Genomic DNA, 48,971 nt, shown 5'->3' with positions numbered 1-48,971 from the left:
GCAGTTTGATTTCATTTGGCGTTTATTGCGATGTGTTTGTTCACGACTATCATCGTCAGACCTCATTATCGCAGTAATCCTGATGGTAATTTCAATAATAATTGGTCGAAGAAAGGTAATAGAAATCCTTATACTGGAGAATGGGGAATGAAAGCGAAAAGAGAAGGCAATAATCAACAGCTTGAGCTTGCAGGCTCACTCAACTCCAAAACTACTCAGCCGTGGTGAGTGGTGGATAGAAGAGATATCAAGCTCACTGATTGAATAGCCGATGATTCGTTTGATTTTTCTGGCGAATAAGCCTTCTTCAAGGCTACACCGGCCACCGGCTTTTGAAAATATCAATCTTCTAAACTAAGTAAATCTTGGTCTGATAAGGAACCCGACAAATCAGGTATATAAGTGATAAAGGCGGCGAGATTATCTGATCTTAACCAAGGCACACCGCTTATTGTGTGCAGTGCACAGTTGAGTCAATCAGATTTTGAGTCCGATCTCGGTGCTGATGCGGTGTTGATAAAGCCTCATTCATCGGACATAAATAACCTGATAAATAAAAATTAATTCAATAATTTCATCTATCAGGTTGCCTAAAACTTAGGGCTGATAATGCGTTCGACCTTTCTAAAAAGGTAACCTTGCGGGCTTTTTAGATTGATAGCTCAATTATAGCTTCTAACGATAGCGTTTACAGGTACTTTATCTAGATTTTTTCTTAATTTTAATAAAAGTACCTTCTTTAATTTCTCCTATGCGTAAATGCACCTCACTATGCCATTCCAGTGCCAACACCTAGATCGAGTGGGCGGAAGATTTTGAGTAACAATTTTAGGGTTATGAAACTTAAATTTTAATTTGTCTGCTAAGTTATTTAAGGGCGTGTTGGTAATTTGAAAAAAGAAACAAACTTCTAAAATTGTCAATGCCCCCTCGACTATAAAAAAATATTATCAATAATATAAGAAATATATATTAGATATTTTCTTATTAATTTTTTATAATGATAAGCAATCCACAACAATTCTAATAAATAGGTAAGTAAATATGACTAGCAAGGTACTAAAATACAAAAAAAAAATAATGCTGGACGATTTGGGTTACAAAATTGATACAGCAAAAACCTGAATTAATACTAACCAATCATCCTGAAGAGGTAAGCAGTATTTTAAAGGTATTAAACGGATTGTTGGGAGCCTTCGACGAAGCTAGGAAGGAATCGCATTGGACCTCTTCTGTTTGTGTAGTGGATGAACATGATAGACCATACGAAGAAGAAAATGTCAAAAAAGCAATAAACGTGATTTTATCTTTTATAGATTATAAAAATAATAAATGCGATCCTAGCCTTGATAATAACGAGTTAGAAAATAAAATAAATTCGCTTAAAGAGTGCTTGAAAAAGATCTTGAATGATAAGAAAATAGTGCTTATAATTATTGTTCTTCAATCCACGTTTGGACCTTAAAAAGAGAGCGACTATTGATAACTATTTAATGCAGTTAGATAGCACTTCTACGCTTTTTAATTTGCAGGTGCTTACCAAAAGCATGTTGCGCGATAAAGATTTAACGGCTCATCGAAGTATTATCGAGGTAGGACGAAGTGATACGCATCAAAAATTGCAAAATTTTTATGACGCTAATTTCTTAGCTTCAAATAATCCGAACGACAAGATGCGGATGTTGGCTGCACGAAATGTAGAACCAAGTGCACCAGAAATGGAAGAAGACAGCGCTCATCTCCGATCATTTAAACTGTGCTAATGTACTAACCCAATTTGTTAACCTCGTTAGTTACTTCGTTGACGAGGTTAACATAACGTTTTCTATTTTTCTCAGTCAGATTTTTGTGATATTCGTCTGAGATTTTAGCTAAGGCTTCTTTAGCATCTTCCGGGTCAGAAAAACGACCCCGTTGGTTGCTAAGTCCAGGAACTTGCGTATTGAGTGTTTGATCGCGGTGTTTTAAGGCTTCTGAAATAGCGTTTTCGTCTCCGATAAGGGTATTTAAAATCGTCGTCTGTAACGCTGAGGGATAGGTTTTTGTGACATAGTCTTTGATGATATTTAACTTATCACCGAGAATCTTTTTTCTTTCTTCGATCTGGCTTTGATACTATTGCTGCTGTTCTGACATGGCAGATAGAGTCTTATTAAATTGCTCTTGGTTCAAGCCGGCTGTTTTGGCTATGTTTTGTAGTCCTTGAATCTCTTGCTCTGGTAATGAAAGTGATTTCGGCAAGCTATAACTCTTGGGTGCTTCAAAGCTTTTTAGTTTTTCCTGTAAGGCTTTATTCTCATTAAATACCGTCGAGGTGTTTTTATACGCCTTTTCTAATTCTTCTACAGACTTATATTTTGCCGGCATAGAGTTTAGGTTCTGCTTTAGTCGATTCATTAGATTCTAAAATAGTAACATCTACTTCTTGCCCATCCTGTTTATTTTTGGTTTCTATCATAGTTCAAGTACCTCACTAAAAATTATCTTTCAAGGCATGGCAAACTTGATAGATATTTTCTTGAATCATCCGCCACACGGAGCGACGACCATCTTGCCAAGCAAAAGCAGCACCAGTAAAAGCGCGTGCATGTTCCATACAACTATCCGTTATCATATCGTTTAAATAAGCTTTACTTTTTGGTTCTAGTTCAAAGAGTAGATAAGTATCGTATAAGAACTTATCAATAATTTTATCTTTTAATAATTGATTCAATTTTTCTAACATTACATTTGCACCTTTGAAGGGGAAGGAATGGCAATTGGACTAGCACTGGTTGACGGTGACGATAATTGCGGCGTTGGCATTTGACTTTGCTGTATTTGTGCCATTTTTTTAATAAAAATAGCTAATTCTTCTTTAGATTTAAAAAGTTTGGAGGATAAACTTAACTTATTTACTAAAAATGGAACAACTTCTTCTTTGGTAGCTGCAAGCACTGAACCTTCGCCCCAATACTGCTGAAATATTTGCGCTGCTGTCGTAAAAGGACTTAAATCATCTTGTTTTTGTAGATCGTAGAGCGGACTTTGAAAGTCAAAGCGGAATAAATGGGTATTGATATGCGGAATAGAGCGATCTTGCGTTAACAATCTTCTTTTGGCTAAGATTTTGGCACTGATGGTGAAGACTTGTTTCGGTAATTCGTTTATGAGTCTCGAAATGTCGGTGTCATTGGTGCAATGTAAGGGTCGTCCTCCATTACAGAGGAGATCAGTATGGGAAGAAAAAAAATGCCAGGACTCGTTAAACTCGGGAACATCTGGCACATTAACAAAAAAGTCAACGGCCGTCGCATTTCAGAAAGCACTGGCGCAAGCTCGCTCGAAGAAGCTGAACGTTATTTAGTTCATCGACTTGAGCAGATTCGGCAAGCTAGCGTTTATGGAGTCAGACCTAAGCGGACTTTTAGAGAAGCGGCTACTAAGTATTTAGAGGAAAAAGAAAAATCAAGTTTACACGTGGACGCTTACTATTTAAAAACTTTAGATAAATACATCGGCGATTTGGCTTTGGACTCAGTGCATATCGATAGCTTAAGACGATACATTAAAGAACGTAAATTAGCAGGACTTAAGAACCGAACAATTAATTTTCGGATTGCAAGTGGTAAGACATATTCTAAATCTCGCTGAACATGAATGGAAGGATGAGTATAATTTAAGTTGGTTACATAAAGCACCTAAAATTAAGTTGCTTCGTGAAACCGATAAAAGAGAACCTTATCCGCTTCAATTAGATGAACAAGCGAAATTATTAAGTGGAATTACCTTTGCACTTACGGCGCATGGCGTTATTCGCTGTTAATACAGGTTGTCGTGATCATGAAGTCTGTCACTTAAAATGGAGATGGGAGATAAAAATACCTGAAAGCTCTGTTTTATCATTCCCGCTGCCGAGGTTAAAAACCGTGAAAAACGCTTGGTTGTTTTAAGTAGACAGGCTTTATAGGTAATCTTATTTACGCTGCAAATAAAGTATGTGAAGTAGGGAAACACTTAAGAATACTCAGAAAAAATTCTCTCGAAGTCAGTCGCGCAAGAAAATTTAAAGGAAGGGGAAGCAAAGTTGCGCTTAGTATAAGTCTTTGATTTTAGTCTTATTTTTTGGTGGGCCGTGATGGATTCGAACCATCGACCAATAGATTAAAAGTCTACTGCTCTACCAACTGAGCTAACGGCCCAAAACAGAATGGCAGATTATAGGCAATTTACTAAGCGATAGCAAGCCCCATTTCTTTATTGTTACCTCTCTTTTATCGTTATTTATCTACACAACTGTTTCATCACACAAATCCACCTTATTCAAAAATAAGCCCCTATTCGTACTGATCCTTAAATAAACGCACCTCATCAATCTTCTTCCTACTTTTTCTACTCTCCTAGTAATGTCGCAACTCGTCTTAAGTCAAGATATCCTCTTTTTTATCTATTTCCCTGATTTTTACTTAAACGTTTATCTGATGGCTTAGATAACCATACCTAGTACCCTTTTTAGTCTCTTAGAAAGATTTTCAATGATAGCGAGTGTATTCTGATAAGGTTTTGAACACCCTGTAGCATGAAGAGATCATACATACTCAAATAACTTAATTAGAAAAGCTATAATTAACTCTTGATTTTTATAATAAAAAATTTAATAAACTTAAACATTACAGATATGCATTAATAAGAAAAATCACTTAATCTCTCTAATTAATATAAGTATAATAGAACTTATTGTTATATTTAAAAAATATAGCATATTAAATGGATAACACTTTAATAAGAAAAGAAAATAGTATAAACTTTTCTAATTTAAAACAATTTTATTTAATTATTTTTGAAAACAAATAGCTGTCATTTCTTTATCAGGAACTTTTTTATTGTATTCTTCTAAATAATTCGTAAAAAAAGAATTTATTCTTTGAAGTTTATTAGTCGAATTTAATCCTTCTTGCATTTTTTGATTAAATGCTTCTAAAACTTCTACTTTCAATTCGTTCCTTTCTGAGATTCTCTCTTGTTCTCGGTAAATTTCTTTCAGCGCATCTAAAATTTTTTTATTTTCTTCTGTTCTTTCTTGTAGAGATTGATAATTTTCTTGAAATTCAAGATTTTTTTCACTTGACAGCGATGAGTCACTAATTTGACTCATATTGGAGATATCTAAATATAAGTCCCTAAATTTATTAGTGTACTGTTCAAATAACTCAATCATTGTTTTATTTTGTTCCAATAAAAAAGAAAGCTTTTCGAAAAATATTTGTCCAAAATTCTCGGTATTATTATTCATAAATTTACTCATTCCCTGTTAAGAAAGCTACTTAAAAGATAACATTATTTTAAATAAGAAATATACTCATAATTCCCGTTGTATTTATTTAAAAAATAGATTTAAACTATCTTGATGTAACTTTATTTATCGCATTGATTATTATTACTTTAAACTTATCCTAATCCTATTATTTAAATTAAAAATAAAATTTTTTAAATAAAATCTACCATAGAAAGATCGCTAAAGATAACTATCCGCCCACCCCCTTAAAAATTTAACTACTGCTTAACAGAAAGGCGATAAAACGGCATAAAGTAAAATATGTCGTATTTATTACCTTCTTGTCCCTAAAAAAGTTTATAAACTCGGTATTATTGTGAAGTTAAAATACTATTTTATCGTAAATCTTGACGAGAGACTGACTGATTCTATTGGGCTTTGTAAAAAACTGAAATTTAAAGGTAGGTACGTACAGGAGAAAAAATGATAAACTTTAAACAGCATTATCCTCTTTTTAGCATATTATGGCACAAATAATCCCGATACCACTTTTTGATTCACTTGAATTTACAAACCTCAATGAAACGAGAGCGCATACTATAAACCTGCCTTTTGCTGAAGCGGATTATCGCCAAGCACTTTATTTTTTATATAGTTACCGTGGTAGTTTAGCAACTTTTAATGCTTATCGTCGCGAAATAGAGCGCCTTCTGCAATGGAGCTGGTTTATAGAAAAAAAATCGATCAAAGAAATTTGTCGCCAAGATTTTGAGTCTTTTATTAGTTTTTGCCAAAAACCACTTGAACGCTGGATTGGAATCAAACATACCACGCGTTTCATTGAAAAAGCAGGAGAACGGAAACCCAATCCAGATTGGCGTCCCTTTGTAGCAACTGTTTCTAAGGTGGCGAGTCGTCAAGGGCTGGCACCTGAAATAAAAGAATATGCTTTATCGCAAAAAGCATTACAAGCTATTTTTGCTATTTGTGGTAGTTTTTACAATTATTTAATTCAAGAAAATTACATAGGTTTCAACCCTGTTGCACAAATCCGGCAAAAAAATAAATTTCTACGCAAAAAAAATACTAAAGGTATCGTACGCCGTTTAAGTGAATTACAGTGGGCCTATGTAATTGAGGTCGTAGAAAAAATGGCCCATCAAGCTCCTGAACTTCATGAGCGCAGCTTATTTGTGGTGAAAGCGCTTTACGGAATGTATCTTCGTATTTCCGAACTGGCTTCCTCAGCACGTTGGCAACCACAAATGGGTCATTTTCAAAAAGATATGGATGGTAATTGGTGGTTTATGACCGTTGGAAAAGGGAATAAAGAACGCATGATTAGTGTCAGCGATGCCATGCTGGATGCTCTAAGACGTTATCGGCAAAGCTTGGGATTACCCCCTTTACCTACCCGAGGAGAAACCACGCCCTTAATCTGTAAAACAAAAGGTCGTGGGCCCATTCAAAGTACACGCCAAATTCGCAGTATCGTACAAGCTTGTTTTGACAGCGCCTTTGAAAAGATGGTAGCGGACGGCTTAAAAGAAGATGCGCTCGAATTACGAACCGCAACCGTGCATTGGCTACGTCATACAGGTATTTCGGAAGATGTAAAATATCGGCCACGGGAACACGTCCGAGACGATGCCGGACATAGCTCTAGTGCGGTCACTGACAAATACATTGATATTGAAATGCGCGCGCGCCATGCTTCAGCTAAAAAGAAAAAGTTAAATCCTTTAGGATAACTTACTTGAGTGGGTCAACCTCGAGAGATATTACCTGCTCGTATTCAACAAACTGATTGCTCTGTAGTCATCCTATCCTTTTTGTAAGGATAACTACTCTTTTAAGCATCCGCCGATCACAGAAGAAGATAACCAATTTTGTGGAATTAAAAATCGCTGGGTAAGCTCTGCTTCACGCGAACCCGGTTCTGGTTGCCAGTCGTAAAGCCAAGTAACCTGAGGAGGCATCGAAGTTAAAATCGATTCAACACGCCCACCGCTTTGTAGTCCAAATAAGGTACCTCGATCATAAATTAAGTTGAATTCAACGTAACGGCCTCGTCGATAACACTGAAAATGACGCTCCTTCGAACCATAAGGCATATGCTTACGTTGCTGAATAATCGGTAAATAAGCCTTTAAAAAATGGTTGCCTAAACTTTGAATAAAGCAAAAGCAGGTATCAAAATCCCAGTGATTGAGATCATCAAAAAAAAGCCCCCCAATCCCACGCGCTTCTTGACGATGTTTCAAATAAAAATATTCGTCACAATTTCGCTTATATTCATCATACACATCCGCCCCAAAAGGATCACATGCTTGCTTAGCTACTTGATGCCAGTGTTGGCAATCTTCTGTAAAAGCATAATAAGGGGTTAAATCAAAACCACCTCCAAACCACCATTGTGGCGATTGAAGATTCGCGTTTTTACTACCAAGATGTATAAAACGTAAATTAAAATGTACGGTAGGCACATACGGATTCAATGGATGAATAATCAGTGAAACACCCATGGCTTCAAAAGGCTGCTCTGCGATCTGTGGATTTCGTTGCGTAGCGCTGGGTGGTAACTGTGCTCCGTGAATATGAGAAAAATTCCCACGCTTATTTGTCTATCACGTTGAGGCAAAAGATCCTCTCGGCAATGAGCGCTTTAAGCTTATGGAACATAAGCTTTACTACTATATTATGCTGCCTGCAGCACTGGCGACTCTCTTTTTTGGCATGCTTTTACTCCATGCTGGTCGCTACTCCTACTGGCACGCCAACTGGATGCACGCAAAATTGATTTTAGTGGGCCTACTGTTAGGCTTTCACCATGTTTGTGGTAAGTGGTTAAAAGCTTTCAAAGAAGGTCGAAATACGCACTCTGCGTTTTTTTACCGTTGTTGGAATGAATTTCCTACAATTATCTTAATCGGAACGGTTTTACTGGTAGAACTTCGCCCTTTTTAGCTGTGCTTTCTCGATGAAAAAGGAACAGGTCATTCTCACTTCATAAAAAGAATGACCTAAATTTAGCAAAGAGGCTAATTGATTTCTATCATTTCAAAATCTTCCTTCATTGCACCACACTCTGGACAACGCCAGGTTAAAGGAACGTCTTCCCAGCGCGTACCCGGAAGAATACCGTCTTCAGGCCAACCGTGTTCTTCTTCATAGATATACCCACACTGTAAACACATATATCTTCTGAATACCTTGGTTTCTTCTAACATTTTTTACCTACTTCACTCGTGTTATTTCAGAAAACAATCGCTATTGTCTTAAGTTGCCTGACTATAATAAAATTATTTTGATTTGGCAAAGCTTTTTCCTAGTTTTTTTATTATATCTTAGTCGTTAGATTCTGGAGCGGTGAAAAATAACACTGTTCTTCTCTGAGCACACAAGCGTTAGATCACTTACACCTCCTAATCCTTGTTTGAATAAACAACGGTTACTTTCCTTTCGGCATCAATGTGCATAACGCTTCTCCTAACTGATTCTGAAAGATGTCTGAGTTGGCTGCTTTCCCAAAAAAAGAAGCATTAGCCGCCGCCAGCGACTTATTTCGCAGGAGCAAGATAGGCTCACTTGAATCAAGTATTATCGCCATATTATTCTCTAAGCGGTCTTCCTCCTCGCTACTCGCCTCGGTTATGTCATCTGTTATACAACGACAACTTTCTGTTACCGCAATCGTTGTCAGGTAAGCCATGATTTTTATCAAAGGAACCCACAGTGCTTGAATAAATAGTTGATTAAATTGATCAGAATAACCCGGCCAAAACCGTGGATTTTCTGCACGCTCCCATAGATTTGAACAGCCATATTCAAATTCAGTCAGTAACATAAAAAAGAGACCCACAATAAAATTTTTTAGCTTAGGACTTACTTTTTTCTCGAGAAAATTAGCAAAGTTTACTTCAAATAATGTATAAAATAAAAAAATAGGCCACTGAAAATCAGACCACAAACTTAATCCAATTAAACTCAGGCGTGGTGAAAGCTTCAATATCGAACAAACCGCCGTAGACAAGCGACTTTCATCGACCATACCTTCAAAAACACCCTGTAAAAGAGGCAAAGTAAACAAGTAGTTAAATTGTTTGCTATAAAGCAAATAATCGAATGCCGGCATCATCGAAACAACGCCTAAATAACGGTCACTCAATGGCGCCGACGAATGTTTAAATCTCTGACCAGATAAAGGTTCGACAAGACTTAGATTAGTTTTATTTAACGTCATTTCCTGAGACGAACGTTTAAATCTCTGAGCAGATAAAGGTTCGACAAGACTTAAATTAGTTTTATTTAACGTCATTTCCTGAAAGGAAGGATACTTCAATGTACAAAATTTATGAGTCCAATCATTAAATATTTTTTATTTTAATTTCAGTCAGCTCTTCTTGCTCAGGCAGGGTTAAAGTACATTGCTTAAGATAGGACTGTAAATGTGGCGTCATCACAGCACATTTCAAGTCATATAAATGAGGAGGATAAGCCGCAGCAAAACATGTGGCCACCAAATTATCAATATGGGTTTGATTCGCTTGCAATAATACAACGGGTTTACCTATAAAAATAGAATATTTTATTTCATATTTTGGTAGATTATATCCGGGTAAACTTTCTATTTTCAGTATATTTTTAGTATGTGTACAATCATCTTTAACCGTAATGTTCAAATGAAACGTCCCAACTTGATTAATCACCCCGCTCAATATACAGGCTTGAGTAAGATTAAATACCGAGAAAGGGGGAACAAACGATTCTAAATAGCAATATAGTGGGCTATTATTCAAACTGACTAATTTTAAAAGATCGATTAAATCTTCTTGCCAAAAAATACCCGCTGTAATCGAAAATGTAACCGTTTTTTGTGAAAGAATTGGGTAAGTAAAATTCTCAGCCTGCACAAAAGTTTGAATTAAGCTTACTAACTGTTGCTCCTGTTCGAGGGGACGATACATTCCTCCAATAAAATGAAAATAAGGTAAGTAAATTCGGCGCTTGATTAACGTATCCGGTGCAATACCATAAACGGTGTACGCTAACGCTAATAAATCTTGATACGTTAAGAGGTGAGCATGTCCCTGATACTCATTAAGTAATGCGAAGTAAGTATCCTGATCAGTTTCCGAAAAACCATATTCAGTGAGAATTTCTTGAATTCGTGTCTCATTAAAAATAATAAAAGGTTTTAATATATTCCCATGATATTGATAAAGAGAAAACATGGAAATTGGGGTAAAAGGAATAATATAAGAGTAATCCTCTACTTTTCGCTGTGCGGTACGCAGCAAATCTGCTTTTACACAATTCATGTTGGTACGATCATATTTTTTTTTGATACACTCCTGCTCGAGCGCAGCCAATGCGTCTTGTGTCAAATTATAACTCAGAATACCTTGGGTATGCTCTGGGTTATATTGGATTAAATCGATGATACCTAAAATATGGCCTAATTCATGCACTAAAACACCAATCCCTAACTTTTGGTAAGATGGATTTGCGAGATTACAGCCCAAGGAAGCAAAGCTCGATATTGAAGTGACTGTTTCATTAGAAAATGAACTTAAATACCTAAAATAACTATTAAGGGGAATAACTGCCGCATATCCCAATTTTTTATCCGCCAAATTCTCGATTTTATCGAACATAATCTGATTTAAAAGCTTCTCTTTCAAAGCCATTTCATTTACTGGACAGTTGCGGATAATGGTCACGTTGATTTCTTTTTGCTGTCGATAAACAAAATGAACTAACCCAAACGAATTAAACTGCTCAACAGCGGTTTGAATTCGTTCAAGATAGTCCGTTTCATTACGGATATCGTCTTCATAATCATAGGCTAACGTTAATATTTTTCTAGGTTGGCTATAAAATAAAGGTAAATTTCTTTTTTTAGGAAAGAAAAAGCGTTTTGCTCGTATTTTTTTTCGGGGGTGTCGGTGTCGCATAAAAACTCCTTTTTTGACGATCCATCTCAGCAAGCACTAAACAAGAATAAAACAAAGTAAAGACTCCTTTTAACTCGATTTTCTTCTCTTTAACTGCCAGGGTATCTTAACATATTATTTTCAATAAAAATAATTATTTATTCAAAATAAATAATAAGAATATATGATATAAAAAGAGAAAAGAATATAGATTTTTTCTATATAAAAATCTATGAAAAAAAATCTATTAATTTTTTTAATAATCTATTTATCAAACAGCGCATCAATAAACTCTTGCGCGCAAAAAACATGTAAATCGTCGATTTGTTCGCCCACTCCAATAAAACGAATCGGCAAACCTAATTGTTTTGCTATGGAAAACACAATGCCTCCTTTCGCAGAACCATCCAATTTCGTTAAAGCTAAGCCGGTTAATTGAATCGATTGATGAAAAAATTGTGCCTGTGCTAAAGAATTTTGACCGATACTCGCATCTAACACTAATAATGTTTCATGTGGCGCAGCGGGGTCGAGTTTAGCCAACACCTTTTTCACCTTCGCGAGCTCTTGCATTAAATGCTCTTTAGTGTGTAGCCGCCCGGCCGTATCCGCAATCAAAATATCGATATTTCGTGCCTGGGCAGCTTGCAATGCATCATAAATCACTGAAGCACTGTCCGCGCCTTGATGTTGAGCAATTATGGGGACTTCATTGCGCTCTGCCCAAGCCGCAAGTTGTTCAGTTGCCGCTGCGCGAAACGTATCGCCGGCCGCCAATAACACTTGTTTACCTTGGCTTTTAAAGTAATGGGCGAGTTTACCAATCGTCGTCGTCTTCCCGACTCCAAATAACAAACGGCTTGTTGGACACCTCAATGCATAAAGGTTGTTCACAGGGTTTGAGTAAGGCCGTCAGCGCGTGCTCGAGTGCGGTCCAAACAGCTTGGCCATCGATGAGCTGTTGACGATGTAATTTCTGAGTTAACTCATTAATAATTTCTTCTGTGACGGTTAATCCTACATCAGCACTGAGTAATAAATTTTCAATTTCTTCCAGCAGGTCTTGATCAACCGTTTTTTTACCTAAAATTAGACTGGCTAACCCATCGACCAGTTGATGACGCGTTTTCTGTAAGCTATCTTTAAGACGTCGAAATAACGTTGGCTTACTGACCTCTGGGGTTTCGTCTGGTGTTTTTTTTCGTTTTAAAAATGTAAACATATCGTTCATTCACCCCTTTTGCGCGTACTATAGGACATTGTCTATTCAAGGTCATCTATTGTGATACAAATACCGATATGAAAAAAGGTCTGGTTCGAATTATTGGCGGGCAATGGCGGAGCCGAACGCTTTGTTTCCCTGCCATAGAAGGGTTGCGCCCTACCCCAAACCGAGTTCGGGAAATGTTATTTAACTGGCTCGATACGTTATCAGTAGGCCCAAGGCACCACTGTCTGGATTTATTTGCTGGCAGTGGTGCATTAGGCTTTGAAGCTTTATCACGCGGCGCCGCTTCAGTGACCTTTATCGAACAGTCCGTCATGCTCACTCGTTATTTACAAGCGCAAATTCAGCAGTTCTCCGCTCAAGAAAAAGCATGGGCGTATTGTGCTCGTTTTCCGAATCCAGCCACTTCATTATTGCGATCCCAAAAAGTCTGTTTTGATTTAGTTTTTTTAGACCCTCCCTTTGCCAAGCCTTTATTAGAGCCCGCCTTTGATTGGCTGATAGAAGGCCGTTTTTTAGCGAAACAAGCCCTCATTTACGCCGAAATGGCGGCACAAAAACCCACTCCGTGCTTACCCCACTCTTGGGAAATTTTACGTGAGAAAGTCACAGGGGATGTCCGATCGCAACTGATCAAAACTAATACTTGACTTGCCCACCCCTTCTTGTTTCAATGCGCCAAGGATATGATGAATTTTATCTCAATTAAGATAACATGAAAAAAACAATACTTGTGCTTGTTTTAGGTTCCTTGGCCGGTTGTGCAACCACTTCAGGTTCTCTCCCCAGCTCAGAAACTCCGCGAATTAATGCGCCATCTGATGATGCAAGCGTTTCTCTGGCTGAGGCTGCACGTTCAGTCAGCCAATCGCTCAATGAGCTCAAAGCCATTGAAAAAGCCTCGAACCCACCGCCTAAAGCACTTCCTTATCCAACTGCTGCGGGCCTTTTAGATAAAATTGTCGCTTCGGTTGATTGGTCAGGCCCGATAGAGCCACTTCTCAAACGAATTGCTAAACTCGCCGGCTACCGTTTAGTTATCATGGGTCGTACCCCTTCTATTCCGGTCCTGGTCACGATTTCTGCACAAAATACACCGCTGTCGGATATTGTCCGTAATATTGACTTACAATCTGGTCAACACGCAAATATTGCTGTCTACCCAGGTGTTCGTACGCTGGAATTACGTTATGCAAAAAACTAATTACAAAATACGCCATCTTATTTTTCTAACCCCGTTAATCTTCGGTTTAACAGGACAATACGAAACCGTGGGCAATTTAAATTCTCTGGATCAGCTGCAAAACTTACATGCAAAGCCTATCCCGGATTCAAAAAAGAAAAATATGTCCGAGATGCGCTCAGAAGCAATAAAAGATATTGCGATGAGTTTGGGCGCACAAGCCGGTTTAGCTTGGCGTTCAAAGGTAATTAATGCCACATTGGAAAAAAATACACGCTATTTAGATCAAATTTTTAATTTTAACTTGATGCTCCTCAATCATAATGTTGTCCCACCGGTTTTAGTGCAAGCCAATCGCTCGCTGAATTTAGCCGATTCACAAACCTTACGTGTGGATGACCGTTTTTATAAAATTATTTGCCAAGCACATTTCACTACGGTGCCTCCTGTATGGCAAAACTATCTCACTATGAGCTACCAAGCACCTGAAAAACCACTGCCCGCATTCTTACCGAAAACGGTTGAAGAAAGTGGAGTTTGGAAAAAATATGCTACCCTTGGCTGGCAAGAAGGTGTATCGCAAGCGAATGCTATTTTTTAACGAAAATTTATCGAGATTGAAACGCGATTATAATGGGATGGCCCTTTATCGAACTTTATTACTGAAAGGCATGGTCAGCCAACCTTTTGTTGCACATACAAACTTAGGTGTCACCGGCGATAGCTCTGATTTACATATTAATGATCAAATTTATCGCATTACGGCTTTACCTCAGTTACAACCGAATGCCAAAAAATGGCGACCCGTGGTGACCGATGATCGAAACCCACCTACTTCCTGATGAACCAACGCGCTTTACTCCGGATTGTCTTTCGAGACTGCTATTGCATTGTTTAAAACGGTCAGTCTCTGATATTACCTTACAAACCGGCGAGCCGGTTTTTGCAGAAGTTTACGGTCGACTCCTGCGTGTAACACGCCGTCGTTTATCGAACACGGAAATTTCTGAATTCTTAAACCTGGTTTATGGTCCCAATGGCAGTGCGCAAATCCTGAGTGGGGTCGATATTGATACGCACTATGAGTTTCGTCCGCAACGTCATGAACGCTATCGCTTTCGTGTCAATGCAACCGGCTGTTTAGTTGAAGGCCACGATGCCATTCAAATTACTTTTAGAACGATTCCAAGTACGCCTCCTCTATTAGCGGATTTAACTTTAGAACCTGAATTAAGGGATGCCTTAGCTCCCTCGCAAGGAATTGTCTATGTAACCGGTTCAACAGGCTCGGGTAAAAGTACCCTTCTGGCGGCGATTGTGCGTGATATCGCGGAAAAACAAGACAGTCATCGTAAAATTCTCACTTATGAAGCGCCGATTGAATTTGTCTATGACAGCATCGACAAACCGAGCGCTATTGTTAGTCAATCGGAAATTCCACGTCACTTACCCTCTTTTGCGGCCGGTGTAAGAAACGCTTTACGTCGTAAACCACGCCTCATTTTAGTTGGGGAGTCACGTGATGCCGAAACCATTAGTGCAACGATTGAAGCAGCGCTTACTGGGCATCCTGTCTATACCACCCTCCACAGTAATGGTGTCGCAGAAACCCTACGGCGCTTAGTCAATTCATTCCCCGCTGAAGAAGCACATAGTCGAGCGGTTGATATTATTGAAACGATACGTGTAGTCATCTGGCAACAACTCGTACCCACGCCAGACGGTAAGCGTATTGCGTTAAGAGAATTTTTAGTCTTTAATGAAACGCTGCGTGATCAACTCCTTCACTCCCCTTTAATGCACATCAATGCCACAACAAGACGTTTATTAAAAGAATACGGTCAACCGATGTCAGTGGATGCGCAACGTAAATTTGCAAACGAGAATATCAACGGTTGATGGCAATCGGTGAACGAGCGGATCTCGATGCCGGACTTTAACAAAACTTGGCTGCCGAGTGCCTCGCTGGATGTACTGCGTTGGCGCGCACACATGCTCCAAAAAATTCGTGCTTTTTTTGCTGAGCGCTCAGTTTTAGAAGTTGAAACACCTTTGCTTTCACACGCGAGCATTCCCGATCCAGCGCTACACAGTTTTAAAACTGACTACTTTGTTGATACAACTTATTCAAAAAGCAAAACATTTTATCTGCAAACTTCGCCTGAATTTGCGATGAAGCGTCTTTTAGCGGCCGGTAGCGGTTCAATTTATCAAATTAGCAAAGCATTTCGAAATGGGGGTGAAGCCGGACGTTATCATAATCCAGAGTTTACACTTTTAGAATGGTATCGAATTGATTTTACTCATCATGACTTAATGACTGAAGTGGATACATTGTTACAAATGCTGTTATCTTGTCGTGCCGGTGAACGTTTAACCTATCAACAAGTTTTTCAACGCTATTTAGAGATCGATCCGCATAAAGCAAGTATTGAAGTGCTCCAACAATGTGCGCAACATCACCAAATTGCCGCCGATTACTTACAAACGCTTGACCATGATGCGTGGCTTCAGTTATTAATGACGCATCTTATCGAGCCACAACTCCCGGATTATCCGGTATTTATCTATGACTTTCCTGCGTCCCAGGCTGCCTTAGCACGCATTCGCAATGATGAGATAGCGGTTGCCGAACGTTTTGAAGTCTATGTGAATGGCCTAGAATTAGCGAATGGATTTCATGAACTGAGCTCTGCAGAAGAACAACGCCAACGCTTTCTGATTAATCAAACACAACGCAAAACGTTAGGTTATGAAGCCATTCCTCTTGATGAACATTTACTCGCCGCTTTATCACAAGGCTTACCAAACTGTGCCGGGGTAGCGTTAGGCTTAGATCGGCTTCTGCTATTAATCTCGCAAACAAAAACGATTCAGGACGTTCTAGCGTTTCCCATCGAACGTGCTTAACTCTTTTATTTATTTAGATGGAAGTGTTCAGAAAGCATGGCGCTCGAAAACAGCTGTGCACCGGCTGCTTGCATTACCCTAATCGCTTTTTGCTCGGCATCCGGTGAAATACCTCGACAGCCCTCCACAATTAAATAGGTTTTAAATCCCAAAGCACAGGCATCCAATACCGTGTATTGTACACAATACTCTAAAGCCACACCCATCACATAAAGTTCCTGGATAGTGTATTGTTTTAAATAGTCGGCTAACGGCGTTTCTTTTTGACGTGCATTATCAAAAAATGCGCTGTAACTATCAATCGCCGGATCCGTGCCTTTATAAATAATTTTGTGAATTGTCTCGCCATTTAATTGCGAGACAAGTGCCGCACCGTTTGTATTTTGGACACAATGGATTGGCCATAAAACCTGCTCTCCGCCAAAACAAGCAATGCGCTCGCCGGGCTGTCGACCTGGATGATTCGCCGCAAAACTGATGTGATGAGGGGGATGCCAATCTTGCGTGGCGATGACTCTATCAAAAATAGATCTGTAATCGATTCGCCACACGAATCACCTCATCTCCTTCTGGAACAGGTAACGATCCATTTGGCATAAAATCATTTTGTAAATCAACGAGTAATAGCGCGGTTTTCATATTATGCAGCGAATCCAGAAAAAACCAGTTTATCAACAAATCTCCCGTAACAAAATATTTTAGAGGCTTCTTATTATCTAAAAAACTTTACATCATTCAAGCAAAGATACTCTTCATTCTTAACGACTAGGATTCATCTCTAAATTTTGAGATAAGCACTATCATTTTGTGCAGAAAACTGGCCGCTCCCCTCCTGAGAAGTTACCCCAAAAGAAAATAACGCATTTTTATTTCTGATTTTCCTATTTTTATTAGATATAAAATAATATTTAAAACAGTTAATAAGATAGGTTAAGAAAAATATTATTTTTGACCGCCTGTAAACATAAAGGAAATCGCTGAGAAGCAAGCATGTTTGTTTGTTTGTTTGTTTGTTTGAGCGGGATGATATTGAAAAAAATCTTGGCTTAATTGATCGACTTGCTTCTCAATAGAGTCATTACTGCCGACATCAAGTAAGGGAGAGTCAGTCGTTGTACTAAAATCAGCGGCTAATTTGCTGCTTTAGAAAAAAGTTGCTCGGCATAAAATAATGTATCCTTTTTTTCCAAAGAAACCGATCGTTGTATCCTCTGTCCGACATCGGGCTCGTCTAAAGCGTCATCACTTTGATCGAAGCTAGAATAGCTATCTTCTTGACTTTTTGTTGAGAAAATTGACTTAACAAACTCTTTTTTTCAGTAACTCTAAAATAAACCGTGGATCAGCTTGATCGGTCACACCTTGACGATCTAAGGCAAGCCATAATTCATATAACAATCCAGCTAAGTCTACTTCATTAAACCATCCATTCAATTCAAATTGAAAACCTAACGCAGCATAAGTGTGATCAATATTTTTTATAAAATTAACCAATAAGGGATAATCATACCAGTTATACATTCGCTTTCTGACTAAATCTGCAGGAATAAACTGTAAGTAGAAAAAAAGCCCCTCTTTCACAACTTTGAAATAAATTGTACCTGATTTAAATTACATTTTTTATACAGAATATTAATTAATAGACTATATTTTTTATCAATTCCTGACAAGAATTTTGCATTACTTAAACTATATTTACTTGATCAAACTTCGTTATACCAGCAGAATGAAATAGCTGGACTGTCAACCCATCTATTTTCACTCGTGTACAAGAAGATACTCATTAATCTTTTTCTTCCGGAAAAGGCTACCCAGTAAGTTTTTTTAAATTAGTATTAAAAAACTTTATTTTACTTAAATCAACGCCTTCTAAATTAGCATGAGAAAAATCTAATTTAATTTGTGTTTTTAAAATATCTTTAAAGTTAACAAATGCAAGATTTGCGTAAGAAAAATCAATTCTATTAAGAGAATCAACCGATTTAAACTGAGAAAACTCCTTATCAATCAAATTTCGTAATAAATGATGAGTAAGTGAATTCACCTCTTGAACAGCCAGCGGTGAAAGATCATAAATATAATGTTTAGGTATTTCTTTAATTCGAGTTTCGATATTTGCATAGAGAAAAGCATGCGCCAATATTCTTTTAACAAAATGTTCCGATAATTCTTCTATAATAAAAATGCCTGATTCCTTTGATAAGTTTTTTATTAAGTTTGCAAATACTTTAACATCATCATTATCTTTAATAATTTTTACACAGTGATCTTTTGTAATATAGGATTCAAATATAGGATTAGTAATAAATTTTCCTTTATTTATTAATTCAAAACATAAACTTTTTTTCTGATCTTAAACCCTCTATTTCAACCTGGCTCAATAAATCTAAAAAATTTATTCTTTTTAATTTCTTGTCATTGTCATCTTCAAATGACAGCCAAGAAACCATAATATTTTCTTTATAAGAATAAAAATTCTATTTCTTATCTGCTATTTTAATTACATGTAAATCCACCCAATACCTTAACCATTGATTTCTGGTTAGTCGGTCAATAATTGTGATTTTTAGATTGTTAGAGAATTTAAGAACAAAATTATCTTCTTTTAAATAAAAAATTTTATGCCAAGAAAACTGATCATCGAGCCCGAATAACTCTAATTTTTTTTGTACTAGATTTTGCTTTTCTAGGTAGGTTTTCTAACTATCTTTAATAATTTCTGCTATCTCACGATAATAAGTTTCACTCAGATAATCAAGAATTCCATTAATAGTGAATTTCTTTTTAAAATCTTGTAGATAAGTATGTTGTAAATCGAGTAAACGACTGCGTAAATTTTCGGCAATCACATCGGGTAAGACATTAACTGGAAAATTATTATCTTTAGCATAAAGTAGAAAAAAATTTCGCCCATGAATTTCATGAGAAAAATAGGTATATTAGCTAATTCACAAGCTATTTCTACATAAGTTTTAGGGGACCCAAAAGGCCGGCTAGTTGCAACATCACTTGCTAAATCGGTTGCATAGTTACGAATAAGATAATAAATATGCTGATTTGCTCTTTTCAATGATTTTAGCTTCTGATTTACATCTAAAATAAGTAAATAACAATTATCAATGCATTGTGCTAAACCATCACTAGCAAAAAATTCATTTATAATTTTAATACGCTGATTAAAATCAATACTATTATCGAATAATAATATTGAAATTTCTTCGAGAATTCGTTTGCCTTGTTCCTTATAAAATAAGGTAATGTGATTAGGCGTCGGATTTAAAAGACGATCAAAAAATTATTCAAGCATGGCTGCTGAACCCGTACCTTGCATTGAATAAAAGTTTTTTAATTTATTTTTAATGGTTTCAAGTTGAACTTGAATCAGTATATAGTTCGAATCATCTTTTAATTGTGATAAACGATTACTCGATTGCGTATAATATTTTACCTGGCCTCTAACCTGTTCATAAAGTGATTTATTAATTAATTCTGTAAGTTCTTGTTGATCTTTTCTTAATAAATCCTCGGGTTCTGGATTATTAAAAAAAGTAAAGAAACTTTGGGTAAAAGGCAAGTCGGGATTCATAGAGACAATCCTTTGCAAGAAATTTATTTTACAGACATTTTATCCATTTAAATATCTGATAGATAATCAGAACGATATTTATTTTCAAATACTAGTTTATTTGAAAAATTGATTACTATAAAGATGACTAAAATAAACTCTGCTAAAGAGACTCTTTTAATAGTCCTTTTTCTTTAAGAATAATTTTTAGTTTATGATGATACAGTTCTTCAACCAGCCCCCACAGGATAAAGATGAGGATTTAATAAACGCCGAATACTTTCATGAAAATGTTGTAAATGCTGATGTGTTTTTTTACGTGCTTCTTGCAAAGTAGGTCGCTTATAAATGAATTGACCTTTTTTAAAGATCGGTTGCATTAACTCTTGATAAGGTGTTCCCTTCGGGATAGGACAACGACGTGTTGGGTCAACAGGATCAATAATAATACATTCTTCCGGCACCCCCGTATTTTGATCATAAATCATATCCGCCATCGCAAACTGACAACTCTCATCTAAATAAAAACGTCGTGCAGCTAAAATACCGGGCGTCGATATCTTGAGTGTCTGTTCTGAAAGTTTTACCTTATATTGCCAATCGCCTTGCGCAGAACGCATCGCACTGAGTTTATAAACGCCATCTAAAGCCGGCTGCTCAAATGCTGTAATTAAATGTGTACCCACTCCCCAACTATCAATACTGGCTTTTTGCTCTTTTAAACTGGTAATCACTTGAGGAGTTAGATTATTACTCGCAATAATTTGTGCATCACAATAACCCGCTTCATCAAGCTGGCGTCGTGCCTGTTCACTTAAATAGGCAAGGTCTCCTGAATCTAAACGAACACCGGCTAAACGAAAGCCATTTTCCTTTAACTCATCGGCCACTTCAATCGCATGCTTGACACCTTGTCGTGTATTAAACGTATCGACTAAGAAAACGGTTTGATCCGGAAACGTCTTGGCATACTCACGAAACGCTTCTCGCTCTGAATCAAAACAAAGAATCCAACTGTGCGCTTGGGTACCACGAATTGTAATATTAAATAATTTACCTGCCAATACATTCGATGTCGCGCTACAACCACCGATATGTGCAGCACGACTTGCCATTAATGCACCATCAAAACCTTGAGCACGTCGTAAACCAAATTCAAGTACAGGCTCATTTTGCGTCGCTTGAACCACTCGTGCCGCATTGGTCGCAATCAGTGTCTGAAAATTAATAATATTGAGTAAAATACTTTCTAATAATTGGCATTGTAATAAAGGGCCTTGGATACGAACCAACGGTTCTTGAGGAAAAACCACCGATCCTTCTTCAATTGCGTGTAGATCACAAGAAAAGCGCAGCGTTCGTAAGTATTCAAGAAAAGCATCTGGAAATTGGCGATGACCTTGTGCCGTCTTCAGTTCAGCTAAATAACTCAAGTCTTCTTCTGTAAACTGGAAGTCAACTAGATAATCAATCAATGTCCCTAACCCAGCACAAATCGCATACAGTGATAAAATACCGCTTCACGTTCATGAATACCCGCTTTCCAGTAGCCATAAGCCATTGTCAGTTGGTAAAAATCAGTAAGTAAGCTTAAAGAAGTTCGATAGAGTTGACGGAGTGCGTTTGGCATAAAATTAGTTTCCCCAGCAAGGGCGGATATTATACCGCCCCTTGGGTAGAAAACTAGCCGCCCATTTGTTTTTCTCGAATTTCATCCAAGGTTTTACAATCTATGCAAAGTATTGCTGTCGGCCGTGCCTCGAGTCGGCGAATACCAATCTCCACGCCACACGAATTACAAAAACCATAGTGTCCTTCATCCAGTTGCTGTAAAGCACCTTCAATTTTTTTAATGAGTTTATGTTCACGATCCCGTGATGCATCGTCCGACCCATATCTTCTAATAACATCCGCTTTCTTTCGAGCAATAAGCGTCGAAAGTGCGCTTGTTGATTAGAACTCATATAGTCTTCCCCAGGGCGTTCCCTATAAGGCGCTATATTCAGATCGACAGCGGTATTGGCCGTGATCGAATCTTGTCTTTGCTCACTAAAAGGAGCTTTTTTTTCAGTCTGTTTTTTCGATTTTTTAAGTTCTGCCATGTTATTTTCTAGTGATGATTTTTGTTCTACTACAGGTAGCGCCTGGGAATCAGACTTCGTTTGCTTTCGTTTTTTTCGAGCGGTCTTTTGAATAACCTTCGCTGCAGTCACTGGCTTTGCGGCCACTTTTTTCAAAGTGCGTTTGGCTACGACTTTAGCTTGCGTGGGCTTCGACGTTTTTTGCGAGGCTTTGCGTTTACTAGGCTTTTTTTTACCGATGAAGGTTTTTTCACTTTGCGTCGCGTGACTCTTTTTTTACGAACACCTGTTCCTGTTGTCGCTTTCTTTTTACGCGTAGTTGTTCGTTTACGTTTTACCGCAGTGGTTTTACGTTTTTTAGCTGTGGTGGTTTTTCGTTTTCTTGTCGCAGCCACTTTTGTTTTACGCTTAGCAGTGGTTTTCTTTTTTGGGCCCGGTTTACGACCACGAGTTGATTTTGTACGCGTTGCTGTTGTCTTGCGTTTCACGGTTCTTGTCGTTTTTTTACGTGCAGCGGTAGACTTCTTAGCTACAGTACGTTTTTTACGTTTTACTGGCGTTTTTTTCGCTAACATAAAAAGCTCCTTTTGAGAATTTAAATTTGCCAATATTTGGCACACCCAAAAAAACCAAACACATCTATACCAAAAAACATTTGCCGTGGCAATCTATTCTCATTCTTTGGCAAGGGCGCGCTGGCTTTTTCTTGTTATTAGTGGTTTATAGATCATATTTTCAATTAATGCCATTTTCCGCTTGTCACACGTAAATGTCCGGCTAGATCGGCGTAAGATTGGATGGCCTGGTAACCATATTTTTTGAATAATTGGGTAACCATCGACGCTTGTTCAGACCCATGCTCTAAAAATAATTGGCCCGACTGCGGAAGATAAGCTCGAGCTTGCTGAATAATTTTTTCTAAATCCTCTAAACCATTTTTCCCTGCAATTAAAGCGGTTTTTGGTTCAAATGCCAAACTCAATTCAGAAGATAGATGTGGATCGCCCCACCCTAGATACGGTGGATTACTTACAATAACGTCAAAATATTCGTATGTACCGAACACCTGAAACCAATCGCCGTGACGCAGTTCAACATTCGATAGCCCATGTCGTTGCAAATTCTCGCTGGCCAATTGTAACGCCTCCACAGAGAAGTCGCTCGCTACAATTTTCCAGTTAGGGCGTTCGCTCGCCAATGCAAGTGCAATCGCACCTGATCCAGTTCCCAATTCAGCAAGTTTTATATTCTTTTGTGGCGGGCAATGTTTTAAAAGTAATTCGACTAATAATTCAGTTTCAGGACGTGGAATCAAGACGCGCTCATCCACCTTCAACGTCAGCGACCAAAACTCTTGTTCGCCCCGTAAATAGGCCATCGGTTCGCCATTTTTTCGACGTTTAACAATATCTTGAATCGATCGTTGTTGATCTGCAGAAAGGCATTGCGCTTCAGGTTGACTATACAATTGTGCGCGAGTTAAACCGAGCGCATCGGCAATCAATAGCTCAGCATCCAAATGAGGCGTCGTGCTGGTTGCCGTTAGCTCGACAATCGCCCAACGCCATAAGAAGTTTAACTGCATCGCGTACAATTCATCCCGCAACAATTAGTTGGGATCTTGCTTACGTCGTACATACGAAATAAAAAGCAAAATCAGTAACAACGGTAAAAAGATAGGCAATAAAATGGGGAACAGTACAGTCGCCGTAATCGCCCAAATCACCGCAATCGCGCCTAAAATCAACACCCCACCCCAAGTCAGGACAAAGAAAAGCAAGACACTTAAACAAAAAAAAGAAAATAAAAACCAATTAAAAGCCCCCAAAACCGTTAAACTAATTGCAACGGCTCCATTGAATAAGGCCGCCACAACGTGGCCACCTAAAATAAGTAAAAGTAGAATGATAAACGTATAAAAAACTTAAACAGTTCTTCATCCGGCTTAAGCTGAACAGGTAAAAATAATTTTAAACTCTGCTCACATTTCACCTTTTATTTTATTATTCTTAATTTGTAATAAGGCTCGCTTATTCACCCATTGCGGCTAGTTTATCGGCCTGATTTTCACGAATTAAGGCTTGAATCACAGGTTGTAAATTCCCTTCCATAATATCAGTAAGTTGATAAAGCGTCAGGTTAATACGATGATCTGTTAAACGACCTTGTGGAAAGTTATAGGTTCGTACTCGTTCTGAACGATCTCCGGTACCCACTAAGTTACGCCGTACTTGCGCTTCTTCTTGTTGTTGTTTCATTTGTTGCGCAGATAACAGCTTGGCTTGCAATAAAGACATCGCCCGGGCTCGATTTTTATGTTGAGAACGTTCATCTTGACATTCAACCACAAGCCCTGAAGGAATATGGGTAATTCGAATTGCCGAATCGGTTTTTTGAACGTGCTGACCACCCGCTCCGGAAGCGCGAAACGTATCAATTTTCAGTTCGCTAGGATTAATGTTCACTTCGTCTAATGCCTCTATCTCCGGAAGAATAGCAACCGTACAAGTTGAAGTATGAACACGCCCTTGTGCTTCGGTTTCAGGAACGCGTTGCACACGGTGCGCGCCAGATTCAAATTTTAATTGCGCATACACATCGGTACCACTGATCCGCGAGACGATTTCTTTATAACCACCTTGTTCGCTCGGATGGCTATTGAGAATCTCAATCTGCCAACCCTGTGTTTCGGCATATCGTGAGTACATCCGAAATAAATTACCTGCAAAAATCGCTGCCTCATCACCACCGGCTGCAGCACGAATTTCTAAGAAAATATTTCGCGAGTCATTGGGATCACGTGGAATAAGTAATTGTTCTAATTCTGCTTCAAGTTGACTCTGCTGCTGTTTTAAACAAATTATTTCTTCTTCCGCTAGTGCACGCATCTCGATATCGGCATCGTCTAGACACTGCCTTGCTTCATTTAATGCGGCGACATTCGCCTGATATCGCTGAAAAGATTGTACGATAGGCGCTAATTGAACATATTCTTTGGACAAATCGCGAAAACGATTTTGATCCTGAATGGTCTGAGAATCACCCAGCAACGCCGTTAATTCTTCATGGCGTTCAAGCAATACGGTTAATCGTTTTAATAAAGAGCTTTTCATAAGGGTCTTCTTTATACCGAAAGCGTGTTTATAAGTCGAGTCTTACTCTCTTTTTTTAAATCCGATCAAATCCGATTAAATTTAATCTTATAAATTAATCGACTATTCTCAAGAATAAGTAAACCACGATAGCGGGCGCTATGCGGCTTTATTTGATCACAGCAAAGAGAAAGATCGTATGAAAAAAGTACTTATTATCACTTCAGCGCTTTTTATGGCCTGGGTTGGCTTTATTTCTACAGGTTATGCCGCGTATTCTGGACAAAATCCCTGCGCATTTCAAGCTTGAGTGCTTAAGAAAGCAGGTTTTGTTTCCGATGCCTACTATGATGCGGCCTGCTTACGTCAAATATTAGCCAAAGTCCATATGGTTGAATCGATCTTAAGCCAAATAATAATACCGGCCATCCATAAAGCGACAGCTCTACACAATCTTGCTATTAAAAAAATCTACTTATCTGTTCCCTTACCACAGAGAATGGATCATAACGCAACGTCAAATCATTCGACTTTGCGTTTTATATTCTGTATTATCCGTCCGATAGGAAAGGACGCTGTTTGTTCATGTGTTTTACTGCAGGTCCACTATGTCAAAAGCTGACCCAACTGCTACGATTCGGGTAGGTGAACTCTCATCAACACCGTGTCTTGAATGCCAAGGCGCTTGGACCTTCACCCATCTTGTGCCGACGATTTTTATATCCCTTCCTAGATTTACCCATCAGACTTCTAAGAAACTATTAATTCATTTAGCGTCTATCACGGCGATGGATAGTTATGGCGCCTGGCAGCTTTATCGTTGGACTGAACAACTAACACAACAAGGGTTTCACATTGAACTACAAGGGTTCGATCAAAAATATCAACATTTATTTGAAGGCATTGCACACACCGCGCAACAGTTAAAACCTTTACCGATACGCCGTGTTTACACAGGTCTGGCCTTTATTGGAAAAAAAGCGCATACCCTCTGGCAAGAACTGTGTGCATTTTTAACATTTACCGGTCAAATTTTTAGTGAATCTTTACAATGGTTAATCCGCCCACACACGATTCGTGGTCAGGCTTTGGTGGGCGTTCTGGAAAACAGCGGTCTGCGTGCTTTAGGCATCATCGCTATTTTAGCCTTTATGATTGGTATTGTATTAACCTATCAAATGGGCTTACAACTTAAAAATTATGGCGCCAGTTTGTTTATTATTGATTTACTGGGACTGTCAATTTTACGTGAGTTCGCGCCGCTTATCACCGCGATTATGATTGCTGGACGAAGTGGTTCAGCGTTTACCGCACAGCTCGGCTTAATGAAAATTAAAGAGGAAATCGATGTACTCCAGACAATGGGTGTTCGACCGAATCAACTATTAATTTTACCACGCATCCTCGGTCTGATGATTGCTTTACCTTTGTTAACAATTTGGGCAGATATTTTTGGTATTCTAGGTGGGATGTTTATGACCCAAAATTTGTTACATATCGGTTTTGGCGATTTTTTACGTCGTTTTCCTCAGGTCGTTAATTTATCATCTTTATTAATTGGTTTAGGAAAAACCCCCATTTTTGCGTTAATTATTGCCAGTGTGGCCTGTTTTCAAGGACTACGTGTCCAAGGCAGTGCAGACAGTGTGGGTCAAAAAACAACCCGTAGCGTGGTCCAAGCAATTTTCTTTATTATCATTGCCGACGCGCTATTTTCTATCTTATTTAGCACAATTAATATCTAAATTAGCTATAATATTCTTATGAAGACTTATCACCCTATCATTGAATTAAACCAAGTAAAAACTTACTTAGGTGGCCAATGGTTGCACAAAGGCATTGATTTGGTCATTCAATCGGGTGAAATTGTCGCACTGGTTGGCGGAAGCGGTTCGGGTAAATCCACTTTGCTACGTGAAATCTTGTTGTTACAACCCTATGCGTCCGGGACCATCCGCGTTTTTGGCCAAGTGATTGCCACATTACCGCCAAAAGCATTGTTAGCCGTTAAACGACGTTGGGGCGTTTTATTTCAGCAATCCGCTTTATTCACTTCGTTGACGGTATTAGAAAATATTACTTTTCCTCTCCGGGAATACACCCGGCTCGATAAAAAAACACAGAATGAACTGGGTTTACTTAAATTATTAGCCGTCGGTTTACCAATAGAAGCGGCGATAAAATATCCTGCCGAACTCAGTGGTGGCATGCTCAAGCGAGCGGCCCTAGCCCGAGCACTGATTTTAGATCCAGAGTTATTGCTTTTGGATGAACCCACAGCGGGTTTAGATCCTCAAGGCGCAACTGGATTTGATCAATTATTGCTCGATTTACGTACTATTTTTGGCTTAACCATTTTACTTGTCACCCATGATGTCGATACATTATGGCAAATTACTGATAAAGTAGCTTTTTTGAGCGAAGGACGTGTACTCGAATGTTTGCCAATGCCGCAGTTAACACAATCTTCTGCGCCAGCCATTCGTCATTATTTCCAAGGACCCCGTGGACGTATTACACAAAACATTTATGGGAAATCCACACGTGGAAACTGAAGTTAATTATACCTTAGTCGGTACATTTGTTATCACTTTAATTGCTGCCATTGTGGTATTAATCACTTGGCTTTCTTGTGGATTTTCTACTCGTCATTATCATCTGTATTGGGTCATTATGAATGAGTCTGTGGCTGGAATTACGACCAATTCAACCGTCAAATATAATGGCGTGGAAGTAGGAAGTGTCTTAGCGATTTCACTTTCAAAAGAATATCCCGATCAAGTACGTCTTTTACTCAAAGTTGAAGAAAATACCCCCATTAATGCCGGAACCACCGCTACGTTAATGAGCCAAGGTTTAACCGGAATTGCGTATATTGCTTTACAGTACGATCCTAAAAATCAGGGGCCTTTAGTGAAACCACCAGGAGAATCATACCCAATTATTCACAGCAAACCTTCTTTATTAGCACGCTTAGACGGCACGTTACAAAATCTCACCACAGATATGAATCAAATTACGCAAAATATTCAAAATGTATTGGGGGGTGAAAATCCAAAACTATTTCACTCTATTCTCCGTAATTTAGATGGCACAACGCAACACTTAGCGGTGCAAAGTAAACAACTGGATCGTCTTTTATCACAGACACTGCAAGCGACACGTTTATTTCCTTCTTTAATGGAAACCCTTACTCTACAAACCTTACCCGCGAGTAATCAGTTGTTAACTAATTTAGGTACTCTGAGCAATCATTTACTTGAGTTTTCAGAGGAATTAACACGCAACCCAGCACTTTTGTTACGAGGCCAAACGGCGCTTCCACCTGGGCCAGGAGAAAAATAAATGATTGGTTTGCTGACTACTTTCAGAAAAACACGTTTTTATTTCAGCGTGATCGTTTGTACCCTGCTGCCTGCTTGCACTTTATTTAAACCGCTGCCTGTGAAACCAATTCATTATTACACGTTAGCAGCCAGTTCTGTTCCGGGTGCGCCGCTTAGCGCGCCACAAAAAAAGAGCATTTTGCTGATTACTGAACCCAGAACCAATGCCATTTATAACAATACGCATATGATTTATATTCCCGGACGTTATCAGCTTCAATTTTTTTCACAAAATCGCTGGGCCGATACCCCTGCTCATATGCTGCATCCATTATTGATTAAAGCCTTACAAAATACAGGGCGCTTTGAAGCGATTCTTAATACCGCCACAACGATGCGTTATGATTTTATTTTAAATACTCAACTTCTCAGTTTTCAGCAGGATTTTTTAAGTCATCCCAGCCAATTCAGAATTTTTTTACGCGCACAACTGATTAATGCAAAGACGCCTCGTATCTTAGCGACCCAGGATTTCACTGTCGTCACCTGGGCACCACAAGATAATCCACAAGGTGGTGCACAAGCGGCGAACTGTGCAACACGTATTTTACTTGAAAAAATAACGGCCTTTTGTTTGAACAATACAAACGTGCAGACGCGATGCAAGGCCTCTTCCGGTTAATCACTTTGAATTAACCGAAATGAGCGCATTGCTATTTCTTTCTGAATTTTTTTTCGTTCCATTACTGAAAGCCGTTTACTGAGTAACGGCATCCTTTTTCTTTTTACACGCTTTTTGATTATTTTGGTCATATATTGATATTCATAATTTTAAATTTTTATACTATAAAATTTCTGCGTAGCGTACCGAAAGAAAATTAACGAAATATTAATTTAATTCATTCAATGAAAATTTTATTTAAATATTTTTTGATTTTTATTGTAAATTTATCTTACTCTCTTGTTAATTTCAGAATAACTGAAATAAATATTTTCTGAAAAAAATTATCTTTTCTAGAAAATTTTGATCAATTTATACTATTTATATATCTAATATAAATATATTTATTCATTATTAATATAATGCACTTCCGATTAATAATAAAAATAAAAAAGGTACGCTCATGTTTTTAAACTAATTGCATAATTCTTCTACGCAACCCACCCAATATAATAATTGAGCAAATCAATTATAGAAAAATCAAAGTATATGAACAAACAAACCTAGATGATTAACATACTTCTAAAAATAATTAATAAAAGCTTAAATGATAAGAATTTAAATGATACTGATCTAAAAAACCTGGTTGCGATTTGGGTTAAAGAAGCTAAAAACAGCACTCCTAATCATGATATTGATTTTAAAAAGACCTGGCGCTTTTTTAGTTCAAACAATAAAATTTTTAACAAGGATTTTCTTGAGAGTATACAAAAGACAGCTGAATTGAGTGCAAACTTAAAGGAAGCTGATCATCCCTATGCTAAGAACCTATATCGGCTTATAAAAGAAGAAAATATTGACAACGGTGCTCGAGCCACGCTGATAAGAAGAGAACAGGATTCGCTTTAGTGAATCTCTCCTAATAAGGACGATTGGAAGTTATTCTGCTTTTCGTTGAATAACTTCCATCATTAATTCTTTTTACCAAACCAATCTTTTCAGATAGCGATTTCCGTCCTTCGCCGCGCATATCGTTTATTATTCATACCCCCTCAATTACAACTCTTTCAATTGAGAAAAGGTTACGGTGGGCCAACGTTCTTTAGTCAAATTCAAATTAATACGGCTTGGAGCAAGGTAAGTTAACTCGTTTTTATTATCGAGAGCAAGGTGAATAAATGCTTTTTGTTTAAATTCTTCCAGTGTCGTGGCTTCTGCACAATACACCCAACATGCAAGCGCCACATTAATCGACTCATACACACACTCAACTTTATATTCAAACTTCAATCGATACGCCACAACATCAAATTGCAAGGAACCAATTGCGCCTAAAATGAGGTCATTACTTGCTAAAGGACGAAACACTTGAATGGCCCCTTCTTCGGAAAGTTGCAATAATCCCTTTAATAACGCCTTAGATTTAAGTGGGTCTTTCAAACGCACGCGTTGAAATAACTCCGGAGAAAACGCAGGAATACCACTGAATTTGAGACACTCTCCTTCAGTAAACGTATCACCTATTTGAATGGTTCCATGATTATGTAAACCAATAATATCTCCTGGATACGCCTCTTCAGTATGACTGCGATCACCGGCCATAAACGTCAAAGCATGGCTAATCGCTAGTTCACGTCCGGTACGAACTTGGTAGAGCTTCATTCCCGGGGTGTATTTTCCTGAACAAATCCGTAAAAAAGCAACCCGATCCCGATGTGCAGGATCCATATTCGCCTGTATTTTAAAAACGAATCCACTTAAGGTTTTTTCTTCTGGTTGGACCCATCGTGTATCGGTTTCACGCGGCTGAGGATCCGGCGCAAATTGGACAAACGCCTCGAGAAGCGCTTGCACACCAAAATTGTTAATCGCTGAACCAAAAAAAACGGGTGTTTGTTCTCCTTGACGGTAACGCGTTTCTTCAAATTTTGGACAAGCTTGTTGGACTAATGTCAACTCTTCCTGGAATTCCTCCCAAAGCAAGCCCATTTGCGCGCGTACTTCAGGATGATCGAACCCTGTAAAAATACGTGCTTCTTTTTTACGTAAGTGACTCGATGGCACATAAAAACAAACCTGATTTTCAGTTAAATGGTAGGTTCCTTTAAACTGCTTACCCATCCCCATCGGCCAAGTCACTGGCGCACATTGAATCTCCAAATTGGATTCAATATCATCGAGTAATTCAATCGGTGAACGCGCTTCGCGATCCATTTTGTTAATAAACGTAATAATAGGAATCCGGCGTAAACGACAAATCTCAAGCAATTTCTTGGTACGCGGCTCAACCCCCTTAGCGGCATCAATCACCATCAATGCAGAATCCACCGCAGTCAACGTTCGGTACGTATCTTCTGAGAAATCAGCGTGGCCGGGCGTATCGAGTAAATTAAACAAACAATCTTGATAGGGAAATTGCATGACTGAAGTCGTCACTGAAATTCCGCGTTCTTTCTCCAAGGCCATCCAATCCGATGTCGCATGACGTGAGGCCTTACGTGCTTTAACGGTACCGGCCAGCTGAATAACACCGCCTAACAGCAATAATTTCTCAGTGAGCGTGGTTTTACCGGCATCCGGGTGAGAGATAATTGCAAACGTTCGCCGAGATTGTGGAAAATTGAGGTGCGCTGACATAGATTTAAGCCGGTCTTAACCGTTTTATAATAAAAAGTAGGGTGAATCCGGGTATTCTACACGACTGAGTCATTAAAGTTTAAATTTTTGTATTCAACACAACCGCGGCATACATCACCCTATCGATTCCCAAATCGATATTGCCAAATAAACGATTCTAGTTTAACCTGGCAGCCTCATATTTAGGAGAGGTGTCCGAGCGGCTTAAGGAGCACGCCTGGAAAGTGTGTGTAGGTTAACCCCTACCGCGGGTTCGAATCCCGCCCTCTCCGCCAGATTACGTCCATCCTTGACATCTCCATACGCGTTCTTTTCTGATGTAGTTTACAGGCTCACTGATTTATACAAAACAAGCCACTTGTTTCCCCTAAAATTAATATTTAAGCTATTTTAATCATTCATCACTTTTTCAAAAAAAACGGTACATCTTAGCAATAAGTCTATTTTTTCTAGAGATTAGGTTTGATGTGATTTACTATTCGGGGGGTAGCCATGTTTTTACATTATCTAGCGATTGGCTTGGGTGGCGCACTCGGTGCAATGACTCGTGTTGCACTCAGCAAATTATTGATCGACAACGCTTGGGGAGTTCCATTTCCTATCTTATTTATAAATATTTTAGGCTGTTTTCTCATGGGTCTGATTACCGCTATGATGGGATCTGTTTGGTCTGCCTCAGAACATGCCCGCTATTTTTGGATTTCTGGATTCCTCGGTGGGTTTACTACCTTTTCTGCTTTTGCTTTGGAAGTGGGTCTGCTCTTTGAAAAAAATCAATGGCTCTTAGCGATGACTTATATTTTTTTAAGTGTTGCTCTCAGTTTAATCTTCTTTTTTATTGGCTTAAAGTTTTTTCGGTTTCTGTTTTAGATAAAAACAGGATCATACTCAGTGGCTTGCATTACATTATGATGAAATAACAATTAATCAACATTAGCAAAAAAACAGTACTTATAAATGACCTTCATCCTAGCCACTGACTTTAGGATATTCCTCAACCACTGTTTGTTTAAGCTATGGTGAAAATCGGATCTATATGGTGGACTAAGATGAATAGCAATTCTTTCTTTAAGATTTCTTAGCTTAAATATAGTTAAGAAAAGAACACTAAAACTTTTTATTTAAAATAAAAATAATTTTTATTCATTTATTATAAATCATTATTTATATCATAAGAAAATTAGAATTAACCGTTATTTTAATTTTTCCTCACTATTGATTGAAATTCAGCTTGCTTTTCAATTTTTAAATCTTCAAATGAAGACTGTTGTTTTATATTAAACCATGATTGGTGTAAATTCATAGGGGGTATGTTTTCAGAATGATCAAGTTTTAACTGAAGTTCTTGATTACTTTTAATAAAGTTTGGCTTGGAGGAAGATCCTGAAATACCTTTTTTATAAAGAAGGCAATAAGTTTTTCATTTTGCTTGGTATGAACAACACTTTCAAAAGGCGTATCACCTAATTTGTTACAGGACGTAAGAAGACTAGCTTCTTTGCTTATTAGAAATTTTGCAATATTTTCTTTGCGTCATCGCTATAACAAGTTGATTTGGCAAGATAATGTAATACTGTATTACCTTTTCCATCTTTTAGATCAACTTCCGCTCCTTGTTCAATCAGGGTAGCTAAAACTGTTTTATCTTGACCTGCCGCAACGGCATGATGTAAAACTCCCCAACCAGATCTCGGATGAATCTCATTAAGCTTCGATTCCCCACGTTTTTTTGTTCTTTTATAAGCATCTTTATTATATCAATATTACTTTTTTTAACCGCTCTCGTTAAGGCATTGAAACCCGCTGCAGCTACTTCATTTATATTTTTAACCTTATGATATACCGTTTTGACCCTCGTTAAATCATCATTTTCAATAGTATTAAACAAAGAACGTATATTTTCTAACATAGCTCACATATTAATTTTTATTATTTTATAATGGGCTTATAATATAAAAATATAGTATACAACTCAGTATTTTATTTCAAAAATAAAAGCAATAGATAAAGTTTATCAATTTCAATATAATTAATATACTTATGATCAAGAAAATAGGTAGTAAAATGTACTCTGTTGTTCGCTATTCACGCTTTCTTTTAATGAGCGTACTTTTCTTCATATCTACTTACGCATATGCCGCTATTTATCGGCTTTCTCCAAATGAATGTGCCGCTATGCAAATAAGGGTGTGCTAACAAAAAATAATCCGGTTCGCTGTGAACGTCTCCGTCGTGTTTGCTTTAACTATATTAATTTCCATGGCTTGATAGAAATAGGCAATATTGTCGTCTTGGATGCCGTGGCAAAACACACCGAAGCACTTTTTTCTGAGCTATTCAAACAACGCTTTCCTATTCATAAAGCCATCGTGATGGAAAATTATCAAGGTAATGATCAAGCGGCTATGGCCGATAATAACACCTCGGCTTTTAATGGTCGTGCCATCACAGGCGGTACAACTTGGTCTAAGCATGCCTACGGGCTTGCGATTGATATCAATCCTATCCAAAGTCCGTATCTCTCTTTTACTCCGGACACCGGTACAGCCAAGATATTGCCTCCATCTAGTGCTGAGCGGTTTATCAATCGGCGCACGATTCTTCCAAACAAAGATCCACGTCCTGGAATGGCCGAATCCGTTATCAATATTTTCGCCCAATATGGTTTTTTAACTTGGGGAGGAGAATGGGACTCACCGATTGATTATCAACATTTTGAAGTGGGAAGCACGGCTTTTGTAGAGGACCTCAGTCATCAATCTTCTGAAGTCGCGCACGAAACATTCAATCAATATGTACAACGTTATCAGGAGTGCTTCTCAAAATCGACACAACCTGATCCAAACCAAAAACGGATTGACTGTGTCCAACAGATTCGTCGATAGTCAACAAACAATGATTTTTCTGCTGAAAAACAAAAAACTATTCACGATCTAATAAATAGCTTCTAAAATTGCAGCTTAAAATGATTTAAATTCACACAAAATACCCACTCTATAACGTCTTTGATAATGGATTAAAAATCCATTTAAATAAATATATCTCTTTATATAGCAAAACAATACGGAGTCTTTATGCTGCCTGGCTATCCTTTCTTAAACTCTTTTTTAATTTATCCTTTTGCAAAACTGATTTGGAATTTATTATGTTGTCTACGTTAAACATTTACTCGCTTAGTTTTCTACTTCTTCTCTTTTTTTCTATCCCGATTATCTTTCCTTCTTATTAGTGTTCTGACGCCTTTTCTTATTAATCGTTTTTTCTTAATCACTTTTTATCCAAAATGATAGGTAAATCATATCAACTTACGATTGTAATCACCCGATGGTAACGATTGAACAGTGGGAAAAATGTACTGACGAAGACCATCAAACTTGAGGGTTGGCTCTATCAAAAACAAAGCGAGACGCTTAATAACACACGCCGCAGAACAGGTTAGACAAGGAATAAAAACACTCACTCTGAGTTCTAACATTCCAAAGTTTACTGAACTGAATACTAAATTAAAAAAAGCGACGGGTTTTTCAATTATACCGGTCACAGGCTTGATTCCTGAAGATTTATTTTTTCACTTTTTAGCGAATCGACAATTTCCCAGTACTTGTTTTATCCGTCGGCCCCATGAGCGAGAATATCTTGCAGCCCCAGATATTTTTCACGATGTATTTGGGCATGTCCCTCTTCTACTCGATCCGCAACTTGCTGACTTTATGCAACTTTTTGGAAAAAAGGGTTAGAAGCTATCGAACACGGTTTAGCCAAGTTTATGACGACGTTTTATTGGTTTACATTGAGTTTGGTTTAATACAAACGGGACAAGGGCTCCGAATTTATGGAGCCGGTCTTATTTCTTCGCGTGCTGAGGCGAATTATGCACTCACTTCATCGCAGAAGGTGCTTTACTTCACCACAAGAATTGATATCAACTTGAGGTAATTTTTATGACATCTTTACCGACCCATCTAGCACACCTCGTCAAGAAACGATACAACCTAACGATACAACCTTTAGCTCCAACACAAATTGCTTCCTTTTTCGCACAACTATAAAGTGGTTGGCAAATCAATGCCCAAGGCTATCTTTGTATGATTATGTATTCCCTGATTTTATACAGGCATTGAATTTTGCCCAGGCCATCAGCCAGATCGCTGAAAAAAAAATCATCATCCTGATTTATGTTTGGGATGGAGGTATTGTCGTGTCACCCTCTGGACTCACGAAATCGCCGGATTAAGCACACGTGACTTTATTTTAGCGAGTACAATCGATGCTTATACAAGAGCGTATCGCTAGTTTATAACAGAACACACATTCCGTTGAGTGAGACACTTCGAGGAAAGCACCTGTATAAAGATGGTTTTTTTCTGAAAAACACCGGTGTGGGATTGTTATTCTCAGAGGAGGTCTCTATAATCTTGTCCTGAAGGCAAGCTAAGTATGGTTTGGTTGTGCATCGTTGTCTTTTTCATCTTAGTTTAAGATAGCTTTTTTGAACACAGGCAGATACTCTCACCTTCTTCATATGGTGGTTATATCGGTCCCTCCGCAGCGCAAAGCAATGAACCCCGTCAGGTCCGGAAGGAAGCAGCGGTAGTTGTGGATGCGGGTGCCGGGGTGTGGCTGGTGTAACTGCCACCACTTGTATAAACGATGAAAGTAACTGTTTTTTCAAGACACTGACCGAAAAAATTGGCGCTCAATGGCGCTATCTAACGAAAAACGATTTTTTTGGTTGAACACAATTGAAGGCTCCTGATCATGAGTTATCAAGTTCTGGCTCGAAAATATCGGCCACAATCTTTTAGTGAGTTGGTTGGTCAAGCTTCTACGTGTCGCATTTTGCAAAATGCGCTCGCACAACAACGCATTCACCATGCTTATCTTTTTACCGGCACGCGTGGCGTTGGGAAAACCAGTCTTGCTCGTCTTTTGGCGAAGTGTCTAAACTGCCAAACTCAAATGAGTGCCGAACCATGTGGCCACTGTGTCGCCTGCCAAGCCATTCAAGCCGGTCGCTTTGCCGATTTAATTGAAGTCGATGCCGCTTCGCGGACACGTGTTGAAGATACCCGTGATTTATTAGCCGATGTTCACTATGCGCCCAGTCAGGGACGCTATAAAATTTATTTGATTGACGAAGTGCATATGCTCTCTACGCACAGTTTTAATGCGTTACTCAAAACATTAGAAGAGCCGCCGGCGCATGTTAGTCTTTTTATTGGCAACAACCGACCCCCAACGTTTACCTGCAACCATTTTATCACGCTGTCTACAGTTTCATTTAAAAGCGCTCACCAATGAGGCGCTATCGGCACATTTAACCTGGGTGTTAAAAAAAGAAGCGGTTCCTTATGAGGACGAAGCCGTCCACCAACTGGCCATCGCGGCACAAGGCAGCGTACGCGATGCCTTAAGCTTATTAGACCAAGCAATTGCTTATGCACCACAAGGGATTCACACAGCAGATATTCAACAGTTATTAGGTTGCATTGCAAAAACCGATCTTCAGCAGTTATTGTCTGCCCTGTTGACTGAGCAAGTTGAATCATTATGGTCTGCCGTTGAAGCGATTCATACGCAAGCGGTCGATTATAATCAAGTCATGGAGGCCTTACTTGAACAATTACATCAAATTGCATTAATTCAAACCTTGCCGGTAACACTCGTTCAGATCGATGAAACCACACAGCGCCTCGCCCAACATCTCGCGGCCGAAGATACACAGCTGTATTACCAAATCGTACAGATGAGCCGGCATGATTTGGCGTTAGCACCAAGCCCTCGTCTTGCTTTTGAAATGATGGTGCTACGTCTGCTCGCGTTCAAACCGAATCAAATCCTTGAAAAGGGCTCGTCAATCACGCCACGCTCGCTTCAAACACCTCCGCCTCAAGCCAACCTAATGTCTCATTCAAAAGTCACCGAGAAACCCTTAACCGTTTCCAGACAGGCTCAATCGCCACCGACTGCCTTGGCGGAGACAAACAATCATTTGGCAGCGAACTCCTGTTTATTAGCCTGGATTGATTTATTAAAAGTGTTAAAATTAACTGGGCTCACGGCGGCTTTAGCGCAACAATGTGTTTTGCAAAAACCAATTGCCGGACAACAGGTTTTATTATGGCTGGATCCGAAGCAAGCCGCTCTACAAACGCAAAACCAAGAACAAAAACTACGGCAAGCGTTGACTGAACATTTTGAGCATCCCGTTTCACTCACCATCCAGTTGGGTCTCGAAACACTATTAACCCCGGCGCGCTATGCGGCACGGCAAAAAGATCAGCGTATTCAACAAACCACCAAAATACTCGAGAATGATCCCACTGTGCAGGAGATTATGAATACGTTTGATACTACAATACGGCCTGAGTCGATTGAATTACTCGATGAAACCTAAGATTTTTCTGAAACGTTACTATCTTAAAGAGGAAAATAATTATGAAAGTTGATTTAAATAATCTTTTAAAGCAAGCGCAAGAGATGCAAAATCAAATGCAAGCGGCACAAGAAGAGCTCAGTAAAGTATTTGTTACAGGTGAAGCCGGTGGCGGTTTAGTTAAGATAGATATGGACGGTCGCCATACAGTTAAGTCTATTTGGCTAGATCCCTCCTTACTTAAGGAAGAAAAAGACTTTATTGAAGAATTATTAGCCGCAGCGTTCAATGATGCCATTCAAAAAATTGAAAAAGCTTCCCGTAAAAAACTGGGTGATTTGACGGCGCAAATTCAGAATCAGTTTAAAGAAGGTTCACTACCAGAAGACAAATAAATGTAAGCTGTTTATCGGCTTCAGACAAGGAAAATGCATGACCTTTAGTCCCTTGATCACGCAATTAATCGCACAACTGCGCTGTTTACCGGGTGTCGGGCCTAAGTCTGCACAACGGATGGCATTTCATTTGTTAGAACGAGCACGCAAAGAAGGCCTCGCTTTAGCTCAAATTTTAGATCAAGCTATCCGTGAAGTCGGTCATTGTACACACGTGTCGCAGCTTAAGCGAAGTGCCTCTTTGTGCACTCTGCGCTAACCCCAATCGTGATCAGGACTTATTATGTGTGGTGGAAACTCCCATTGATGTCATGGCGATTGGACAAACGGCGAGTTATTCGGGTTATTATTTTGTTTTTGATGGGACGCTTATCACCTCTAGATGGGATTGGACCCGAAGAAATTGGGATTCAACAATTTATACAGCGCTTAACAGTGAATCCTCCACGCGAAGTGATTTTAGCCACAAATCCCACTGTAGAAGGCGAAGCCACCGCACATTACCTAGCAGAATGCGCTAACCATTACGGTATTCAAGTCAGTCGGATTGCACACGGTGTGCCGATGGGTAGTGAATTAGAATTTATTGACGGTAATACGCTCAGTCGCTCTCTCAACGCTCGAGTTCTAATCGAACAGGAATAAAAAACTTACTGATGAATTAATTTGAACCCTCACGCTAAAATCAAGATTATTTGCGCGAGAGTCCGTTTTGATGGCCCGCTTTATTGAGGAGCGGTTAAAGCTTGCTTCGCTTTTTCAACCAGTTGGCAAAATGCCGCTTTGTCGGCAGTCGCTAAATCAGCCAATATTTTTCGATCAAGGGGTATTTTTGCTTTAATCAAACCGGCAATAAAACGGCTGTAAGACATCCCTTGTTCACGTGCACCAGCATTAATTCGCACAATCCACAATGCACGAAAATCACGTTTTTTCTGTTTTCGATCGCGATATGCATATTGTCCTGCTTTTACAACCGCTTGCGTTGCAGCTCTAAAAACACGGCTGCGTGCGCCTCGGTACCCTTTTGCAGCTTTTAACACTTTTTTATGTTGGGCTCGGGCAGTCACCCCTCGTTTTACTCTTGGCATTATTTAAGACCTCTTCTCGTCATACGTATTATTAAGAACCTTGTAACATGCGGTCAACGGAGTTGACATCGCTTACATGGACTAGGTTGGTGGAACGTAAATTGCGTTTACGCTTGCTATCTTTTTTTGTCAGAATATGGTTATGGTGCGATTGCGCGCATTTATAGCCTTTTGCTGTAGGCTTAAAACGCTTCGCCGCCCCTTTGTGGGTCTTCAATTTTGGCATAAGAGTGTACTCCGCATTTGCTTTGATTAAATTGCGCTACTTTGTTTTTTTAGGGCTGATGACTAAAACCATCTGTCGCCCTTCCATTTTGGGTTTATCGTCAATCACTGCATACTCAGCTAAGTCGGTTTCGAGACGTTCAATGAGCTTAGCGCCCAAATGAATATGAGTAATCTCACGTCCACGAAAACGCACAGTGATTTTCGCTTTATCTCCCTGCTGCAGGAAACGTATCAGGTTGCGTAGCTTGACCTGATAATCCCCTTCTTCGGTTACGGGCCGAAATTTGATTTCTTTTAATTGCGTCCGTTTTTGCTTCTTTTTTTGAGCGGTCTTTTGTTTACTTAATTCAAAAAGGTACTTCCCGTAATTCATAATTCGGCACACAGGCGGTACCGCCGTCGGTGCAATTTCAACGAGGTCGAGGCCGACCTGCTCGGCTTGACATAAAGCCTTCGCTAAGGAAACCACGCCGAGCTGTTCGCGCTCAGGACCAATCAGACGAACTTGGGGAGCCCGAATCTCGCCATTTACCCGTACTTTCTTGTTATTGCCATACTTGGACTGATAGCCGCCGGGCTTACCCCCCGACTGAGTCGTTCTTTCGTTACTAATAATTATTTCTCCGCATCAATTCGACCATATTGTAGAATCGCCTGCTGAATTCGCTGGCAAAATACATCGACAGACATACTACCCAAATCCTCGCCCGTTTGTCTACGAACGCTTATCTGTTGGGTCTCATTTTCTTTTTGACCGATAACCAACAGGTAGGGTATTTTTTTCAAACTATGCTCGCGGATTTTAAAACCTATTTTCTCATTTCTCAAGTCCAAAGCCACTCTTAGACCTTGTTTTTTGAGCTTTTCTAAGACTTCTTGGGCATAAAGGCTCTGTTTATCGGTAATCGTGAGAACCACTGCTTGAATCGGTGCAAGCCAAACTGGAAAATGTCCAGCATAGTGCTCAATCAAAATACCAATAAAACGCTCTACTGAGCCTAAAATCGCTCGATGGAGCATCACTGGGGTTTTACGCTCCCCAATTTCAGTAATATATTCTGCCCCAAGACGGCCCGGCATGGAAAAATCGACCTGAATGGTCCCACATTGCCAGACACGACCTAAGCAATCTTTCAATGAAAACTCAAGTTTAGGACCATAAAAGGCACCTTCACCAGGCGAATAGACCCATTGGAGCCTTTTTTCATCGAGTGCCTGGGCCAGTGCTTGTTCCGCCTTATCCCAGCTTTCCTCAGAACCGACCCGCATTTCCGGACGGGTCGCGAGTTTAAGTAAAATGTCCGTAAATCCAAAATCGGTGTAAACACGTTGTAGCAGATCAATAAAATCACTGACTTCGCTCTGGATTTGTGCCTCGGTTATGCGCATCGTCTTGGACAAAATTACGCACCCGCATCAAACCCATGTAACGATCCAGAGGGTTCATTGCGATGACACGAGCCGAATTCAGCTAAACGCAGTGGCAAATCACGGTAACTTTTAAGACCTTGATTAAAAAGCAAGATATGGCCAGGAAAACTCTGCTTTCTCGGCACTCGCCGTGGTAAACATTTCTTTGAAAAACTTATCCCAATGACCTGACTTTTCCCATAATTGACGCGTCAAAAGTTGCGGTGTTTTGATCTCTTGATAACCCGACTCGGCCAACGCTGCACGAATATATTGTTCGATTAAGCAGTAAAGTGTCCAACCTTTGGGTTGCCAAAAAACCATGCCTGGTGCTTCTTCGAGCAAATAAAATAACTCACATTGCTTCGCTAACTTACGGTGATCGCGTTTTTCGGCCTCAGCCAGTTGGCCGTTCCATAAATACGTTGTAACATCTCATTTTTTGCATCACCTCGCCAATAAGCACCCGCCACATGCGTCAGTTTAAACACCTTCAAATGCCGCGTATTTGGGACATGCGGCCCACGACACAAATCGGTAAAATCCGCTTGTTGATACAATGATAACGTTTCGCCTTCCGGGATCGCTGTAATAATCTCCGCTTTATAAACTTCATTATGATGACGAAAAAATTCGATCGCTTTCTCTCTTGATAACGTATAACGTTGCACTGGAATCGCTTGTTGCGCTAAAGCGTGCATACGTTGCTCGATACGAATGAGGTCTTCGGGAGTAAAGGGTTGTTGACAAGCAAAATCATAATAAAAACCATTCTCAATCACTGGCCCGATGGTAACTTGTGCCTGAGGGAAAAGTTGTTTAACCGCGTGCGCCAATAAATGGGCGGCTGAATGGCGTAAAATTTCAAGCGCTTCCGGATCACGTTCTGTCAAGAGACGTATCTTGGCATCGGTTGTGATTCGATAAGAAAGATCCACCTTCTGGCCATTGACTTCTGCTGCCAACGCCGCCCGCGCTAAGCGCGGACTGATTTTCTCCGCCACCTGTTGTGCGGTAACCGGTTCAGCAAAGGTAAGTTCTGTTGAGTCAGGTAAGCGAATTGTGGGCATAAAAACCTTGTTCGAACAATATTAATGCGCTCTGGCATTGATTCTTAAGACATTTCTTTTTTTCCATCCTATTCTACCCAACACCTGCATTGTGGAAATACCCTAAATAGTGGTAATAGACATTCCTTGAGAACGGAAATCTAGATGTCTTTAAGAAGGCCCATTCAAAAATTGGTAGGCACGAGTGGGATCGAACCACCGACCACCACCATGTCAAGGTGGTGCTCTACCACTGAGCTACGTGCCTACAGTTGATCACGGCATTATAAGAAAACAGTCAGGCACTGTCTTCCTCTAAAATCGCGGCCACAAAAATAACATTGTTATTTTCAGGATGCAACTCCTAATCCAATCCGATCCATTTTTCTTTGAGCTTTTTAAGCTGATCTCGTCGTTTGGCCGCTTCTTCAAATTCAAGATTTTTAGCGTGCTGTAACATTTCTTTTTCCAATTGCTTGATTTGCTTAGCCAGCGCTTTAGGCGTCAATGCGCTCACATCATTGACAAGCGTGTCCTTTGCCTGAGCATCTGTCTGCAACCTACTCTCGCTGCGCGCACCTTCGAGAATGTCTTTAATTGCTTTGGTAATTCCCTTGGGCGTAATGCCTCGTTTTTTATTATACGCCTGTTGTTTCTCGCGCCGGCGCTGTGTCTCATTGATCGCGCGCTCCATAGATCCCGTTATCCGATCTGCGTATAGGATCGCCTTTCCCTGGACATGGCGTGCAGCGCGACCAATCGTCTGAATCAATGACCGCTCAGAACGTAAAAAGCCTTCTTTATCCGCATCCAAAATCGCGACTAACGACACTTCAGGCATATCAAGTCCTTCACGAAGCAAATTAATGCCCACCAGAACATCAAACACGCCTAATCGTAAATCACGGATAATTTCAACTCGTTCCACTGTATCGATGTCCGAATGTAGATAACGTACTTTAATACCATGTTCAGTGAGATATTCTGTTAAATCTTCAGCAAGACGTTTAGTCAACGTTGTGACGAGCACTCGCTCATTTTGTGCCGTTCGCTGGTGAATCTCCGACAGTAAATCATCGACTTGCGTCGTCGCCGGTCGCACTTCAATTTGTGGGTCGAGTAACCCCGTTGGTCGGATCACTTGTTCGATAACTTGGCCTGAGTGTTCTAACTCGTAAGGACCCGGGGTGGCTGAAACATAAATGGTTTGCAATGCAAAGTCGGTAAACTCTTGGAATTGTAAAGGACGATTATCCAGCGCCGAGGGCAAACGAAAACCGTAGTCCACCAAATTGGCTTTACGCGAACGATCTCCTTTGTACATGGCACCTAACTGCGGAATGGTGACATGGGATTCGTCAATAATGAGTAATCCATCACGCGGAAGATAGTCCAATAAAGTGGGTGGGGGCTGTCCAGAATCACGTCCGGATAAATAGCGTGAATAATTTTCAATCCCGTTGCAATAACCTAACTCTAACAGCATTTCAATATCAAACTGCGTACGCTGTTCTAAACGTTGATACTCAACCTGTTTATTGGCCTCTTTCAATTGTGCTAACCGTGCACTCAGTTCGACTTTAATTTCATCGATGGTCTTGAGAATGCGCTTAAATCGTTAGCCTAGGTAACGTACGAATACGTTTCCCGGTGAGTGGATCAAAATAACTCAGTTGTTCAATTTCATTATCGAGCAACTCAATCCGCACCGCTTCTTCTGAGGACTCAGCTGGAAAAACATCGATAATATCACCACGCACTCGGTAAGTAGCACGCCGAAAATCGGCATCATTACGTGTATATTGGAGCTCAGCCAAACGACGCAGAATCTGTCGTTGATCTATTTTATCTCCCTGCCGTAAATGTAACATCATCGTTAAATAGAGATTGGGATCACCTAAGCCATAAATCGCCGAAACGGTCGCAACAATGATCACATCGCGTCGTTCGAGCAGCGACTTGGTTGCAGAAAGACGCATTTGTTCAATATGCTCATTAATGGCGGCGTCTTTTTCGATATACGTATCAGTCGTCGGCACATACGCTTCGGGTTGGTAATAATCGTAGTACGAGACAAAGTACTCCACTGCGTTTTCTGGAAAAAAATCACACATTTCGCCATAAAGCTGAGCAGCGAGTGTTTTATTCGGCGCTAAAATCAGTGTCGGTCTTTGCACGTTCTGAATCACATGCGCCACACTAAATGTTTTACCCGAACCGGTGACGCCTAAAAGGGTTTGATGAGCTAAACCGTCACGAAGACCTTGTGTTAACGCGTTAATTGCCTGTGGTTGATCACCGGCAGGTGAAAATTCTGCTTTTAAGCGCAATTTTGGAGTCGTCATCAAGCCTAATATCCTTCTTTCGTCACCAAATTAATAAAATTAAAATACATCCATTCTGACCAATTTTTGTACGGCACGACAAAACTCGTCACACCACCGGCCACTTCTTTAAAGCCATGCCCCTTAGGTGTAAAACAAGGCTTGCCTTCGATAGAAGCTCTCACGGATAATATCCCCTGTTTGGGATTCGAATATTTTTTTCTAACAATAGCGCAATTTTATGAAAACCCTACTCTCTGATCGTGTCATGCAGATAAAACCTTCCCCGACCTTACAGCTCTCCGCGCAAGCCAATCGCTTGAAAGCAGCGGGAAGACCCATTATTAATCTTACTGTCGGTGAGCCCGATTTCAACACGCCTGATTTTATTAAGCAAGCCGCGCATCAAGCCTTAGATCAGAATAAAACTCGCTATACCGCTGTCGATGGTTTACCGAGCCTAAAACAAGCAATTGTTCAAAAACTATATCGTGAAAATCAATTAACCTATGTGCCAGAACAAGTTGTTGTTTCAAGTGGCGCAAAACAAAGTATTTACAATCTGATGCAAGCGCTGCTTAATCCAGGCGATGAGGTGATTATCCCTGCGCCCTATTGGGTGTCTTATCCGGATATGGCGCTTTTAGCGGAAGCACGCCCCGTTTTTATTGAGACACATCTTGCACAACAATTAAAAATCACGGCCTCACAATTGGCAGCCGCGATTACCCCAAAAACACGCCTCTTAATTTTAAACAGCCCTTCGAATCCTACTGGAATGGTCTATACACGCGAAGAACTGGTTGCATTAGGCGAAGTCTTACAGCAACACCCTCATGTATGGGTAATGAGTGATGATATCTACGAACATATTTATTGGGGACCTCATCCTTTTTCGTAAAACATTATTAATGTTTGCCCGACGCTTTATGAACGAACCATCCTGATTAATGGTTGTTCTAAAGCCTATGCGATGACCGGATGGCGGATTGGTTTTGCGGCCGGTCCAGCAGCACTCATCCAAGCGATGGCAAATATTCAATCACAAAGTACCTCTAATCCTAATTCGATTGCTCAAGTTGCGGCACAAGCCGCTTTTGAAGGTGATCAACAGTGTGTTCAAGAGATGAATACCATTTATGAAAAACGACAACGCTTCTTCGCTCAAGGTTTAAACGATCTCCTAGGTGTCACCTGCTTGCCACCGATGGGTGCGTTTTACTGTTTTCCGGCGTTTCCAAAGTGGATCGGTCAATCGACTCCTTTTGCAAGTGATTACGTACTCGCTGATTATTTACTCAATAAAAGCGAATTTAGCCACGGTTCATTTACGGCTTTCTTTTGCCTTAGATGAAGCCACCTTAAAACAAGCGCTTACACAATTAAAGGATGCGTTGGCCGACCTGCATAAGTGATCAATTCATCATACTGAGCTTTAAAAAAAATTCAGTAAACGTTATACTCTCTTAGATTTTTGCCACATAACCATGTTGGGAAGAATCTAAGCATGTTATGCGTCGGTTTATTTTTCTATTAAACAAAATAACTCCCGATAAGCATACGATATTCTTAATTTATCCACGCGATTCTCCTTTTTAAAGGAAGGATAGGCATCTTCATACAAAAAAATTGAGGCGAATCATCTCGTTTGTTTCTAGCTGATCATTTTCTTGGTCTTTATCTTGTAATTGGGGATATTTCCTTTTTTTTTGCCAAAAAACGTATTTTGATAATACTTTTCTCTAATTTAAAACCTAAAATTTTAATCCCATCATTTAAGATAGAACGACCCCGCAAGCCACGTTTTGCTTGGCTAGCACGTTCCACCCATTGTTTTACGCACTCTTGTAAAAGATAAAGTGACGCTTCACTCATCTCCTTTTGTGGATCACTGATTTCAATTAAGGTGGCTAACACTTGAAACGCCTCAGCGATTTCCTCTTTTCTTGTGTCTAAACAAAAAAAAAGGCCTGTGAAAACTCGGGTAAGGAAATGATAGTGAATTCGTTGATACAATAAACCAAAATAATAAATTAAATGTTCCTCTAACGCATAAAGTCTTAAATAAAGTATCCATAAATCATTTTTTTGAGCAAGACAAACCGACAGAGCGCATGTACTTTGAGTAATATGTTTTAGAATCATCGTACTCCACTGACTTGTGTTTTTCTCTTCCAAAAGTCTTGCTATTAAAGATTGCCCATTCACTTTTTCAAATGGATTAGCGCCTCGTTCTAATAAAAATTCAGTTCCCCACGCCTCTTTTGTTAATGCCATCCTATAAAGTAAATAAGCACCGACCGTAAGAGAAGATTGACCCTCTACTTTATCCGTAATGCCAATTTTACCTGACCAGTCTTGTGCTTTAAAATAATGACGATAATTTTGATACATAAGTGGCCACTGTTCATCAACTTCATTATTTTTTATATCTTCATGCGATGAAGTCGCGTTCTTTTTAGAACTTCGTAATAATTTATCTAAAGGACTTATTTTTTTGGAGTATAAGAAATATTCAGCTAACTGTAATAAACTGGCTTGATTTAATTTTTCAGCTTTAAAACGATCAACAGGCGATAGTGTTAAACGTTGCTTAAGCTTTTGCCATATAGAATACAAATTTTGATTTTGCGGCTTTTCGATGTCAATTTTTTCAATATAATAATAATGATCAAGAAAATGATTAATTATTTGATACGCTTCGTAATCTAAATGACTATGGCCTAAAATAATTTTTTTTAAAGTCGGGTGTGCATGCCCATCGTCTAACCATTTATAAAACTCCCGTATCACTGGACCTGCGATTTCATAGTGAAGAACCTCTAACTGATCGTTATAAGTGATATACTGGATGAAGGGTTGTATATTGACACATAAAGACCCTGTCAAGACTAACGTTTTGACCTTTCTTTGTTTTTTTTCTAGCTGTGCAAACAGTTGGCTCATAAATTGTTCACTTAAGGCTACTTTTTTACAACGCCAAACAAAAAACACATTGCATAATATTATTTTTTCCCACCCATAATTGACTAGTAAATGTAATAACTCATCTTTCTAATTTACGTTGTCTTTCTTCAAAAAACGGATATTTTATTACATCTGACTTTAAGAAAGTCTGTTGTGTTGGGAACGTGGGGGGCGTCTGTTTATCTTTGTAATCAAACCAAGCGATTTGATCCGCCTCATAAAGAATAATAACAACCTTTGATAACATAAACTCTGCTTTCTTGGGAATTTTTATCAATAAACTTTGTAAGTCTTTCAATTGGTAGTAACCCAATTTCTCGTCCGTTAATCGGAAACAACCCATTTTTTTTAACGAATAAACAGCTCGTTCAAACAGAAAAAAAGGAGTCATAGCCAATATCCTTCTTATTTAATTCGCTTAGCTTATTATCGACTATCACTTGCATCGTATTGAAAAAATCACTTATATAAAAAATAAAATAGGGTATGATACGTTATTTGCGATGTTCAACTATCCAATACGTTTTCACTCGACTGAGTTCTTGATCAAGATCTATTAATATTTTTTGTTGATATTTTCTCGCATATTTTTCTTTTTTTTATCATCAAGCGCACTCTTATAAAGCACTTTGGAAAAGGAACCAAACCGTATCAGAGTAACCGATCGATTTCGGCTCAGTGTCATATGAGGTAACGACAAGATGAAACAAAAACTAATTACACAACATACAATCAACATATTTTTTTTTAAAAAATACGAATAGTTGACTGTAGCGTTCTTTAGGCGAATTCTCTAAGAGCAAGATTCGATTTAAACGTTCTAAATAGCTTTCTACACGCTGTACAATATTTGATAAAAAACCCGCTTGATTTATGCTTTGTGTAGATAAGCTTATATTTTTTAAAAAAAACACTCATCGATTCCTTACTCATTATTCCATTAGCCATCCCTGTTTGCGAATACTTATCTGATGTCCGTCAAATGAGTATTCGTTAAAATCCCTTTAATAAAAAACCAATTGTTGGTATATTACACCCTGTGATTTGTACGATTAACTTTTCTAATGAGTTCATTTCAATACTCCGCAAATCACTTACCACTTATTTTAACAAAAAATAACTTCGAGACTCTACTAATATTTTTTATTCATTATTTTAACTAATATTTATACTGAGTAAGGTATCGTTATTTTTATTATCATTTAGTTAAAAATATTAACTCTGATTACGGCTTATCCTGATTTATTAATATTATCTT

At 39.1% G+C, this 48,971-nt stretch carries 52 protein-coding genes, 3 tRNA genes, 1 other RNA gene and 8 pseudogenes; 31 read left to right on the top strand and 33 right to left on the bottom strand.

What is annotated here, in order from left to right:
- Positions 1–36: 36 nt before the first annotated feature.
- The 3 genes from S3O_RS18295 to S3O_RS0109030 all read left to right on the top strand — a co-directional run bounded on the left by S3O_RS18295 (position 37) and on the right by S3O_RS0109030 (position 1,763).
- Complete coding sequence (locus S3O_RS18295) at positions 37–228, top strand: hypothetical protein (protein WP_202798032.1); 192 nt, start codon at positions 37–39, stop codon at positions 226–228.
- An 877-nt stretch (positions 229–1,105) separates the two neighbouring features.
- Complete coding sequence (locus tag S3O_RS0109035) at positions 1,106–1,465, top strand: hypothetical protein (RefSeq protein WP_010598786.1); 360 nt, start codon at positions 1,106–1,108, stop codon at positions 1,463–1,465.
- A 28-nt stretch (positions 1,466–1,493) separates the two neighbouring features.
- Positions 1,494–1,763 (top strand): hypothetical protein, encoded by a 270-nt coding sequence (locus tag S3O_RS0109030; protein WP_010598785.1) that lies wholly within the window; start codon positions 1,494–1,496, stop codon positions 1,761–1,763.
- Positions 1,764–2,115: 352 nt separating this feature from the next.
- Here S3O_RS0109030 and S3O_RS19085 read toward each other — a convergent pair whose 3' ends face one another.
- From S3O_RS19085 to S3O_RS0109010, 3 genes are all read right to left on the bottom strand, one after another.
- Positions 2,116–2,367: a hypothetical protein gene (locus S3O_RS19085; RefSeq protein WP_010598784.1), complete on the bottom strand. Its 252-nt coding sequence runs from the start codon at positions 2,365–2,367 to the stop codon at positions 2,116–2,118.
- Between the two features lie 106 nt (positions 2,368–2,473).
- On the bottom strand, positions 2,474–2,725 hold the full coding sequence (locus tag S3O_RS0109015; RefSeq protein WP_010598783.1) for a hypothetical protein: 252 nt from the start codon (positions 2,723–2,725) through the stop codon (positions 2,474–2,476).
- A complete protein-coding gene (locus tag S3O_RS0109010) occupies positions 2,725–3,090 on the bottom strand; it encodes a hypothetical protein (protein ID WP_010598782.1) in 366 nt (121 codons plus the stop codon). The genes S3O_RS0109015 and S3O_RS0109010 overlap by 1 nt, the downstream gene beginning before the upstream one ends.
- A 126-nt stretch (positions 3,091–3,216) precedes the next feature.
- Here S3O_RS0109010 and S3O_RS17530 point away from each other — a divergent pair, with 126 nt between their 5' ends.
- The gene (locus S3O_RS17530; protein WP_050816887.1) at positions 3,217–3,633 is read left to right on the top strand and encodes a hypothetical protein; all 417 of its coding nucleotides are present in this window, start codon (positions 3,217–3,219) and stop codon (positions 3,631–3,633) included.
- Complete coding sequence (locus S3O_RS15955) at positions 3,605–3,805, top strand: hypothetical protein (RefSeq protein WP_156792856.1); 201 nt, start codon at positions 3,605–3,607, stop codon at positions 3,803–3,805. Before S3O_RS17530 ends, S3O_RS15955 begins: the two co-directional genes overlap by 29 nt.
- A gap of 300 nt (positions 3,806–4,105) precedes the next feature.
- Here the strand turns inward: S3O_RS15955 and S3O_RS0109000 are convergent.
- Positions 4,106–4,181: transfer RNA gene (locus tag S3O_RS0109000), tRNA-Lys, on the bottom strand.
- Positions 4,182–4,813: 632 nt separating this feature from the next.
- Positions 4,814–5,272, bottom strand: coding sequence for a hypothetical protein (locus S3O_RS0108995; RefSeq protein WP_010598781.1), 459 nt, complete (start codon positions 5,270–5,272; stop codon positions 4,814–4,816).
- A 506-nt stretch (positions 5,273–5,778) separates the two neighbouring features.
- On the opposite strand from S3O_RS0108995, the gene S3O_RS0108990 reads away from it, so the two are divergent.
- Complete coding sequence (locus S3O_RS0108990) at positions 5,779–7,005, top strand: tyrosine-type recombinase/integrase (protein WP_010598780.1); 1,227 nt, start codon at positions 5,779–5,781, stop codon at positions 7,003–7,005.
- A gap of 93 nt (positions 7,006–7,098) precedes the next feature.
- Here S3O_RS0108990 and hemF read toward each other — a convergent pair.
- Positions 7,099–7,863: pseudogene (hemF, locus tag S3O_RS12535) on the bottom strand (oxygen-dependent coproporphyrinogen oxidase); the annotation flags it as partial.
- A gap of 58 nt (positions 7,864–7,921) precedes the next feature.
- Between hemF and S3O_RS12530 the strand changes: the two are divergent.
- Positions 7,922–8,221 (top strand): annotated as a pseudogene (locus S3O_RS12530) (CopD family protein); the annotation flags it as partial.
- Positions 8,222–8,295: 74 nt separating this feature from the next.
- Here the strand turns inward: S3O_RS12530 and S3O_RS0108975 are convergent.
- The 4 genes and pseudogenes from S3O_RS0108975 to ftsY all read right to left on the bottom strand — a co-directional run bounded on the left by S3O_RS0108975 (position 8,296) and on the right by ftsY (position 12,412).
- Complete coding sequence (locus S3O_RS0108975) at positions 8,296–8,451, bottom strand: rubredoxin (RefSeq protein WP_010598777.1); 156 nt, start codon at positions 8,449–8,451, stop codon at positions 8,296–8,298.
- Positions 8,452–8,705: 254 nt separating this feature from the next.
- A complete protein-coding gene (locus tag S3O_RS0108970; RefSeq protein WP_010598776.1) occupies positions 8,706–9,572 on the bottom strand; it encodes a hypothetical protein in 867 nt (288 codons plus the stop codon).
- A gap of 49 nt (positions 9,573–9,621) precedes the next feature.
- Positions 9,622–11,211 carry a hypothetical protein gene (locus S3O_RS0108965; RefSeq protein WP_010598775.1) on the bottom strand — a complete coding sequence of 530 codons (1,590 nt, stop codon included), beginning with the start codon at positions 11,209–11,211 and terminating at the stop codon, positions 9,622–9,624.
- Between the two features lie 243 nt (positions 11,212–11,454).
- Positions 11,455–12,412 (bottom strand): annotated as a pseudogene (gene ftsY / locus S3O_RS14650) (signal recognition particle-docking protein FtsY).
- A 77-nt stretch (positions 12,413–12,489) separates the two neighbouring features.
- On the opposite strand from ftsY, the gene rsmD reads away from it, so the two are divergent.
- From rsmD to epmA, 6 genes are all read left to right on the top strand, one after another.
- Positions 12,490–13,068, top strand: coding sequence for a 16S rRNA (guanine(966)-N(2))-methyltransferase RsmD (gene rsmD / locus S3O_RS0108955; RefSeq protein ID WP_010598772.1), 579 nt, complete (start codon positions 12,490–12,492; stop codon positions 13,066–13,068).
- 65 nt (positions 13,069–13,133) lie between these two features.
- On the top strand, positions 13,134–13,622 hold the full coding sequence (dotD, locus tag S3O_RS0108950) for a type IVB secretion system lipoprotein DotD (protein ID WP_010598771.1): 489 nt from the start codon (positions 13,134–13,136) through the stop codon (positions 13,620–13,622).
- Positions 13,609–14,202, top strand: a complete 594-nt coding sequence (locus tag S3O_RS14645; RefSeq protein WP_010598770.1) for a type IV secretory system conjugative DNA transfer family protein — start codon at positions 13,609–13,611, stop codon at positions 14,200–14,202. The genes dotD and S3O_RS14645 overlap by 14 nt, the downstream gene beginning before the upstream one ends.
- Positions 14,150–14,443 carry a type IV secretory system conjugative DNA transfer family protein gene (locus tag S3O_RS15950; RefSeq protein WP_156792854.1) on the top strand — a complete coding sequence of 98 codons (294 nt, stop codon included), beginning with the start codon at positions 14,150–14,152 and terminating at the stop codon, positions 14,441–14,443. The genes S3O_RS14645 and S3O_RS15950 overlap by 53 nt, the downstream gene beginning before the upstream one ends.
- On the top strand, positions 14,418–15,500 hold the full coding sequence (dotB, locus tag S3O_RS0108940; protein ID WP_029463760.1) for a Dot/Icm type IV secretion system ATPase DotB: 1,083 nt from the start codon (positions 14,418–14,420) through the stop codon (positions 15,498–15,500). The genes S3O_RS15950 and dotB overlap by 26 nt, the downstream gene beginning before the upstream one ends.
- Before the next feature lie 27 nt (positions 15,501–15,527).
- Complete coding sequence (gene epmA, locus S3O_RS0108935; protein WP_010598767.1) at positions 15,528–16,511, top strand: EF-P lysine aminoacylase EpmA; 984 nt, start codon at positions 15,528–15,530, stop codon at positions 16,509–16,511.
- A gap of 5 nt (positions 16,512–16,516) precedes the next feature.
- On the opposite strand, the gene pncA is transcribed toward epmA, so the two are convergent.
- The 11 genes from pncA to prfA form a co-directional block, all read right to left on the bottom strand.
- On the bottom strand, positions 16,517–17,062 hold the full coding sequence (gene pncA, locus S3O_RS14640) for a bifunctional nicotinamidase/pyrazinamidase (RefSeq protein WP_010598766.1): 546 nt from the start codon (positions 17,060–17,062) through the stop codon (positions 16,517–16,519).
- A gap of 748 nt (positions 17,063–17,810) precedes the next feature.
- Positions 17,811–18,092 carry a hypothetical protein gene (locus S3O_RS0108925; protein WP_029463759.1) on the bottom strand — a complete coding sequence of 94 codons (282 nt, stop codon included), beginning with the start codon at positions 18,090–18,092 and terminating at the stop codon, positions 17,811–17,813.
- Positions 18,093–18,318: 226 nt separating this feature from the next.
- Entirely contained in the window at positions 18,319–18,651 is a 333-nt protein-coding gene (locus S3O_RS17820; RefSeq protein WP_010598763.1) for a pentapeptide repeat-containing protein, read from the bottom strand.
- A gap of 1,155 nt (positions 18,652–19,806) precedes the next feature.
- Positions 19,807–20,097: a hypothetical protein gene (locus S3O_RS0108900; RefSeq protein ID WP_010598761.1), complete on the bottom strand. Its 291-nt coding sequence runs from the start codon at positions 20,095–20,097 to the stop codon at positions 19,807–19,809.
- A gap of 209 nt (positions 20,098–20,306) precedes the next feature.
- Complete coding sequence (locus S3O_RS14635) at positions 20,307–21,551, bottom strand: nicotinate phosphoribosyltransferase (protein WP_202798031.1); 1,245 nt, start codon at positions 21,549–21,551, stop codon at positions 20,307–20,309.
- Positions 21,552–21,556: 5 nt separating this feature from the next.
- Complete coding sequence (locus S3O_RS18290) at positions 21,557–21,706, bottom strand: hypothetical protein (RefSeq protein ID WP_202798030.1); 150 nt, start codon at positions 21,704–21,706, stop codon at positions 21,557–21,559.
- A 53-nt stretch (positions 21,707–21,759) separates the two neighbouring features.
- Positions 21,760–21,861 carry a TraR/DksA C4-type zinc finger protein gene (locus tag S3O_RS20715; RefSeq protein WP_010598760.1) on the bottom strand — a complete coding sequence of 34 codons (102 nt, stop codon included), beginning with the start codon at positions 21,859–21,861 and terminating at the stop codon, positions 21,760–21,762.
- Positions 21,862–22,324: 463 nt separating this feature from the next.
- A complete protein-coding gene (locus S3O_RS17515; protein WP_156792851.1) occupies positions 22,325–22,732 on the bottom strand; it encodes a hypothetical protein in 408 nt (135 codons plus the stop codon).
- 164 nt (positions 22,733–22,896) lie between these two features.
- Positions 22,897–23,742, bottom strand: a complete 846-nt coding sequence (gene prmC, locus S3O_RS0108880) for a peptide chain release factor N(5)-glutamine methyltransferase (protein ID WP_050816890.1) — start codon at positions 23,740–23,742, stop codon at positions 22,897–22,899.
- A gap of 24 nt (positions 23,743–23,766) precedes the next feature.
- Positions 23,767–24,030 carry a hypothetical protein gene (locus tag S3O_RS0108875; protein ID WP_010598756.1) on the bottom strand — a complete coding sequence of 88 codons (264 nt, stop codon included), beginning with the start codon at positions 24,028–24,030 and terminating at the stop codon, positions 23,767–23,769.
- Between the two features lie 157 nt (positions 24,031–24,187).
- Positions 24,188–25,270, bottom strand: a complete 1,083-nt coding sequence (prfA, locus tag S3O_RS0108870; protein ID WP_010598755.1) for a peptide chain release factor 1 — start codon at positions 25,268–25,270, stop codon at positions 24,188–24,190.
- A gap of 587 nt (positions 25,271–25,857) precedes the next feature.
- Between prfA and S3O_RS0108855 the strand changes: the two genes are divergently transcribed.
- The 5 genes from S3O_RS0108855 to S3O_RS0108830 all read left to right on the top strand — a co-directional run bounded on the left by S3O_RS0108855 (position 25,858) and on the right by S3O_RS0108830 (position 30,145).
- Entirely contained in the window at positions 25,858–26,994 is a 1,137-nt protein-coding gene (locus S3O_RS0108855) for an MlaE family ABC transporter permease (RefSeq protein WP_010598754.1), read from the top strand.
- 18 nt (positions 26,995–27,012) lie between these two features.
- Positions 27,013–27,804, top strand: coding sequence for an ABC transporter ATP-binding protein (locus S3O_RS0108850; RefSeq protein ID WP_010598753.1), 792 nt, complete (start codon positions 27,013–27,015; stop codon positions 27,802–27,804).
- Entirely contained in the window at positions 27,794–28,594 is an 801-nt protein-coding gene (locus S3O_RS0108845; protein WP_010598752.1) for an MlaD family protein, read from the top strand. Before S3O_RS0108850 ends, S3O_RS0108845 begins: the two co-directional genes overlap by 11 nt.
- Complete coding sequence (locus tag S3O_RS0108840; protein WP_010598751.1) at positions 28,595–29,257, top strand: ABC-type transport auxiliary lipoprotein family protein; 663 nt, start codon at positions 28,595–28,597, stop codon at positions 29,255–29,257.
- 546 nt (positions 29,258–29,803) lie between these two features.
- Positions 29,804–30,145, top strand: coding sequence for a hypothetical protein (locus S3O_RS0108830; RefSeq protein ID WP_010598750.1), 342 nt, complete (start codon positions 29,804–29,806; stop codon positions 30,143–30,145).
- Between the two features lie 147 nt (positions 30,146–30,292).
- Here the strand turns inward: S3O_RS0108830 and S3O_RS0108825 are convergent, their stop codons facing one another.
- Positions 30,293–31,873 (bottom strand): peptide chain release factor 3, encoded by a 1,581-nt coding sequence (locus S3O_RS0108825; protein WP_010598749.1) that lies wholly within the window; start codon positions 31,871–31,873, stop codon positions 30,293–30,295.
- Positions 31,874–32,058: 185 nt separating this feature from the next.
- On the opposite strand from S3O_RS0108825, the gene S3O_RS0108820 reads away from it, so the two are divergent.
- Positions 32,059–32,148, top strand: a tRNA-Ser gene (locus tag S3O_RS0108820).
- 217 nt (positions 32,149–32,365) lie between these two features.
- On the top strand, positions 32,366–32,743 hold the full coding sequence (locus S3O_RS0108815; protein WP_010598748.1) for a fluoride efflux transporter FluC: 378 nt from the start codon (positions 32,366–32,368) through the stop codon (positions 32,741–32,743).
- 635 nt (positions 32,744–33,378) lie between these two features.
- Here the strand turns inward: S3O_RS0108815 and S3O_RS20555 are convergent.
- Positions 33,379–33,573: an ankyrin repeat domain-containing protein gene (locus S3O_RS20555; protein WP_083827753.1), complete on the bottom strand. Its 195-nt coding sequence runs from the start codon at positions 33,571–33,573 to the stop codon at positions 33,379–33,381.
- Complete coding sequence (locus S3O_RS0108810) at positions 33,504–33,782, bottom strand: ankyrin repeat domain-containing protein (protein WP_033227429.1); 279 nt, start codon at positions 33,780–33,782, stop codon at positions 33,504–33,506. Before S3O_RS0108810 ends, S3O_RS20555 begins: the two co-directional genes overlap by 70 nt.
- Positions 33,783–34,062: 280 nt before the next feature.
- On the opposite strand from S3O_RS0108810, the gene S3O_RS14625 reads away from it, so the two are divergent.
- The 10 genes and pseudogenes from S3O_RS14625 (at position 34,063) to recR (ending at position 39,289) form a co-directional block, all read left to right on the top strand.
- Positions 34,063–34,758, top strand: a complete 696-nt coding sequence (locus tag S3O_RS14625; RefSeq protein WP_202798029.1) for a M15 family metallopeptidase — start codon at positions 34,063–34,065, stop codon at positions 34,756–34,758.
- Positions 34,759–35,247: 489 nt separating this feature from the next.
- The gene (locus tag S3O_RS19880; RefSeq protein ID WP_010598745.1) at positions 35,248–35,610 is read left to right on the top strand and encodes a phenylalanine 4-monooxygenase; all 363 of its coding nucleotides are present in this window, start codon (positions 35,248–35,250) and stop codon (positions 35,608–35,610) included.
- A complete protein-coding gene (locus S3O_RS19875; protein WP_202798028.1) occupies positions 35,594–35,809 on the top strand; it encodes a hypothetical protein in 216 nt (71 codons plus the stop codon). Before S3O_RS19880 ends, S3O_RS19875 begins: the two co-directional genes overlap by 17 nt.
- Before the next feature lie 145 nt (positions 35,810–35,954).
- The gene (locus S3O_RS17815; protein ID WP_192805932.1) at positions 35,955–36,107 is read left to right on the top strand and encodes a hypothetical protein; all 153 of its coding nucleotides are present in this window, start codon (positions 35,955–35,957) and stop codon (positions 36,105–36,107) included.
- A complete protein-coding gene (locus tag S3O_RS20550; protein WP_083827741.1) occupies positions 36,053–36,166 on the top strand; it encodes a 4a-hydroxytetrahydrobiopterin dehydratase in 114 nt (37 codons plus the stop codon). Before S3O_RS17815 ends, S3O_RS20550 begins: the two co-directional genes overlap by 55 nt.
- A 239-nt stretch (positions 36,167–36,405) precedes the next feature.
- Positions 36,406–36,502, top strand: an RNA gene (gene ffs / locus S3O_RS16745) — signal recognition particle sRNA small type.
- A 129-nt stretch (positions 36,503–36,631) separates the two neighbouring features.
- Positions 36,632–37,174, top strand: coding sequence for a DNA polymerase III subunit gamma/tau (dnaX, locus tag S3O_RS19075; protein ID WP_010598744.1), 543 nt, complete (start codon positions 36,632–36,634; stop codon positions 37,172–37,174).
- Positions 37,077–38,270 (top strand): DNA polymerase III subunit gamma/tau C-terminal domain-containing protein, encoded by a 1,194-nt coding sequence (locus S3O_RS14615; protein ID WP_083827740.1) that lies wholly within the window; start codon positions 37,077–37,079, stop codon positions 38,268–38,270. The genes dnaX and S3O_RS14615 overlap by 98 nt, the downstream gene beginning before the upstream one ends.
- Before the next feature lie 41 nt (positions 38,271–38,311).
- Positions 38,312–38,644, top strand: a complete 333-nt coding sequence (locus S3O_RS0108790; RefSeq protein ID WP_010598742.1) for a YbaB/EbfC family nucleoid-associated protein — start codon at positions 38,312–38,314, stop codon at positions 38,642–38,644.
- A 37-nt stretch (positions 38,645–38,681) separates the two neighbouring features.
- A pseudogene (recR, locus tag S3O_RS14610) lies at positions 38,682–39,289 on the top strand (recombination mediator RecR).
- Positions 39,290–39,369: 80 nt separating this feature from the next.
- Here the strand turns inward: recR and rplT are convergent.
- The 7 genes and pseudogenes from rplT to S3O_RS17510 form a co-directional block, all read right to left on the bottom strand.
- Positions 39,370–39,735 carry a 50S ribosomal protein L20 gene (gene rplT, locus S3O_RS0108780; protein ID WP_010598739.1) on the bottom strand — a complete coding sequence of 122 codons (366 nt, stop codon included), beginning with the start codon at positions 39,733–39,735 and terminating at the stop codon, positions 39,370–39,372.
- Between the two features lie 31 nt (positions 39,736–39,766).
- Positions 39,767–39,961, bottom strand: coding sequence for a 50S ribosomal protein L35 (gene rpmI, locus S3O_RS16740; RefSeq protein ID WP_010598738.1), 195 nt, complete (start codon positions 39,959–39,961; stop codon positions 39,767–39,769).
- A gap of 36 nt (positions 39,962–39,997) precedes the next feature.
- A pseudogene (infC, locus tag S3O_RS0108775) lies at positions 39,998–40,510 on the bottom strand (translation initiation factor IF-3); the annotation flags it as partial.
- Positions 40,511–40,578: 68 nt separating this feature from the next.
- Positions 40,579–42,443: pseudogene (thrS, locus tag S3O_RS19870) on the bottom strand (threonine--tRNA ligase).
- Between the two features lie 172 nt (positions 42,444–42,615).
- Positions 42,616–42,690: transfer RNA gene (locus S3O_RS0108765), tRNA-Val, on the bottom strand.
- A 96-nt stretch (positions 42,691–42,786) separates the two neighbouring features.
- A pseudogene (gene uvrB, locus S3O_RS14600) lies at positions 42,787–44,767 on the bottom strand (excinuclease ABC subunit UvrB).
- Between the two features lie 5 nt (positions 44,768–44,772).
- Positions 44,773–44,931 carry a hypothetical protein gene (locus S3O_RS17510; protein ID WP_156792849.1) on the bottom strand — a complete coding sequence of 53 codons (159 nt, stop codon included), beginning with the start codon at positions 44,929–44,931 and terminating at the stop codon, positions 44,773–44,775.
- Between the two features lie 56 nt (positions 44,932–44,987).
- On the opposite strand from S3O_RS17510, the pseudogene S3O_RS14595 reads away from it, so the two are divergent.
- Positions 44,988–46,100: pseudogene (locus S3O_RS14595) on the top strand (pyridoxal phosphate-dependent aminotransferase).
- Between the two features lie 323 nt (positions 46,101–46,423).
- On the opposite strand, the gene S3O_RS0108745 reads toward S3O_RS14595, so the two are convergent.
- Together S3O_RS0108745 and S3O_RS0108740 are read right to left on the bottom strand one after the other, a co-directional pair.
- The gene (locus S3O_RS0108745) at positions 46,424–47,740 is read right to left on the bottom strand and encodes a hypothetical protein (protein ID WP_010598727.1); all 1,317 of its coding nucleotides are present in this window, start codon (positions 47,738–47,740) and stop codon (positions 46,424–46,426) included.
- A 52-nt stretch (positions 47,741–47,792) separates the two neighbouring features.
- The gene (locus S3O_RS0108740) at positions 47,793–48,104 is read right to left on the bottom strand and encodes a hypothetical protein (RefSeq protein ID WP_010598726.1); all 312 of its coding nucleotides are present in this window, start codon (positions 48,102–48,104) and stop codon (positions 47,793–47,795) included.
- Positions 48,105–48,971: the final 867 nt, after the last annotated feature.

Origin of the sequence: Rickettsiella massiliensis 20B (assembly GCF_000257395.1) — a bacterium.
GTDB classification, from domain to species: Bacteria; Pseudomonadota; Gammaproteobacteria; order Diplorickettsiales; family Diplorickettsiaceae; genus Diplorickettsia; species Diplorickettsia massiliensis.
The sequence above is the reverse complement of the archived record's forward strand: the minus strand, read 5'-3'. Positions and strand labels throughout refer to the sequence as shown.

Coding starts and splice junctions, on each gene's coding strand:
- S3O_RS0109030 (WP_010598785.1), top strand. CDS start 1,494: ATGCAGTTAGATAGCACTTCTACGCTTTTTAATTTGCAGGTGCTTACC.
- S3O_RS19085 (WP_010598784.1), bottom strand. CDS start 2,367: ATGCCGGCAAAATATAAGTCTGTAGAAGAATTAGAAAAGGCGTATAAA.
- S3O_RS0109015 (WP_010598783.1), bottom strand. CDS start 2,725: ATGTTAGAAAAATTGAATCAATTATTAAAAGATAAAATTATTGATAAG.
- S3O_RS17530 (WP_050816887.1), top strand. CDS start 3,217: ATGGGAAGAAAAAAAATGCCAGGACTCGTTAAACTCGGGAACATCTGG.
- S3O_RS0108995 (WP_010598781.1), bottom strand. CDS start 5,272: ATGAATAATAATACCGAGAATTTTGGACAAATATTTTTCGAAAAGCTT.
- S3O_RS0108990 (WP_010598780.1), top strand. CDS start 5,779: ATGGCACAAATAATCCCGATACCACTTTTTGATTCACTTGAATTTACA.
- S3O_RS0108975 (WP_010598777.1), bottom strand. CDS start 8,451: ATGTGTTTACAGTGTGGGTATATCTATGAAGAAGAACACGGTTGGCCT.
- S3O_RS0108970 (WP_010598776.1), bottom strand. CDS start 9,572: ATGACGTTAAATAAAACTAATTTAAGTCTTGTCGAACCTTTATCTGCT.
- S3O_RS0108965 (WP_010598775.1), bottom strand. CDS start 11,211: ATGCGACACCGACACCCCCGAAAAAAAATACGAGCAAAACGCTTTTTC.
- rsmD (WP_010598772.1), top strand. CDS start 12,490: ATGAAAAAAGGTCTGGTTCGAATTATTGGCGGGCAATGGCGGAGCCGA.
- dotD (WP_010598771.1), top strand. CDS start 13,134: ATGAAAAAAACAATACTTGTGCTTGTTTTAGGTTCCTTGGCCGGTTGT.
- S3O_RS14645 (WP_010598770.1), top strand. CDS start 13,609: ATGCAAAAAACTAATTACAAAATACGCCATCTTATTTTTCTAACCCCG.
- S3O_RS15950 (WP_156792854.1), top strand. CDS start 14,150: ATGCTACCCTTGGCTGGCAAGAAGGTGTATCGCAAGCGAATGCTATTT.
- dotB (WP_029463760.1), top strand. CDS start 14,418: ATGATCGAAACCCACCTACTTCCTGATGAACCAACGCGCTTTACTCCG.
- epmA (WP_010598767.1), top strand. CDS start 15,528: ATGCCGGACTTTAACAAAACTTGGCTGCCGAGTGCCTCGCTGGATGTA.
- S3O_RS0108900 (WP_010598761.1), bottom strand. CDS start 20,097: ATGAATCCCGACTTGCCTTTTACCCAAAGTTTCTTTACTTTTTTTAAT.
- S3O_RS18290 (WP_202798030.1), bottom strand. CDS start 21,706: ATGCCAAACGCACTCCGTCAACTCTATCGAACTTCTTTAAGCTTACTT.
- S3O_RS17515 (WP_156792851.1), bottom strand. CDS start 22,732: ATGTTAGCGAAAAAAACGCCAGTAAAACGTAAAAAACGTACTGTAGCT.
- prmC (WP_050816890.1), bottom strand. CDS start 23,742: ATGCAGTTAAACTTCTTATGGCGTTGGGCGATTGTCGAGCTAACGGCA.
- prfA (WP_010598755.1), bottom strand. CDS start 25,270: ATGAAAAGCTCTTTATTAAAACGATTAACCGTATTGCTTGAACGCCAT.
- S3O_RS0108855 (WP_010598754.1), top strand. CDS start 25,858: ATGTCAAAAGCTGACCCAACTGCTACGATTCGGGTAGGTGAACTCTCA.
- S3O_RS0108850 (WP_010598753.1), top strand. CDS start 27,013: ATGAAGACTTATCACCCTATCATTGAATTAAACCAAGTAAAAACTTAC.
- S3O_RS0108840 (WP_010598751.1), top strand. CDS start 28,595: ATGATTGGTTTGCTGACTACTTTCAGAAAAACACGTTTTTATTTCAGC.
- S3O_RS0108830 (WP_010598750.1), top strand. CDS start 29,804: ATGATTAACATACTTCTAAAAATAATTAATAAAAGCTTAAATGATAAG.
- S3O_RS0108825 (WP_010598749.1), bottom strand. CDS start 31,873: ATGTCAGCGCACCTCAATTTTCCACAATCTCGGCGAACGTTTGCAATT.
- S3O_RS0108815 (WP_010598748.1), top strand. CDS start 32,366: ATGTTTTTACATTATCTAGCGATTGGCTTGGGTGGCGCACTCGGTGCA.
- S3O_RS0108810 (WP_033227429.1), bottom strand. CDS start 33,782: ATGTTAGAAAATATACGTTCTTTGTTTAATACTATTGAAAATGATGAT.
- dnaX (WP_010598744.1), top strand. CDS start 36,632: ATGAGTTATCAAGTTCTGGCTCGAAAATATCGGCCACAATCTTTTAGT.
- S3O_RS14615 (WP_083827740.1), top strand. CDS start 37,077: ATGTTAGTCTTTTTATTGGCAACAACCGACCCCCAACGTTTACCTGCA.
- S3O_RS0108790 (WP_010598742.1), top strand. CDS start 38,312: ATGAAAGTTGATTTAAATAATCTTTTAAAGCAAGCGCAAGAGATGCAA.
- rplT (WP_010598739.1), bottom strand. CDS start 39,735: ATGCCAAGAGTAAAACGAGGGGTGACTGCCCGAGCCCAACATAAAAAA.
- rpmI (WP_010598738.1), bottom strand. CDS start 39,961: ATGCCAAAATTGAAGACCCACAAAGGGGCGGCGAAGCGTTTTAAGCCT.
- S3O_RS0108740 (WP_010598726.1), bottom strand. CDS start 48,104: ATGACTCCTTTTTTTCTGTTTGAACGAGCTGTTTATTCGTTAAAAAAA.